Genomic DNA, 54,740 nt, shown 5'->3' with positions numbered 1-54,740 from the left:
GCCACTGTTTCCACGGCGGGTAGAGGCCGAGCCGATCACAGAGCGCGTCGAGGCGCTCGTCCTCGTCGTCGACCTTGTCCATCTTGTTGACGGCGACGACGGTGGGGATATCGAGATCGCGCAGGAAGTGAAACATCTCGACGTCGTAGGGGATCTCGTCGGGGCCGGAGTGGCGGTCGATGATGTCGATGACGCTTTTGCCGTCGACGACGAGGACGGCGACGAGGATGTTGTCGGCGTAGTCCTCTAAGTAGTGGACGATCTCGGTCTTGATCTCCTCGCGGAGGTCCTCGTCGACGCCGCTCATGAAGCCGAAGCCGGGGAGGTCGGTGATGACGAAGTCCTCGGGGGCCCAGTCGTAGTGGTTGGGCGAGCGGGTGACGCCGGGTTTGCCGCCGGTGTCGAAGCTGTGGCCGGTCAGTTCGCGCATGAGCGTGGACTTGCCCACGTTCGAACGACCGACGAGGGCCACCTCGGCGTCCCGGTTCGGTCGCGTATCGAACTCGATCATGGCCATCCGTAGGCCGGTGTGACGTTTATAGGCGTTGTAACTGGGCCCGGCCGCTCTCGGGACCCGTCCGAGGCGTAATGGTCGAGACTACACGCTCGTCGCAACGAACGCCCCGATGCCGACCGAGACGGCGACGAGGGCGGCGATCGCGACGAGTCGGCGACTCGAGGGCGTCGCCTCGAGGTCGACGTGGCGACTGTCGCGGGCGGTCTGGACGCCGAACCAGGCCATCGACGTGCCGCCGGCCAGCATCGCCGCGGCGAAGATCCACGACGCCGTGTCGCCGTCGACGAGGGCGGATCGAACCGCCGACAGCGTGACGACGGCCGCGAGGAGGACGTCGCCGACGCCGACGAAGGCGTTCCACGGGACGGCTCGGTCGCCGACCGACGCGGAGTCGACGAGACCGCCGACGATCATGAGAACCGCCGAGAGGACGAAGCCGGCCAGGAGGGCCCCGGCGAGCGGTCCGGTGAACACGCGCGGACCGAACGCGGCAACGTATGCACTGACAAGCCCGAGCATGACGATGCCCAGCGGGAGGGCCATCCGGCGCTTCATACCGGAGATTGTTGGCTGTCCTACAATAACCTTTTGCGGTGATCGGGCCGTCGCTCGAGTCGATCCGACCGACGAGATAGGGCGGAATGCCCGGAGTTATGAGGCCGGGGTTCGTCAGAGCCTCCCGTGCGGCTCGTACAGTTGACGATCCCGACGGGCAAGCGGGAGACGATCCTCTCGATCCTCGACGATCGGGGGATCGACTACGTCGTGACCGACGAGACCAGCAGCCGGTCGTATACGGGAGTCATGTACTTCCCGCTGCCGGACGCGGCCGTCGAGCCGGTGTTGGACGAGATTCAGGATGCGGGGATCGAGGAGGACGCCTACACCGTCGTCGTCGACGCCGAGACGGTCGTCTCGCGGCGGTTTCAGGCGTTGCGTGACGAGTACGAGAACGGCGACGTCGGTTCGGACCGCATCTCCCGGCAGGAACTGCAGGCCGAAGCCGACGATCTGACGCCGAGTTTTCCCGTCTACGTGGTGATGACGGTCATCAGTGCCGTCGTCGCGACCGCCGGGCTCTTGCTCGATTCGCCGGCGGTCGTCGTCGGCTCGATGGTGATCGCGCCCCTAATCGGGCCGGCGCTCGGCGCGAGCGTCGGGACGGTAATCGACGACGAGGACATGTTCGTCGAGAGCGTCACCTATCAGATCATCGGCGTCGTCGTCGCGATCGTGGCCGCGGCGATCTTCGCGTTGGTCGTCCGGTCGCTGAACATCGTCCCGCCGGACCTCGTCCTCTCGAGCGTCGGGGAGATCTCCGAGCGGCTCGCGCCGGATCTGCTGTCGCTGGCGATCGCGCTCGGGGCCGGTGTCGCGGGCGTCGTCAGCATCGCGACGGGGACTGCGGTCGCCCTCGTCGGCGTCATGATCGCGGCGGCGTTGATCCCGCCGGCCGGCGTCGCGGGCATCGCTATCGCGTGGGGTCAGCCGACATCGGCGATCGGTGCGACGGTGCTGGTGTTGGTCAATCTGCTGTCGGTCAATCTCGCCGGGCTGGTGACGCTGTGGTACGCTGGCTACCGTCCGGAGAACCTGTTCTCGCTCGGCGAGACCGAACAGCGACTCCGTAAGCGGATCGCCGGGCTCGTCGTCATCGTCCTCGTCTTCGCGGTCTTTCTCGGCGGCATCACCTACGCCTCCTACGAGTCGGGGAACTTCGAACAGGACGCCCGCGACGAGGTCGAGGGAGTCCTCTCCCAGGAGCAATACGAGGACTATCAGCTGCTCGAGTTCGAAGTCGTGATGGACGATAATTACCCGTTCCGGAATCCAGAACGGGTGATCGTCACCATCGGCGGGCCACCTGGCGAGTCCGCGCCCGCACTGGCCGATACCCTCCACGAGCGGATCAACGACCACGCCGACGGCTCGGTCGCCGTCGAAGTCAGGTACGTCGAAGTCACCGAACGGGGCACCGGCTGACGGGCGGCGAGGCGGGAACCGCTGGCGAGTTCGAGTGCTGGAAACCCTTTCGGTACTCGCTCTCGTAGCGCGAATATGCCCACGACCGTCACGACGCCGGACGCGAACGAGGAGTGTGCCTACTGTGGCTCGCGGATCTTCGATCACGATCCGATCTGCGTCCGCGACTGCACCGACGACTGCGGCTCGCCGACTCACTTCTGTAACTACGCCTGTCTCTCGGCACACATCGAAGAGAACGACCTGACGGCGGGCGACGCCTGCGAGTGGTCGCCCGACGAACCCGGCTGCTCGTGACCGGGGTCCGCGGCGACGCCGCGACCGTCGTCACGACGGGTCCGTTCTCGAGCGAGCCGTTCGCTCACGGTTCACCGAGTCGAGGGACGTGCAGTCGAAGATCGGTCCCCGCGCTACCCGTCGAACGGCAGTTCGGGCTCGTAGTCGATCGCGGCGACGGCTGCGTCGAGGACCGTCTCGACGTCGTCGCCGGTTTCGACGCTCATGGTGTAGTCGGCGTCGAGGGCCTCGAGCGACTCGTTCCAGACTTCCTTCCGATCGATCTTGTTCGCGACCGTGAGGACGGGGATCTCCTCGAACCGGGCCGCGATCGCGTCCCGTAGCTCGAGCTGTGAGCCGATCGGGTAGCCACACTCCCCCGAGGGATCGAGCATGACGAGCATACAGTCAGCGAGGTGTTCGATGGCGCTGACCGCCTGCGATTCGATCTCGTTGCGCTCCTCCGGCGGCCGGTCGAGCAGCCCGGGAGTGTCGACGATCTGGTAGCGGATGTGGTCCCGTTCGAAGTGACCGACGCCGATCCCCTTCGTCGTGAACGGGTAGGAGGCGGTCTCGCCGCGGGCGCTGGTAACGTCGTTGACGAACGAGGACTTGCCGACGTTGGGGTAACCGGCGACGACGATCGTCGGCTCGTCGGGGTTGATCTCGGGCAGGTCCCGCAGGTCGTTGCGCGACTCGTTGATGTAGAGCAGGTGGTCCTCGACCTGTTCGACGATGTCGGCGAGTCGGGCGAAGGCCTGTTTCCGGTGCTTGCGCGCAGTGTCCACGTCGGTCTTGCGCAGCCGCGGCTGGTACTCCTCGTGGATCTCGCGGGCCTTCCGGCTGGCCCACATCACTTCCGATAGCGCCTGTCGGAGCCGGTCGACGTCGACGATCGCGTCCGCCAGCTCGTAGTAGAACGGGTGGGCGTCGTACTCGAAGTCCGGCCACGCCGTCACCACGTTCTCTAAGTTGTCCGAGATGATGTTCGCCGCCGTCTGGAGCATCGACTGCTGGGCCTCGAGGCCGCCCTTGGCCTTGCCGGCCCGCGCCGCCCGCGAGAACGCCTTGTCGATCAACTCTTCCGACGTGGGCGTCGTCGGAAGGTCTTCGAAAATCATGGGCAGCAGTAGGAGCCGCGACCATAAAAGGGCGTCCGTTGGCCGCCGTCAGCTTATCCCTGCCGCCTGCCTACGGGGAGCCATGACAGATTGGCGCGCGGTGTTCGTCGGCTTCGTCGTCGTGACGGTGGTGGGAATCGTCGGCCTCGTGGTCCCCGGGATCGGCCAGATCGTCGCGGGGCTGGCCGGCGGGTTCGTCGCCGGCTACATGGCCGGCGGCGGGCTGGGACGTGGCTTCTGGCACGGCCTGCTCGCCGGCGCGCTGGGCGGAATCATCGGCGGCCTGTTGATCGGCGTCGCCGTCGGTCTGGCCGGGCTGGCGCTCGGTCCCGTCGGCGGCGCGATCTCGGGGGCCGCCGGGATCGGGATCTTCGCGCTCGCCGTCGCCGTCTCGCTCGTGATGGCTATCGAGAGCGCGATCGCGGGGATCGTCGGTGCGGCGGTCAGCGACTGATAAAAAAGCCGTCTCGAGTCCCCCTCAGGCGGCCATCTCCCGGCAGCTCTCGGCACACTTCGGCAGGACCTCCGCACAGGCCTGACAGTGGTCGTGGTCGTGCTGTTCGCACTCCTCGGCACACTCCTCGCAGAGGTCCGCACAGATCTCGCCAAGCTCCCCGTGGTAGCCGGAGTTGCGGGCCATAAAGCGTGCGTGCAGCGAGGCGATATCGGCCACGTCCCGACAGAGTCGGATACAGCGGGCCATGTCCTCGCCCTCGCCCGCACAGGCGTCGGCACACCACTCACAGACCTGCGCGGCCTCGAGGCAGTTGTCGATACATTCCTGCATCTGGTCGTCCGAGTGCGCGTTTCGGAGTTGTTGGAGCGCCATCGATCAAACGGACACCGGACAGGAGAATGAAGCTGTGTTCGGCGAATGCAAGTAACCGGCGATGGCGCGGTCGCGGGCTCAGCGCCGCGCCTCGAGTTCGGCCTCGAGATCCGCAAGCTCGACGTCTTTCATCGCCAGCAGGACCAGCAGATGATAGACGATATCGGCGCTCTCGTGGGCGATCTCCTCGCGGTCGTCGTCTTTCGCGGCCAACACAAGTTCGGTCGTCTCCTCGCCGAGTTTCTCCAGGACCGCGTTCTCGCCTTTCTCGTGGGTGAACAGCGAGGCGGTGTAGGAGTCCTCGGGCAGGGTCTCTTTCCGGTCCTCGATCACGGCAAACAGCTCCTCGATCGTCTCCTCCATCTACATCTCACCCGACACGTTACGGATGTCTTCGAGGTCGGCGAACTTCTCCCTGTCGTCTCGGCTGTCCGCGAACACGTCCTCGGTGATCTCGATGCCGGCGTCGGTCCGGGCCGCAAGCGCAAGCGAGTCGCTCGGCCGGGCGTCGACGACCGTCTCGCCCCGCGGCGTCTCGAGGTGGAGGTCGGCGATGTAGGTCCCGCCCTGCCCGCTCTCGCGTTGTTCGATCTCGGTGACGACGACGCGGTCGATTCGGCTACCCAGTTCCTCCATGACATCGAGCAGGAGGTCGTGGGTCAGGGGCCGTCCGATATCCTCGGCCTCGAGCCCGCGGGCGATGCTGGTCGCCTCACTGAACCCGATGAAGATCGGGACGACGTCGTCTTCGCCCTCGACGGTAAGGACGACGACCGGGACCGGTCCCTCCGGGGTCCCCGCGACCCGAACCGCGTCGATGGATGCCTGCATACCCCTACCCTCGGGTAGGAGGGAGAAAACAGGTCCGGTCGCGAATGCATGCACGCGGGACCGTCAACGGCGGCCGAAACGGGCGACACCGGACGCGAGCGCCACCGGGACCCGGACGGCTACTGTGCCTCCTCGATGCCCGGCACCCTTGCGCCCTCGTTCTCGAAGAACGCGAGGCCGTGAATCCGGCTATCGGGGGTCAGTTCCGGATGGAACGCGGTACCGACGACCGGCCCCTGTCGCACGGCGACCGGCCGGTCGTTCCACGAGGCCAAGACCTCGGCGTCGCCGACCGAATCGATGGCCGGCGCGCGGATGAACACCGCCGGATACGGCTCGTCGAGCCCCGCGACCTCGAGGGGCGCTTCGAAGCTGTCCTTCTGGCGGCCGAAGGCGTTGCGCTCGACGCTCACGTCGAGCAGGCCGAGCTGGTCGACCCGGTCGTCGTTCGGGTCGCTCGAGGCGACGATCAGGCCGGCACAGGTCGCCAGCAGGGGTTTGTCGGCGGCGACGTGGTCCCGAATCTCGGGGGCGATTCCCTCGTCACGGACCAGCCGCGATATCGTGGTCGATTCGCCGCCGGGCATCGCCAGCAGGTCGCAATCGGGGACGATCCCCGACTCGCGGATCTCGCGGACGGTGACATCGCGGTCGTGGGCCCGCGCGGTGCGTTCGATGGCGGCCGCGTGTTCCTCGACGTCGCCCTGGACCGCGACGACGCCCGCAGTCAGTGACATGGCCTCGGCTACGGAGGGGGGAGTCAAAAACGTCGCGCCACCGACTCGGCCGCGGCGTCCGCTTCGACCGATCGTGACATGTCTGCCCCATCCTTACTGCCCTCGGACACGTGTGACGAACCGGAGATGAGCCGATCCGACGCGCGCCGATGGGAGTACAGGACGCTCAGGCCGTCCCGCGGCGAAACGAAAAAGGAGGCCGAGGACCCGCAAGCGTCGCTGAACGAGTACGGCGCTGACGGCTGGGAACTCGTCGAGACGATCGACTACACGGGTGGCGGGACCAAGTATCTGGTATTCAAACGCCCCGCCGAGACGACTACCGGTGCCGATGACGGGTGACTCGCCGTGACCGGCACCGATGACGCCGAAAACGGAATGGCCGGCGACTCCGACGTCGAGACGGCCGGCGACTCCGACATCGAGACGGCGAACACGATGCGCGAACGCGCCGGCGAAAGTCGGCTCAAACTCTGGCTCCTGCTCGGTGCCTCTCGGCTGCAGGTGACCGCCGTCCTGGCACTGGGCGTATTCGTCTCGTTCGTGGCGTTCGTCACCCTCACGCCGTCGCCTCTGTATCCACAGCTGCAGACCGGCGACACTATCGAGACGATGTTCTCGACGATGATCGGGGCGATCATCACCGGTACCACGCTCGTCGTCACCATCGGCCAGCTGGTACTCTCCCAGGAGAACGGTCCGCTCGGCGACCAGCGCGACCGGATGGAGAATGCGATGGACTTCCGCGATTACACCGAGGAACTCATCGGGTCGCCCAGTCCGGCGGATCCGTCGGAGTTCCTCCGCCAGCTCGTCTTCGTGGCCGAACTGCGAGCGAAGACGCTTCGCGACAGTGTCGCCGACAGCGACGACGATCGACTCCGTGCGGAGGTCGAGGAGTTCACCGACAGTCTCGTCGGCAATGCCGAACTGGTCACCGATCAGCTTGAGGGCGCGACGTTCGGGGGCTTCGACGTCCTCTCCGCCGCGTTGAACTTCAACTACGGTTGGAAGATCTTTCAGGTCGAACGGATCGCAAACGAGTTCGAAGACAGCCTGAGCGACGAATCGCTGTCCGATCTGGAGGAGCTGAAGACGTCGCTCAGCCTGTTCGGACCGGCGCGAGAACACGTCAAGACGCTGTACTTCGAGTGGGAACTCATCACGCTCTCACAGATGATCCTCTACGCGGCGGTTCCGGCGCTGGTCGTCGCCGGCGTCATGCTTACTGTCGTCGACGCGGGCACGTTCCCCGGGAGAACGATCGGCGTGGCGAACATCACGTGGGCGATCGGCGCGGCGTTTACCGCGACACTCGTGCCGTTTCTGCTGTTTGCGGCCTACGTCATCCGCATCGTGACGGTCGCCAAGCGAACGCTCGCCATCGAACCGCTGGTCCTCCGTGACTCCCAGCGATAGCACCGATTCGGACTGCCGATTCCGGTTTGGCGACTGTGGCCGATCCGCTACCGACCCCCTCCCTGCGAGGGGCTCCGACAGTGCGGTCGCTGTTCGAGGCGATGCTGGAAGAACGCGGGAGATGCGTTACGAGACGAGCGTCAGCAACTGGACCACGACGCCCAGCATGACGCCGAAGGCGATGACCGTCTTCGGGTCGATTCGGATGGCGTTCGAGTCCTCGGAGTCGAAGTACCGGACCAATCCGGCACTGGACATCAGCCCGCCGGTGTTCTGTCCTTTGTCCATACCCGTTCCTATGTCCCCCCGGAACTAAACCTTTCGACCGACTCCGGCCCGCGCTTTCGGGCGGGTTCGCTCGAGGCGGGGATTCCGTCTCTCGGCGGCTGCCCGCTCCGGTTCCGGCCGATGTCGTCCTCGCTCGCGTCACCGATCCCGGCAATCGGTTATCGGTGGGAAACCCTTATGCGCGGCGCGTGGCAACTAGCGATGACCGCATGACTGTCACACTGAAGGATTTCTACGCGGACTGGTGTGGCCCCTGCAAGACCCAGGACCCGATCCTCGAAGAGCTCGAGGACGACTGGGAGGGCCGATTCGAAGTCGAGAAGGTAAACGTCGACGAACAACAGGACGTCGCCAACGAATACCAGGTTCGCTCGCTCCCGACCCTGATCATCGAGAACGACGACGGCATCGTCGAGCGCTTCGTCGGCGTCACCCAGCGCGACGACATCGAGGACGCCCTCGAGTCGGCCGGCGCGTAGGGACGATCACCGTTTTCTCGCTGGTTCGACCGTCGACAGTCCCGACTCTCCGCGCCTCGGTCCAGTGACGCGAGACGGCGGGTCACACCGCGTCGCCGGCGATCGGCCTCAGACCCACTTGACGCCGACGTCGTGCATGTCCTCGTTGTACTTCGCGATGTTGATGACGAGCGGCGTGACGCTCTCGACCTCCGCGGCGTTGGCCAGCGGCCCGGCCTCGAGCGCGCGCAGTCCGTCGATCTCGTTGGCGACCGTCAGGACGGTCGCTTTGGCGTCGTCGTTGTCGGCGACGACGAGGGTGTCGAGGTCCAGGTCGTTGTCGAGGTTCGAGAGGGCGTCGGCCGCGAGGTTGTGGAAGGCACCGACGACCGGCACCTCGTCCGGGGCCCGCTGGGCGACGAGTTCGGTGACGCTGCCGGTGTCGGGCGGGTGATAGTGCAGGCCGTCCTCGTCGCCCTGCATCCCGACCGCGGGGGTCACGAGGACCGAGTCGGAATCGAGGCTGTCCGCGACCGCCTCGACGGTGTCGCCGACGTAGTACGGCGGGACGCTGACGATGACGATATCGGCCCGGTCGGCCGCCATCTCGTTGTCGAAGCCCTTCAGCTCGGCGTCGGCATCGCGGGCTTCGAGTTCGGCCTCGTAGTCCGCGACCGCGTCGCGGGCCTTTTCGGGGTCGCGCGAGCCGATGAGGATCTCGTGGCTTGTATCGCGTGCAAAGCGCAACGCGAGTCCTTCGCCGATGTCGCCCGTGCCGCCAAGTAGTGCGATTCGCATACCAACGCCTCCGGACGGCACCCGAATAAAAGGGCCGGAGCGCGGCCGATCTCGCCGGGTTCTCGGACGCCGGCGAGTCCGCCGTAGACGGCCGCAATCGCACCGCTACGGCGCGTCGTCTTCTGCCGGGTTCATCGCCGACCCCAGCCCGCCGTCGTAGGCGTCGCGCTCTCGCACCTCGCGGATCCGCTGTGCGAGGCGGCGCTCGAGGGCCGTCCGCCGGTCCTCGTCGACATCGGGGTTGTTCGCCAGGTCCCGGACGTCTTGCCGGGCGGTCCGCAGGACCGACACGTCGTCCTCGGTCTCGAGGTCGGCGGCGCGCTCCAGCGCGCGTTCGACGTCCGCAAGCGTGGGTTCGGTCATACCGGCGATTGGCGGGGCACACGCATCAACGCCGGGCCGGGAACTGCCACGTCGTCCCGTAGCGCAGTTTACATTAGCCGCCCCGTTCACGATTCGGTATGGTCCGCCCTGCCGTCATTGCCCACCGCGGCTACGCCGGCGTCGCGCCCGAAAACACGATCGCTGCTGCCGAACGCGCCGCCGAACGCGACGGGACGGCAATGCTCGAGATCGACGTCCGACCGGCCGCCTGTGGGACCCCGGTCGTCGTCCACGACGAGCGCCTCGACGGGACCCGCGACGGCCGCCCCCTGACCGACGCGACCGGTCTCGTCCGGGAGACGCCGCTCGAGGACCTCCGAGCGACGCGAGTGCTGGGAACCGACGCGACGATCCCCTCTCTCGCCGCCCTGCTCGAGGCGGTCCCCGAGTCGGTCGGGGTCAACGTCGAACTGAAGAGTCCGGGCACCGCCGATCTGCGAACCGGCGAGGCACTGCCTCCGGACGATCGCGACCAGCGTCGCCGGACGTGGCGGCCGTTCGTCGAACGCGTCGTCGCCGACTGCGAGGCCTTCGGCGGCGACCTGCTGTTTTCCTCGTTCTGTGAGGGCGCGATCGCGGCGCTGCGCGAGGTCGCCGACTACGCCGCCGCCCCGCTGGTCGGCACGGACCTCGCGGCCGGCCTCGAGATCGCGAGCCGATACGACTGCGAAGCGATTCACCCGCCCCACACCGCGATTCTCGACCCCGAGTCGGACGAGCCGGCGACGGTCGGGGACGCGAACGACGGCTCCGGGGTCGCCCTCCTCGAGCGGGCCCACGAGGCGGGGCGGGCGGTCAACGTCTGGACGGTGCGAACCTGGGTCCAGTTCGACCGGCTCGCGGCCGCCGGCGTCGACGGGATCATCGCCGACTACCCGCGGCTGGGGCCGGTTGCCGGCGACCGATAGCGCCGCCGTCACGCGAACGGCCGTCGGCGGATACAAGTATCGCCTGCAGGCGCACCGGACACCTTGATACGACGAATCGTACTGAGGTAGCGGTATGGTCTCCGTCGCGCCCTCGCCGTTTCGTCGGTTCCGGCACGTCGCGACCGTTTTCGATCACGTCGCCGTCAGTGATACCGCCCGACGGATCGATCGGGAGGTGACCCGATGAGCGATTTCCCGCCGCGAACGACGGTCAAGCGGTGGCTGGTTACGACCAACCACAAGGACGTCGGCATCCTCTATCTGGTGACGGCGATTTTCTTCCTCCTGGCTGGCGGGATCCTCGCGTTGCTGTTCCGCGCACACCTGTGGAAAGCCGGCGGTACCGGCCTCCTGACGAACACCCAGTACAATCAGTCGGTCTCGATCCACGGCCTCCTGATGGTGTTCTGGTTCATCTCGCCGCTCGGCTTCGCGTTCGCGAACTACCTCGTCCCCTTACAGATCGGCGCGAACGATCTGGCGTTTCCCCGGCTGAACGCGTTGAGCTACTGGTTTTACCTGTTCTCGGGACTTCTCGTCCTGTTCTCGTTCTTCCAGGGGACGACGTGGGCCAACGGCTGGTATATGTACGCCCCGCTGAACGTCCCGATCTACAACCCCGGCTACACGCTGACGATGGGTGGGAACACGACGATCCTCGCCCTGACGCTGTTCGTCATGTCGACGACTCTTAGCACGGTGAACTTCCTGACGACGATCCACACCCGTCGCGCCGAGGGGCTCGGGCTCTGGAACATGCCGCTGTTCACGTGGGGGACGCTCCTGACGGTCTGGATGATGCTGTTTGCCTTCGCGGCGCTGTTGGCCGCGCTGATTCTGCTGTTGACCGACCGGCTCCTGTTGACCCAATATTTCGGCACCGATCAGGGCTCGAGCCTGCTGTGGGGCCACATCTTTTGGTTCTTCGGCCATCCGGAGGTGTACATCGTCTTCTTCCCCGCGCTGGGGATCATGTTCGAGACCGTCCAGACGTTTACGGGCCGGCGGTTAGTCGGCCGCAAGTGGGTCATCATCGCGATGGTGCTGGTCGCGGTCCAGTCCTTTCTCGTCTGGATGCATCACATGTTCCTGACGACGATCAACCTCCCGATCAAGACGCTGTTTATGGCCACGACCATCGGGATTTCGCTGCCGTTCGATCTGATGGTGTTTTCGTTGATCTACACCATGGTCAAGGGCCGCGTGCGGTTTACCACGCCGTTTCTCTTCACGATGGGGGCGCTCGTGTTGTTCATCATCGGCGGCATCACGGGCGTGTTCCTCGGTGCGGTCGTGTTAGACTACGAGTTCCGTGGCACCTACTGGGTCGTCGCCCACTTCCACTACGTGATGGTCGCCGGAGTCACGGCGCTGATCGGCGGCCTCTACTACTGGTGGCCGAAGATGACCGGGAAGATGTACTCCGAGCGACTCGGGAAACTCAGCTTCGCCGTCTACTTCTTCGGCTTCAACCTGCTGTATTTCCCGATGTTCATCGCCTGGGAGACGCCCCGGCGGGTCTTTCACTACGGCGAGGGCGCACAGCTCTATCACCAGCTGGCGACCGTCGGCGCGTTCGTCCTCGGGACGTCGGTCCTGTTGGTTCTCGTCACGCTCGGGAAGAGTCTGATCTCGGGGCCCGACGCGCCCGATAACCCGTGGGCGTACGCCCGGACCGCCGAGTGGGCGACGACCTCGCCGCCGCCGCTCGAGAACTGGCCCGACCGCCCCAGCTACGCCTCCGGCACGCTCGAGTTCGTCGACGACACGACGGCGGCCGATGGCGGGGCAGCCACCCACGAACGGGCCGATCAGATCGACTCGCTCGAGGGGGATCACGAGGACCACGCGAGCATCTGGCCGTTCGGAATCGGCCTCGGGATGTTCGTCACGTTCCTGGGATTGTCCGGGCTGACGCCGTATGTGGCCTCGTTCGCGGCCGAACGCGGGGCGGAGTTTTCCGGTTCGGTTGCCGGCTCACAGACCGTCATCTACCCCGTGGTCTCGGTGATCGGCGTCGCGATCCTCGGCTACTCGCTCTTCGAGTACGGCCGCGAGCGGTTCAACGCACCCGAGATGGTGATCGCCGAACGCTGGCCGTTCGAGGGCGTCGGGACGACCAAGACCGGCGTCTGGTTCTTCCTCGCCTCGGACGTGGTCGTCTTCGGTGCCGTCATCGGGGCGTATATCTTCATGCGGATCCACAACGGCTGGGGGAGCTTCGAGACCGTCCCGCCGTCGGCGACCATCGGCCTGGTCAACACCTATGTCCTCTTGACCTCGAGTTTCACGGTCGTGCTGGCGCTGGTGATGGCCGAACGCGAGAACAAGCGCGGCCTGCTGGCGTCGATGGGTGCCACGCTCGCGCTCGGGCTCCTGTTTCTCGGCATCAAAGGCTACGAGTGGAGCTACGAGTTCTCCCACGGGATCTACTGGTTCTCCGATCTCGAGTACTCGCTGTATTTCGTCACGACCGGACTGCACGCCTTCCACGTCATCCTCGGGCTGCTCATTGCCGCGTTCATGATCTATCGGACCCTCTCGGTCGACGCCTACCTCACGGATCACCGGCCGGTGGAGTACTTCGGGCTCTACTGGCACTTCGTCGACATCGTCTGGGTGTTCCTGTTCCCGATCTTCTATCTGCTGTAGCGGGCCCCGCCGACTGTTTTCGATCCACACTCGATCCGCCCGACTCGAGTCGGGGCCCGCTGTGGGCCGGTCGGAACCAGCCGGATACAAGGCGATCACCGCCGAACGAACGGCTATGCAACTCTCGAGCGTCGTCGATCGACTCGACGAGGAACTGCGCACCGCCGACTACGCCGACGTCGACGCCAGCGCGAACGGACTCCAGATCGGCCCCGAGGAAGCCGAGATCGAACGGGTCGCGTTCGCCGTCGACGGCGTCCAGGAGACGTTCGATCGGGCGATCGACGCCGACGCCGACCTACTGGTCGTCCACCACGGGCTCTCGTGGGGCGGTTTCGACCGCGTGACCGGCCGGACCTACGACCGGATCGCGCCGCTGATCGAGAACGACCTCGCGCTGTACGTCTCCCATCTCCCGCTGGACGGCCACCCGGAACTGGGCAACGCCGCCGGCGTCGCCGACCTGCTCGACCTCGAGAACCGCGCGCCCTTCGGCGAACTCGGGCCCGAGCATATCGGCCAGCGCGGGACGGCGGCCGACCCCTACGCGCCTGCTGACCTGCGGGACCGCCTCGAGTCGGCCCTCGAGACCGGCGGTCAGTCGGTCCAGCACCTCGACTTCGGCCCCGACGAGATCGAGGAGGTGGCGATCGTCACCGGCAGCGGCACCGACTGGCTCGACGAGGCCGTCGAGGCGGGCGCGGACGCGCTCGTTACTGGCGAGGGGAAAGGGAAGGTCTACCACGAAGCCCGAGAGGCCGGCATCCACGTCTTCCTCGCGGGTCACTACGCGACCGAGACCTTCGGCGTGCGATCGCTGCAGGAACTCGTCGGGGAGTGGGGTCTCGAGACGACGTACCTCGAGGTCCCGACGGGGCTCTGACCGCCGTCCGTCGATAGGAGACCCGCACCTGTCGGAACCAATGCGTGAGCCGACGAACCGATCCCAATCGGCAGTTGCGAACGCGGACGCGGCCATACTTTTTCGTTCGAGCGGCTGGCATTCGTGTCTATGGAGATTCATATCGAAGAGTTCTTTTCCGAACCGGGCGGCTGGGAGGAGGCGCGGGTATCCATCGGTAGTTCGCTCGCCTTCTTCGGGATCTATGCGTGCTTCGAACTCCTGTACGACAGCGGTTCGCTCCCGTTGCTGGTTCTCGGTGGCGCGACGGCGCTGTCTGGTATCGCGGAACTGTTGCCGACGAACCGACGGCGACCCGCGATCGTCCTCCGGGTAACGGCGATCGTGCTGCTCGTCGCGCTGATCGCGACGGCGCTGCGCTCGCTGCTGTCGTGATTCGACTCGAGGCCGGTCGACGCGTCCGGGATGGGTAAAATCCCTCTTTCAGGTATCCCTACCGTTATGTCACGACCGTCGAAACGACGCCTCGTGACTTCACCATCGACGCCACTCTCGGTTTCGACCTACGTGGAAGACGGTGCCAGAATCGCCGCGATCCTCCTCCTCTGGGGCGCTATCGCCGCCGTTTTCGCCTACGGAATCGGCAACGTCGGCGGCCCCGGCAGCCTCTTCACGGCGATCGGCCCGCAATTCGGTGCGCTCTTCGCGCTGACCGGACTGCTCAACGCCGTTCTCTATCTCCTGTATCGCACCGTCGACTACTGGCAGCGGGTCGCCGCGTAGCCCCTCGAGTCCGTGGACCGCTAAAGGGAAATTGCGGCCACCTCTCGAGCCGTCGATGGCCCACGAAACGACGCGAATCGCGACGTTGAAACCGCTGGCCCGCGGACGCGTGGACATGAGCGACGACCACGATCACGACGGCGAGGCGGACGGTCACCACGAGCCCGAGCGGGAGACGTTCTCGCACGACCCTGTCGGCCACGCCGAGGTCCGGGCGGGGATGACCGTCGGCGAACTCGCCGACGAGTACGGGGACGCCGGCGTCGGCGCGGCCGACCTCCACGAGGCCGTCGACGTCACCGAGTCGATGTTCGACGACGACGTGACCGTCTTCTTCGGCCTCGCGGGCGCGATGGTTCCGACGGGGATGCGCGCGATCGTCGCCGACCTGATACGGGACGGTTACATCGACGTCCTCGTGACGACCGGCGCGAACCTCACCCACGATTCCATCGAGGCCATCGGCGGCAAACACCACCACGGCGCGGTCCACGCCGAGGGCAAAACCGAGCGCGAACACGACGAGACCCTGCGCGACGAGGGCGTCGACCGCATCTACAACGTCTATCTCCCACAGGAGTTCTTCGCCGACTTCGAGTCGCATCTCCGCGAGGAGGTCTTCCCCGTCCTCGAGGCCGAGTGCGAGGAGGAGGGGGCCGTCTCGATCCAGCGGCTCACCGAGGAACTCGGTCGGGCCAACGCCGAGATCAACGAGCGAGAGGACGTCGACGAAGACGCTGGCATCGCCGCCGCGGCCTACGAGAACGACGTGCCGATCTACTGTCCGGCTGTCCAGGACTCCGTGCTGGGCCTGCAGGCGTGGATGTACTCCCAGACCGGTGCGTTCACCTTGGACGCGCTTGCCGACATGACGCCGCTGACCGACATCGCCTTCGAGGCCGAGGAGGCCGGCGCGTTCGTCGTCGGCGGCGGCGTCCCGAAGAACTTCACCCTCCAGACGATGCTGGTCTCGCCCGACGCCTACGACTACGCCGTCCAACTCACGATGGACCCCAAACAGACCGGCGGCCTCTCCGGCGCGACGTTAGACGAGGCCCGCTCGTGGGGCAAACTCGAGAAGGACGCCGACAACGTCTCGGTCTACGCCGACGCGACGATCACGCTGCCACTGGTAGTCGCGGCCGCGCGGGAACGGCTCGAGAGCTAGTGACGCAACTGCCGGCGCTCACTCGAGGTCGTCGTCGTAGGTCCGGACGGTCGCCGAGCCGACGTCGATCCGGACGAGCCGGTTGTCGGCGTAGGCGTCCTGATCGGCATCGTACTTCGCGTTGATCCGGCGGCGGGCCGCGTCGGTTTCGTCTGCGTCTTCGACGACCGTCGCCGTCCCCAGCAGCGTCACCATCCATCGTGCGTGACCCCCCTCGTCCTGCTGGATCGAGAGCGCGACTCGCGGGTTCTCCCTGACGTTCGCCAACTTCCGTCCCGTCGTGACGAGTTCGACGATTTCCTCGTCGGCGAGATAGTGGTACCAAACCGGGGCGACGTGCGGTCGTCCCCCGACGCAGGTGCCCAGATGGGCCATCAGCGGCTCGCTCTCGACCAGTCGCTCGGCCGCCGGTGAAACGGTAGACACGCCCGAAGGGCCTACCGAGAGCGACATAAGGGGTCCGCATGGCGGTGCCGGGCGCGGTCCGGTCGTGCCCTCGATTGCCACACCGCTTATTAGCTCATCGTTCCTTGACGGTACGTATTCAGGAGCCTCTGTCATGACCCGACCGACCGCCGCTGCGGCCGAGGCGGAGCCAGCGACCGCCGAGATCACCGTCTGCTACGTCGACCCGGAGCCGACGGCCATCGAAGTCCCGACCGCCCTCGAGCGGGCGAGCGACCGCCTCGTCGTCGAATCCGTCGCGTCCAAGGACGCGGCGCTGGCCCGACTCGAGTCGGCCGCCGTCGACTGTCTCGTGTGCCGAGCGGCCGGAGACGATGTCGGCGACGATACCTTGCTCGCCAGCGCCCGAGCTGAGTGGCCGACGCTGCCGATCTTTCTCGTCACCGACGAGTTCGACGAGGCCGACGCCAGTGCCGCGCTCGAGGCCGGCGCGACCGGCTGTGTCTCCGTCCCAACCGCGGAACACGGGACGCGACTCGCGATACGGATCGAACGCGCGGTCGACGCGGCGACCGAACGTCGCGACCTCGAGGCGGCGGCCGTCCGGTTTCGCGCCCTTACCGAGAACGCTTCCTTCGCAGTAATCACGGCGGGCGATGACGGGACGATCCGGTACGCGAACGACGCGGTCGAGTCGCTGTTCGGGTACGCGGCCGACGACCTCGTCGGCGACCGTATCTCGACGCTCGTTCCGGCGAAGTATCGGAACAGCCACCGTGATACGATCGCCCACTACCTGCGGACCGGCGAGCAGACGCTCGACTGGAACTGGGCCGAACTCGATGCACTCCACGCCGACGGTCACGAAGTACCCGTCGGGGTCTCCTTCGGCGAGGCCGCCGTCTCCGGTGAACACTTCTTTACCGCCGTCATCCGGGACCTCTCCGATCGCAGGCGACTCGAGCGGGAGCGCGAGGCCACGCTCGAGCGGATCGGCGACGCCTTCGTCTCGATCGACCCCGACTGGGCGTTTACCTACGTCAACGACCAGGCGGTCGAACTGTTGGGCCGCCCCCGCGAGGAACTGCTCGGGCAATCGCTCGGAACGGCGTTCGAGGCCGTCGCGGGGACCGAGTTCGAGCGCGAACTCGAACACGCCTTCGCCGAACAGACGACGGTCAGTTTCACCCAGTACTTTGCCGCCCTCGAGCGCTGGTTCGAGGTCCGGGCCTACCCCTCCGCGGACGGCCTTTCGATTTTCTTTACCGACGTGACCGATCGGGTCCGGGCCGAGGCGGAACTCGAGGCCAGCATCACGGCGCTGCAGGCCCTATACGACATCTCGACCAGGGCCGACGCGTCGTTAGACGAGAAGGTGCCCGAACTGCTGGAGTTGGGCTGTGAATCGTTGGACCTGTCCTACGGGTTCCTCACCCGGATCGACCTCGACGAGCGGATCCAGACGGTCGTCGAGTCCCGCGGCGATCACCCGCTCCTCCAGCGGGGCGAGTCCTGCCCGCTCGCGGAGGCATACTGCCGGAAGACGATCAAGACCCACGAACTGGTCACCGTCGGGAACGCGCCCGACGAGGGGTGGACCGACGATCCAGCCTACGACCTGTTCGAACTCGGCAGCTACGTCGGCGCGAAGGTAACCGTCGACGGCTCCATCTGGGGCACCCTCTGTTTCGCCTCGAGCGAGCCCCGCGAGGGCGACGGCTTCTCCGAGGCCGAACGGACGCTGGTCAAGCTGATGGCCAAGTGGGTCAGCTACGAGACCGAACGCCAGCAGTCCCACGAGACCTTGGCGCGTCAGAACGAGCGACTACAGGAGTTCACCAGCGTCGTCTCCCACGACCTGCGGAACCCGCTGAACGTCGCCCAAGGCTCACTCGATCTCGCGCTCGAGGGTGACGACACCGGGCTCGAGGCCTGCGAGGAGGCCCTCGAGCGGATGGAGCAGTTGATCGACGAACTGCTCTCGCTGGCCGAACAGGGTGCGACGACGGCCGACCTCGAGCCGGTCGCGCTGCGCGACCTCGCGACGAAGGCGTGGTCGATGGTCGATACGGGCGACGCCACGCTGGCGTTCGACGGTGCGGGTCGGATCCGGGCCGACCCCGAGCGGCTCCAGCAACTGCTCGAGAACTGCTTTCGGAACGCGCTCGATCACGGGGTGCCCGCCGGGGGCACCAGCGCCGATCTGACGGTGACCGTCGGCGACTGCGAGGGCGGGTTCTACGTCGCCGACACCGGACGCGGCATCCCCGCCGAGGAGCGCGAGTCGATCTTCGACATCGGGTTTACCACCGCCGAGGAGGGGACCGGGTTCGGGCTGGGAATCGTCAAACGGGTCGCGGAGGCACACGGCTGGGACCTCCGGGCGACCGACAGCGACTCGGGCGGCGCACGCTTCGAGATCACCGGCGTCGATACGCCGCGTCCTGCCGGCTCGAGGTGAGACGCCGGCGTCGTCGCCGTTCGCGTTCACTGGGCCGCTCGAAGCCGCTCGAGGTCGAGTCGCAGGTAGTGGCCCAGCGTCCCGGTCAGCCCCAGGTCGGCGATCCGGCGGCCGGAGTTCTCGACCAGCACGGTCCGCCGGTAGCCGATCGGATAGCGGGCGGCCAGCAGCCGGCTGAACGCCGTGTCCTCGTTTGGGACGTCGGGAAAACCGCCGACGTCCTCGAACGCCCGCCGGTGGACCAGACAGCTGAACCCGGGCAGGATCGGTCGCTCGAGCCGCGAGAAGCCGTGGTTGATCGTCGCTTCCATGAGCTTCGCCCGCCGCGGCCCGGTGATCCGGCAGTAGGAACTGGCCGCCGCCAATCCCTCGCGTTCGGCGAATCCCAATAGCTCGGTCAGATACGTCGCCCGGACCCGCGTGTCGGCGTCGATGAAGGCCAGCCACTCGCCGGCGGCGCGCTCGGCCCCGAGGTTCCGGGCCGCGGCGATGCTGTCGCCGCCCTCCTGTAGCACCGCCGCGTCGTACTCGCGGGCGATCTCGCGGGTGTCGTCGCTCGAGTCGCCGTCGACGACCAACACCTCGTACTCGTAGGCGGTGTCCAGCGCGGCCAGACTCGCGAGGGCTCCCCGAAGGTAGTCGCCCTCGTTTCGCGCCGGTACCACGAAACTGACATCGACCGCGTCGTCTCCAGCGCCCGTCATCGTGCTACTCGAGCCCTCTCTGGGGCGGCTTCTCAAGCTATCGGAGTCCGACCGCCCAGTGAGTGCCCTGGGAACACGCCCCGCGAGGGTTGATTTCACTCTTCGGCTCCCGGAGAGCAGGTCTATCACGAACTTTTATAATCATGGGGTTGGTATGGTGGGGTAAGCAATGTCGGTCGTACACGTACGCGCCTGAATCAGTCGCTGCCGACGAGTACCGATTTTCGACGACATCCAACACCCGACCGACATGAGTACCCAACACCTCACCCAACCCGACGCCGAACCGACGCCCAACCGCACCCGACCCACACCCTCGAGTACGCTCGAGGACCCCCGGACCGCGACCGACCGCGCCCCGCGGACGTTCTCCCACCGCGACGGGGGCCGACTCGAGAACCTGATCGACGAGTGGAACTCGGCCTTTGCCAACGCCGGCGGCGACGAAGCGGCGTAACCGCTCGAGCGAACCCTAATCCAAACCGTCTTTGAAGCGACGCGCGTAGCCTCGCGTGGCCGATGACGATCCACTCGCTCCGAACCGGACTCGGCACCCGGTGGTGACGAGCCCTATGAGTGCCGAGGCCATCGATTTACCGTACGATTCCTCCACTTTCACGGTATCTGAGACACTTCGAGAAGTCACAGCTAGGGGGGAGCAACTAGGGGCGCGTCGCGGATGCTTGTCACCTCGAGGCTCAGGAGTGATCCCGAGAGAGAAACTACTTCGGTTCATCGAGATCGTATCCGCCACCACCGCCACCATCGTCATCGTCGTCCGGATTACTACATCCAGCAACGGCAACCGTTGTGGCGGTCACGGATGTCGTGAGAAAGCGCCTCCGGTTCATGTGTGATGCTTGGTAACGTGCCTCAATAAAAATGTGGGGGCGGTGTCCGGAGACTGGTCACCTCGACTGGGGGCTGCTACTATCTATCACTCGCCGCCAGAACCGAGAGGTCCCGTCTCGAGCAGCACAACGTCGATTTCTAGGCGGTTCTGGGTCAGTGACGCTCGTCCGCCGTTTCTGTTCGGCTGTCGAGACCACGTCTCTGCGGACAGTCCATCCCAACGGCGTCCACACTCAGTTGGCGATGTATCGAGCCAAGAGGACGATCGGCAGGACCGGGATCACCAACCCCGTCGCGATGAGGACGACGGCGACGATCGCCTTCTCGAGCGTACTCGAGTCGTCCCAGACCGATCTCGAGAGGCTGTCGATTCCCGCCGCGGTGCGTTGGAGGAGTCCGGCCATCGCGACTAGCTACCGCGTCAGGGGGTGTAAACCCTCTTCGTCCGGAGCGGACAGTCTGCAAAACCGAACCGACACTCGCCCGGCTCGTCACGCGGTCGGCGCTGTCACTGCCGGAACATGTACCGGCCCCATACGCTCCTGGTACGGCCAGTAGTCGGCCGTTAGTAAATGGCGCGTCCGTCCACCGAGCGGTATGCGACTCGTGCAGGTCTTCGTTCCCAGCGAGGACCGCGCCGCGGTGCGGGAGACGCTCGCCGAGATGGAGTGGAATTCGTCTTCAGCGACGCGGCCGATCACCGGGACGGGAGTCTGGCGAACGTCCCGGTTCCGGCGGGGGCCGTGGACGCGGTCCTCGAGCGACTGTACGACGCCGGACTCGACGAGGACACCTACACCGTCGTCACGGAGGTCGATCGAGCCACCGTTCCGAACGCCGACGAGTTGACGGACCGCTACGTCGAGGGGCCGAAAGGGGAGCGCGGTGCGTCCCACGCCGAGATCCGGGAACGCGCGGCGGACCTGACCCCCGACACCGCCACCTACCTCGCGTTCGCGATCGCGAGCGCGATCGTGGCGGTCGGCGGCCTCCTGCTGGATTCCGCCATCGTCATCGTCGGTGCGATGGTGATCGCGCCCTTCGCGGGGTCGACGCTCTCCGCGAGTGCCGGCGCGGTCATCAGCGACCGCGAGATGGTCGTCGACAGCGCAACGTCGCAGGTGACGGGGCTCGTCGTCGCCTACCTGGGTGCGGTCGCGATGAGCGTGTTTCTGCAACGATCGGGGTTCCTCCAGCCGACGCTGGACGTCGGTCGCGTCGGGCAGGTGGGCGCCTTCGCCACGCCGAACCTCCTGACGCTGGTCATCGCCATCGCGGCCGGGTTCGCCGGCGCGCTCGCGCTCGCGACCGACCTCCCCGTCTCGCTGGCCGGCGTCGCCGTCGCGGCGGCCATCGTCCCCGCCGCCGCCGCGGCCGGCATCGGGACGGCCTGGGGCGAGCCGATCATCGTCGCTGGCGGACTCGTCTTGCTCCTGATGAACATCGTGTTCATCAACCTCACCGCGTATCTGACGCTCATCGCGCTCGGCTACCGCTCGTCGGTGATCAGCGACGTCCGCGAGAACGCGACCGTCTCGCTGCGTACGGGCGCGTACGCCGTCATCGTCCTCGTCTTCCTCGTCGTCGTCGCGCTGACCGCCGTCGGGACCTACCAGCACCTCGTCTTCGAACAGCGGGTCAACGGCGAAGTGCAGGACGTCCTCGAGGAACCGGAGTACGGCTCGCTGGAACTCGCCGGCGTCGAGACCGAGTACAACGACGGGAGCGTGTTCAGCGACGAGGTCTCGGTGACGGTGACCGTCGGACGCTCGAGCGCCCTCGTACACGAGGGGCTGGCGGACGACTTGCAGACCGAAATCGATGCTCGGACGAGCCGGGCCGTCAGCGTCGACGTTCGGTTCGTCGAGTATCAGCGCGCGGCGGCGGTCGGCAGCGACGACGAGCGGAGCGCGTGGTGGCCGATCGACGAGTGGCTGCCGACCGCGACGAGTCCCTCAGTCGCGCAGTCGGCGCCACAGGTCGCGGCACTTCCCGCGGACCTTGTTGAGCAACGAGCCGACCCGGCGTGACCCGGAGAGGAGTCGGAGCGCGCGGACCGACCGCCCGATGCGAAGCAACCGAAACGGGCGGAACCAGGGGACGACGGTGAGGATCAGGAACCAGTTCGAACGGACGAACCCCCTCGGGCCTTCGTCAGACCACCGGTAGAGGAGCGCGAGATCGAGAAGGAAGACGACGAGGAGCCATCGGAGGACGCCGCGAACCGTCGCCGCGACCGGGTCGGAGACGACGAGTACGTCGACGCTGATCGCGACGTCGACGACGAACAGGGCGATCCACACCAGCGCCACGACCTCGACGAAGGGTGGCCACCAGCGCTCGGCGTCCATCTACTGGTACGTAGGACGTGACGACCCAAAACGTTGGGTCAGTCGAGTACGAGTGACTTCTTCGAGACCGTCGTGGTACTGTTGTCCCCTCGAGTGAGTCTCCCACTGGCGAAGTCGATCGTCTCCGCGACTGACTGTCGACGGCCCCGCCCCCAACGCGCTGGAAATCGGGATTAGCTCGAGGATGCGGGGACGCCGAGAAAATCGAACGGGTCGGTCTCGACGAGGTCGTCGGCGACGTCGCCGGCGAAGACGTTCGTCTGGTTCTCACCGAGCGACAGCGATCGAACGCCGGCATCGGTCTCGAACTCGACCTCGTCGAGGTCCAGCCAGAAGACGTTCGGTGAGAGCGCCGACTCGAAGTAGTAGCGTCGGTCCCGATGATCGGCCACCGTGCGCCAGCGTGTCGAGGAGATATGCGGTTCGTTCGGCGTACTGATTCCGTAGGGGACGGAGACGTTGCGGATCGCGCCGAAGACGCTCGCTGTCGCAGTTCGACGGTCCTCTGTCTGTGGGATCGCGTCCACGTAGAAACTCGCACGAGCGAACCGGTCGGCCGGGCGATTCGTTCCCGGTAACATGACCGTGCCACCGATCGCCGACCAGTACGCGTCGAGTGCGAGTTGCTGGTCGAACGGTGGGGAGTTCGTCATCACCTGATACTCTCGGTCGTGATGGATCACTAATTCGCCGTCGACGTACTCGAGGACGGCGCTGTCACCCGTCGCGTCCGAGATGGACAGATGCAGGGTCGCGAACCGGCCCTCGTCCGGGATCTCGTCGGATACGACGGTGAACTCCTCGTTCCGGTGGTTCTCGACCGCCTCCGCGACCGTCGCGAAGTTATCGAGGACGTACTGCGCCCACAGCGAGATCGACAGTCCGGGTGTCTCGTCGTCCCACTCGGGGTAGTCGGACTCGGTGAGCCACAGGACGTTCGCGACCAGCCCGGCTTCGTTCATCCCATCGGTCGTCGCGATATCGTACGCGGAGGCGACGACACTGCCGTACTCGGCGGTCCACTCCATCGATGACGGACCGACTTCACCCGTTCGCTCCATGCCGCGCGGGAAGACCCAGATGTTGGTCCCGATTTCGCCGTGCCAGTCCATCGACCGGCCGGTGAGGACGATGTCTTCGGGGCCGAGATACACCAGTCGCGTACACATCTACGAGTCCCCTCGAGTCTCTCCGCTGTCGTGTCTCGTCGGCCCGGACATAGGACTGTCATACCGTAAGCAGGATCATAAGTTGCGTTCGGTCCGTGCTGATACGTCTTGGCCGCTGGAGTATCACCGGCCGGCGGCAGTCGGCGATGCCGCTGACGGTATTCCTCATCCGTGCAGTTGCTGAACAGGCCGTAGTCCTTCCGGCGGACGTCGTCGAGGAACGAGCCGATCCGGCGGGGGAGCCCGAGCGCGACGCGATCGGTGAGAAACAGCCCCACCGTCTCGTCGCACTTCCCGAGCGGTCGCCGACTCCGTCTCCAGTCAGGGATCCAGCACGACCTTGATACAGCCGTCCTCCTTGTCGCGGAAGGTCTCGTACATTTCGGGTCCCTTCTCGAGCGGTTCCCGATGCGTGACGACGAACGAGGGATCGATTTCGCCGTCCTCGATCTTCGCGAGCAGCGGCTCGAGATACCGCTGGACGTGCGTTTGCCCCGTATTGACGGTCAGGGCCTTGTTCACCAGCGGGCCGACGGGAACGTTGTCCGCGTGGCCGACGTAGACGCCGGGGACCGAGAGCGTCCCGCCCTTCCGGCAGCACTTGATCGCCTGTCGGAGGACGTGGGGCCGATCGGCCTCGAGGTTCACCTGCTGTTTGGCCTTGTCCGTGAGGCCCATGAGACCGGTCCCGTGGGCCTCGGTGCCGACCGCGTCGATACAGCGGTCCGGGCCGCGGCCGCCGGTCATGGCCAGCAGCCGGTCGTAGACGTCCGCCTCCTCGAAGTGGATCGTCTCGGCGTCCCCGTGTTCGCGGGCCATGGCGAGCCGTTCGGGGACGCGGTCGATCGCGATGACGCGGCCGGCGTCGAACAGCCACGCGCTCTGGATGGCGAACTGGCCGACCGGGCCACAGCCCCAGACCGCGACGGTGTCGTCTTCGTCGATCTCGGCGTTCTCGGCGGCCATGTATCCCGTCGGGAACACGTCCGAGAGCAGCAGCACCTGCTCGTCGGGGAGATCCGCGTCGACCGTGATCGGGCCGACGTCGGCGAAGGGCACCCGTAGGTACTCCGCCTGCGCGCCGGCGTAACCGCCCAACATGTGCGAGTAGCCGAACAGCCCGGCCGGCGACTGCCCCATCACCTTTCGGGCCATCTCGGCGTTCGGGTTCGAGTTATCACACAGCGAGTACATGTCCTGCTCGCAGAACCAACAGGAGCCGCAGCTGATCGTGAAGGGAACCACGACGCGGTCGCCTTCCTCAAGCGTGTCGACGTCCTCGCCGACCGCGACGACTTCCCCCATCGGCTCGTGGCCGACGATGTCGCCCTCCCGCATCGAGGGGACGTAGCCGTCGTACAGGTGCAGATCGGAGCCACAGATCGCCGTGGCGGTGATCTCGACGATCGCGTCGTGGGGGTTGGCGATCTCCGGATCGGGGACTTCCTCGACCCGGACGTCCTCTTCGCCGTGCCAGCACAGCGCCCTCATAGGGCATCACCCGCGCCGCGGGCGGAGGGGTTCGACTCGAGCGTGGGTATCTCGCCCGTCTCGACGAGGCTCTTGAACCGGTCGAGGACGACCGCCGCGAGCGACTCCGGGACGATCCCGAGGCGGTCGGTCACCGCGGTGCCGACGGCGCCACCCGGGGGCTCGAACCGAAAGCGGAAGGTCACTTCCGTCCCGCGGCCGGCCGGTGCCTCGCGGAAGCGGACCGCCCCCTCGCTGTCGACGGGCGCGTTCCCGAGCGACTCCCAGCGCAGGTACTCGCCGGGGCGGTCCTCGATGACCCGCGTGTCCCACGAGACGCTCGCGCCGAGCGGACCGCTCGCGATCCAGTGCCACCGGTCCTCGCTCCGGGCTTCGACCTCGAGCAGGCCGCCGTAGAGACGCGACATCGTCTCGGGGTCGCGCCAGCGCTCGGAGACGTCCGCCGGCGGCGCGCCGATCGTGACGGAGCGGGTCGTTTCCACCGCGGCCGTCGCGTCCTCTCGATCGGCCTCGCCGGCAGAACGCGTCCCCTCCGCATCGCTGTCGGCTCGGCCACCGACGAGTCCCCGATAGAGGAGCCAGCCGCCGGCGACTGCCGCCGTGACGCCGCCGACCGATCGTCGCCTGAGTCCAAGCACCAGCAGGGTGCCGCCGGCGGTCGCTGCGGCGAGTCGGCCGCCCCGGCCCAGTGACCGCCGCGACGGGCCCGATTCCGGGAGCCGCGGCTCCGCGATCGTTACGTCCTGGCGATCGGCCGCCACGAGTCGCTCACCTCCGGACGGCTCCGCTGGTCGGTTCGTCGGCGCTGGCGGCGTCGTCCCGTCGCCGGCCGTCGGTCCACCGATCTGCCCGGACACGCCCTCTCGTTCCGTGTAAGAAGGGATCGCCTCATTAGTTCCGTCGCGACGTTCACCGACCGGTCGTTTGTCAGTGGGCCCCGCAAACGCAGGCCGAGCAGTCCCGTTCCGGGCCGAAACGAGCGCGACCGGCCCGCTTCGAGGCGACACGCCCTCGATCGCGGATCGGTCCACCGATCGAAACTGATGGTCCTCGCGGATCCGAGGGCCTACGTGTCTCGCTCGTGGAATGTGACTGTCGGATGCCTACTGACGCCGCGCCCGGGAGCCGCGACCGCCGCGAGACCGTCCGGTTCTACCTGCTGGATCACCGGACACTGCTGGGGAAAGCGATCGACATTGCGCTGCTCGCGTTGAACCTCGCCTTCGTCGCCGTCTTCGTCGCCGAGACGTATCCGCTCCCCGCGGAGCTACGGACACGACTTTGGGGGCTCGAGGTCGCGATCGCGGGCGTCTTCGTAGTCGAGTACGTCCTGCGGCTGTACGGTGCCAAAGACCGCCTCGCGGAGGCGACGAACCCCTACACCGTGGTCGACCTGCTCGCGATCCTCCCGACGCTGCTGGTCGTCCTCCTGCCGGGGGTCGGGACGGTCGCCGGCATCGGGTTCCTTCGGGTGGTTCGAGTGGTTCGGGTCCTCCGGTTCTATCGGTTTACGCAGGACGCGGAGTTCTTCTTCGGGACGGTCTCGGACAACGCCCTGCGTGCGCTGAAGTTGCTGTTGACGGTACTGGTGCTGCTGTTCGTTTCCGCCGGGCTGTTCTACAGCGCGGAACAGGCGGCCAACCCCGACGTCGCCACGTTCGGCGACGCGTTCTACTACGTCGTGGTGGCGCTGTCGACGGTCGGATTCGGCGACATCGTCCCGACCACGACCGCTGGGCGGTGGATAACGGTTGCATCGATCCTGGCCGGTATCATCGTCCTCCCGTGGCAGGCGAGCAAGATCGTCCGCGAGTGGAGCCACAGGGAGAAAGTCGACGTCACGTGCCCGAACTGTGGGCTGTCCTCACACGACCGGGACGCCTCCCACTGCAAGGCCTGCGGTCACATCATCTATCAGGAGGTCGACTCGAGCGAGTAGCCCGTCAGGTCGGGATAAAACTCCGGCGTCGTTTCCGCCCGGTTCGCCAACCCGTCCCGACGGCTGCCCGTCGTGACCGTCGTGAGAGGATCACCGCTCGGGCATCGACGACCGAACCGATACGTCGACTGTCGATAGAATAGTCGGGGACTCACGGGCGAATCGGGACGAAACGAACGGGCTGTGCCGGCGGAGTGGCCTGGTATCGGCGGATGCATACCTGGTAAAAACACTCGATACGGCGGGCCTATCGCGACATACTGTGTCAGCACGGTCGGCCGATAGAACCGAACGCCGGCCACGTCGATACGCATATCGACGACTGTCGAGATACGGATCGAAAAAATATGAGTTATACGTCTGGAGTCGAGGGGATGCAATACGGACTCACACGATTCAATAATGTCTGGTAAATACGATCTCGTCATCGTCGGTGGGGGTATCAGTGGCGCATCGCTGCTCTACACGACCGCGAAGTTCACTGACATCGACTCGATCGCCCTGATCGAGAAGGAGTCGGAGGTCGCGGCGATCAACTCGCATCACACGAACAACTCCCAGACGCTGCACTTCGGGGACATCGAGACCAACTACACGCTCGAGAAAGCCGAGGAGGTCAAGGAGGGCGCGGAGCTGCTCGCCGGCTACCTCGAGAACTACGACCCCGACCGGGAGATGCACGACAAGCGCAGCAAGATGGTACTCGGCGTCGGCGAGGACGAAGTCGCCGAACTCGAGGAGCGATACCACGACGAGGGCTTCGGCGACCTCTTCCCGAAGCTCCGCCCGATCGACCGCGAGGAGATCGGCGAGATCGAACCCAAGGTCGTCGAGGGCCGCGACCCCTCGACGGAGATGCTCGCTCTGCAGACGCCGGACGGCTACGTCGTCGACTACGGTCAGACGACCAAGTCCTTCGTCGAGGAGGCCGAGGAGGAGGCCAACGTCGACGTCTTCACCGGGACCGAGGTCACGGACATCACGCCGACGCTGGACGGCTACACGATCGAGACCGACGCGGGCCGGTTCGACTGTGACGCGACGGTCGTCGCCGCCGGTTCCCACAGCCTCCAGATGGCCAAGGAACTGGGCTACGGCCAGGACAAGGTCTTGTTGCCCATCGCGGGGAGTTTCTTCCTCGCCGACGATCTCCTGAACGGGAAGGTCTACACGCTCCAGATGAAGAAACTGCCCTTCGCGGCCGTCCACGGCGACGCCGACGTCCACGACGACTCGATCACCCGGTTCGGCCCGACCGCCAAGCTCGTCCCCGCCCTCGAGCGCGGTCGCATCTCGACGGTCAAGGACTTCCTCGACGTCTTCGGGCTGAACGCGGCCGCCTTCCTCAGCTACGCGAACATCCTCTCGGATCGGGTCCTGCTGCCCTACGTCCTCCAGAACCTCGTCTACGACCTCCCGAACGTCGGCCGGAAGCAGTTCCTGCCCCACGTCCAGAAGGTCGTTCCGAGCGTCGAACTCGAGGACATCGAACGCGCGAAAGGCTATGGCGGCGTCCGACCTCAGATCGTCGACACGAAGAACAAGTCCCTGGACATGGGCGAGGCCAAGATCGTCGGCGACGACGTCATCTTCAACATCACGCCCTCGCCGGGCGCCTCGACCTGTCTCAAGAACGCCATGCGGGACACGCACACGCTGCTTGACTTCCTCGAGGGCGACTACGAGTTCGACGAGGAAGCGTTCCGCGAGGAGACGATCGACAACTTCCCCCGTGGCGACGATTCGGCCGGCAAGAAAGTCGCCGCGCCCGGCGCGGACGACTGAGACGGTCCGTCGGAACGGGTTCCCGGTGCAACTGCACACGTCGCGGTCGCGCTGGAAACGACTTCCGACAGTCCGTCTGGCCCGCTAGCCGAGTACCGCTCGGATCCTGTTCGATAGCCGTTCGAAAACCGACGAGTCGTCGTCTCGAGCGGTCGCCACCGATGACGAGTCGGCTCGTACTCCGCCGGCCGCACGGTCACAATACGGGCAGGTATCCGTCTCGCTGCCGTAGTACGGCAGGCCACACTCCTCGCAGGTCGTTCGCTGTTTTCGCGTGGCTGTGTCGGAACTCATCGGCCCGCTTGGGATACGGTACCAATCGAAATATAGCTGTGTCATCGCCGACCGAACTGACAGCCGTACTGACTGGTTCGTGATCTCCTCGGCGGCGGTCGGCCGACCGCGGCTCGCATCGTCACCGCCGTTTCCGCGAACGGGCGCGAGTCGTGATTGCAGCCTCGAGCCCGCGCTACGCCGTCTCTTCGCCCGCTTCCCGTCCCATCCGCTTGCTGTAGTCCCAGCTGTAGATCTCCCGGGGCTCGATCCGAACGCGGACCTCCTCGCGGTCGTCGTCGAGCAGCCGCGTCGCCAGCGGTGAGTCCGTGTCGCCGAGGTAGCGTTCGATCAGTGCCCGGAGGACGGCTTTGTCCTCGTCGGGCGCGATCTCGGCGGTGCCGGTCCCCCTGATCCCGCGGTAGGGCACGTCGTTCGTCGAGATGTCGAAGCCAACCGCCGGCTCGCGGCGGAGGAACCGAACGACGGCGGCGTTTGCACCCGTCGCACACTCGAGGGCACCGTCGCGGTAGCGATACCACAGCGCGACCGGCCACAGCGACCCGTCGGGCCTGTGGGTCGCGAGCCGGATCGGGATGGTCGCCTCCTGAAGGAACGCTTCGACGTCGTCTTCGTCCCACGCGCCGCGGAACTCGGTCATACGGAACCGCTTCGGAGAGCAGACTGAAAAAGCTCGACCCCGCTGTTCGACTCGGGTCGTCACTCGAGTGCGTCGGGGCCGTCCTCGAGGGCCGCCAGGAACGGCTCGAGAGACCGAGCCCGCCGTCCCACGTCGTGGTCCGCCGTCGGGGATACTACTATTAGGTCTCCGTTGTATGGTGTGTGGTAGCATGACGGGAAGCGGGGACGGCTACGACTACGTGATCGTCGGCGCGGGGCCCGCGGGCTGTGTACTCGCGAATCGGCTATCGGCCGACGGCGACGAGGTACTGCTGCTCGAGGCGGGCGAGCCCGACGAGCAACGCGAAATCTCGATCCCGGTGGCGTTTTCGGACCTCTTTCAGTCCGATGTCGACTGGAACTACCACACCGAGCCCCAGTCGGAACTCGACGATCGGGAACTCTACTGGCCCCGCGGGAAGACGCTCGGCGGCTCGAGTTCGATCAACGCGATGATCTACGTGCGGGGTCAGTCCGAAGACTACGACCGCTGGGCGGAACTGGGCAACGAGGGGTGGGGCTACGAGGACGTGTTGCCGTACTTCAAGCGGGCCGAGGACAACGCCCGCGGTCCGTCGGCCTCCCACGGAGTCGGCGGCCCGCGACACGTCGACGATATTCGGTCGCCGAACGAACTCAGCGAGGCCTTCGTGAAAGCGGGGCAGGCGGTCGGCCTGTCCCACAACGAGGACTTCAACGCCGGCGACCAGGAGGGAGTCGGCTTCTATCAGGTGACCCAGGAGGACGGTCGCCGCCACAGCGCCGCCGACGCCTATCTGAAGCCCGTCCTCGATCGGCCGAACCTGACCGCGGTGACGGGGGCACGGGTCACGCGGATCCGGTTCGACGGCCAAACGGCCGTCGGCGTCGAGTACGCCCGCGACGACGGCGACGGCAGCCCCGCGACGGTCGACGCGAGCGAGGAGGTAATCTGTGCGGCCGGTGCGATCAACTCGCCGCAGTTGCTCATGCTCTCGGGCGTCGGCCCGGCCGACCACCTCGAGCGCCACGACATCGACGTCGTCGCGGACCGCCCGGGCGTCGGCCGGAACCTGCAGGACCATCTGCAGGTCGGGGTCAACTACGAGTGCGAAAAGCCGCTCAGCCTCGCCGACGCGGACTCCTTGCTGAACCTCGCGAAGTTCTTCCTCCTGAAACGGGGGCCGTTGACCTCGAACGTCGCGGAGGCCGGCGGCTTCGCGACCGTTACCGACGACGCCGACCGCCCCGAGATCCAGTTTCACTTCGGGCCGTCGTACTTCGTCGAACACGGCTTCGACAACCCCGACGGTCACGGCTTCTCGCTCGGTGCCCTTCGCCTGCGTCCCGACAGCCGCGGCCGGATCACGCTCCGCTCGGCCGACCCCTTCGACGAGCCGGCCATCGATCCACAGTACCTGACCGAGGGCGACGACCTCGAGGTGTTGCTCGAGGGGATCAAGCTGGTCCGGGAGATCCTGCGGGCCGAGCCGTTCGACGCGTACCGCGGCGAAGAGGTGTTGCCGGGATCGGACGTTCAAAGCGACGAGGCACTGATCGAGTACATCCGCGAGACCGCCGAGACGCTGTATCACCCCGTCGGCACCTGCAGGATGGGCGACGACGAACTGGCGGTCGTCGACGACCGGCTCCGGGTCCGCGGCGTCGAGGGACTGCGCGTCGTCGACGCCTCGGTGATGCCGACGATCACGAGCGGCAACACGGACGCGCCGACGACGATGATCGCGGAGAAGGCGGCGGATCTCGTTCGGACCGACGGCTGATCCGATCGCTCGAGTGCCGTCGACGGTCGGTCCCGCGGCGCGGAATTGATAGATGAGTAACTATTTTACCGTCCCCTCCGAACCCTCGAGTGACTATGGATGTCGACGACTTCGTCACCGAGAACGAACCGAAAGCCGGCGGCGAGGCCTTCCAACTCGAGAGCGACAAGCTGCTCGACGTCGCCGTCGACGGCTCCGTGATCGCCAAGGCAGGATCGATGATCGCCTACGACGGGGACCTCTCCTTCGAGGGGATCTCCTCGGCCGAGGGCGGCATTACCGGCTTCCTCAAGGAGAAGGCGACCGGGGAGGGGACGCCGGTCATGGAGGCGACCGGCACCGGTCACCTCTATCTCGCCGATCAGGAAAAGAAGATCCAACTGCTGGAACTCGATGCCGGCCAGTCGATCTCGGTCAACGGTAACGACGTCCTCGCGTTCGAGCCGAGCGTCGACTACGAGATCAGGACCGTCGAGAGCATCGCCGGCTTCTCGGCCGGTGGGTTGACCAACGTCTTCCTCGAGGGGCCGGGGACCGTCGCGATCACCACCCACGGGGAGCCCCTGGTCTTGCGACCGCCGGTCAGGACCGACCCCAGCGCGACCGTCGCCTGGAGCGGGACGACGCCCGGCAGCCACGTCGACAAGGCGTTCTCGAACATGATCGGGCAGTCCTCCGGCGAGACCTACCAGCTCGAGTTTACGGGATCCGAGGGGTTCGTCGTCGTCCAGCCCTACGAGGAGCGGACGCCACAGCAATAGCAGGCACCACCGGCATCACACCGTCCCACGTATCACCGGTGGATCGGTACGCGTTCCTAGACGACTTCCATGAACCGACGAGCGCTCGGCGCGATTTCGGTCGCGGTCGCACTCACGCTCCCCTGGGTCGCCGTTGTGGGGGCAACCGACCTCCTCTCCTGGGTTGCGACGATGGTCGGGGCCGGGTACGAAGCACCGGCTGCGCTCCGAACGCTCTCGACGCTCGCGACGGTGATTCTCACAGGGCTTGCCGTCCTCGGTGCTGCGTTCCTGCTCGCGTGGGCCGCCGAAACCGCCGAGAAAGACGTTCCACAGGCGTTCGCGATCGCCGTCCTCGCCGTGTTGGCCGTCGCACCCGAGTACGCCGTCGACGCGCTCTATGCCTGGAACGCTGGCGTGTTCGCCGGGACCGAACGCGGGATGGAAGCCGGCAACTTGGCCGTCGCCAATATGACCGGCGCGAACCGCATCCTCATCGGCCTCGGCTGGGCCGGCATCGCCCTCTTTACGATCTACCGGAGCGGCGCGTCGACCGACCCCGCCGTCGAGCGACGCGACGGGGTCCTCTCGGACGTCGTCGTCCTCGACCGGGAGATCGGCCTCGAGATCGTCTTCCTGTTGCTCGCCACCCTGTGGGCCTTCCTCGTCCCGCTCAACGGCGGGATCGATATTTTCGACATGCTGTTTCTGGTCGGGCTCTACGTCTGTTACATCGCGGTCATCCTTCGGGGCGAGGTCGAACCCGACATGGACCACGTCGGCGTTCCGGCGTACCTCCAGTCGTTCCCGAAGCCAGCCCGGATCGCGACCGTCCTCCTGCTGTTTGCTTACTCCGGCGTGATGATCTTCACCGCCGTCGAACCCTTCGCCCACGGCCTCGAGTCGCTCGGCGAAAGCGTCGGGATCCCCTCCTTTTTCATGATTCAGTGGATCGCGCCGCTGGCCTCCGAAGCGCCGGAACTGATCGTCGTCGTCTACCTCGTCAACAAGGCCCGCTCGACGGCGGGTTTCAACGCCCTGATCTCCTCGAAGCTCAACCAGTGGACGCTGCTGATCGGGGACCCTCGTGGTCGTTCACTCGCTGGCGCTTGGCAGCTATGGCGTCCTCGCGTTCGACTTCAAACAGTCCGCGGAGATCTGGCTGACCGCCGCCCAATCGTTCTTCGCGATCTCCCTGCTGATCCGCTTCGAGATCTCCGTGAAAGAAGCGGTCACGCTGTTGACGCTGTTTCTCTCGCAGGTACTGCTCGAGTTCGCCCTCATCCGTGAGTTGGTGACGCTACCGGTCTCGAGTACCGACCTCCTGTTGCTCTACAGCGGGCTTTACCTCGTTCTCGGGACGGCGCTGTTCGTCCGCCGTCGGCGGGCGCTCGGCAGCCTCGTTCGCCGAACCGCGGGGACCGTCGGCGACGCGATGTCGACCGGCGATGAACGGCCCCATGGCGCCGACGACTGAACCGGCCGGCCATAGACATACGGGGCCGGAGGTGGTGACACCCTCGTGGCGTGTCCTCGATCGGCCCGCTTCCCGCCGATGCGGCACTCGCTCCCGCGCTCGCGGTCGCCCTCGCGCTGGTGCATCTGTTCGCCGGCCGACTGGGCGTCGGCGGGCGGATCCCGCGGAGCCGGTGGCTCTCCCTCGCCGGCGGCGTCTCGGTCGCGTACGTGTTCGTCCACCTCCTGCCCGAGATCGGCGCGGCCGCGACGACACTCGGGGCCCGCGGGGCGGCGACCGGCGAATCGGCTGGCTACCTGATCGCCCTGATCGGCTTCGTCGCCTTCTACGGCCTCGAGCAGTTCGCCCGGCGGTCGAACCTCGATCCCGGTTCGGACGGCGACCCGTCTGGGACCGCGGTGTTCTGGATTCACGTGGGCTCTTTCGCCGTCTACAACGCGATCGTCGGGGCCCTGCTTCTGGACCCCGAACTCGGCGGGCTGTTCCCCTTCTTCGTCGCGATGGCGCTGCATTTCCTCGTCACCGACGACGGCCTTCGGGACCACCACGGTCCGACCTATCGGCACCGTGGCCGGTGGGTGCTGTCGGCCGCGGTTCTCGTCGGCGTCGTTGTCGGATACGCCCTCGAGGACACCGATCTCCTCGTCTCGGTGTTCGTGCCCTTTCTGGCCGGCGGGATCGTCCTCAATGTGATCAAAGAGGAGCTGCCGTCCGACCGCGAGAGTCGGTTCCCGGCGTTCGCTATCGGAGCGGCGGGGTACGCTGCGCTGTTGCTGTTCGTCTGAACGGTTCCGCTGCCGGGTGCTGTCACTCGACAAACAGGGGCGTTTTACCGCTCCGCTATAATCGATCGCTATGAAACTTCGACGGCCGCGCCGGCCGCGGGACTTCCGGCTCGCGGACTCGGCCCAGCAGATCGTCGGGGGGTTCCTGCTCGCCGGCCCGTTCGTGGTCACCGAGGAGGTTTGGGTCCTCGCGGCGAGCATGAACAACGTTCAGGCGATCGGGACCCTGATCGTGGTGTTCGCGATCGGCTACGGCGCGCTGTACACCGCCGACACGACCCGCGACCTGGACGACGAACAGGAGGTCGCCGGGATTCCGTTGCGGTTTATCTCGCTGATGATCGTCTCCTTCGGCGCGGTGACCGTACTCGCGCTCTTACTGGACGCCCCCGACACCTTCATCGAGGATGCCAAGACGACCCGCGAAGTCGCACAGACGACGTTCAAGGCCATCAGCGTCGGCTCGGTATTCAGCGTCGTCGGCGCGGCGACGGCCGACAGCATCTTCGCGAAGAACGGTTAGAGCCGCGAGTCGTCGTACGACTCCTTGGACCGCTCGGCGTGGTCGTTCCCGCAGTCGGGACAGGCGAGCCGCTCCATGTTGTCCATCGAGACCTCGAGCGAGCCGCAGTTCGCACAGTAATAGCCGTACTGCTGTTTTCGGTCCTCGTCCTCGTAGGTGTGGAAAAACGGCGCCGCGGTGCCGGACTCGGCCTCGTCGCGGTCGATGTAGACCGTCGTCCCGTCGTCGGTCGCGGTCAGATCGCCGTCGGTCGTCTCCGTCCCGGGGAGGTCCTCGTCGGCGGTGTCGGCGGTGACCGTTGCGTCGTCCGCACGCGATTCCGTCGGGAGGGAAACGTCGATGTCCGGCTCGGTATAGACGTACTTGACGAGCGACTCGCCGGCGACCTCGACCTCCCGATCGCCGTCGTGTTCGAGGCCGAACCGTTCGACGAACCCGTGGCCCTCGGTGTTCTCCTCGAGGACGGTCACGCGGACGTGGTCGGCCCCGCGGTCGCGGAGACGCTCGGTCATCGACTCGTAGAGTTCCGTCCCGATCCCCTTGCCGCGGTGTTCCGGATCGACGAACAGCCAGTCGATCTCGCCCCACTCGTCCGCGAGTCGGCCCTCGACGACGCCGGCGATGGTTCGGTCCTCGATCTCCGCGCCGGTCTCGACGACGTAGAGGACGGTCTCGTCGTCCTCGAGTCGCTCGCTGACGGCGTCGTCGGCGAACTCCTCGTCGGTGATCCCGTCGATCTGCCCCGGGCTGAGCCTGAACGAGGTCGTCATCGAACTCTCCACCACGTCCCGGATCCGCTCGCTCTCGTCCGGTTCCGGCTCCCGTATCTCCATACTGGGTAGTCGACGCCGATCCGGATAAGATGGCTGCCGGCAGAAACAGCCGACGCTACGAGCGGGAACGGTCTGTCACGTCACTCCCCGCCGCCGCCGGTGACGACGACCGGCCGATCGGACCTGAGGATCACGCCCTGCGTGGTGCTGCCGAAGATCGCCTTGCCGACGGGCGAGCGCTTCCGGCCGCCGAGAACGATCGAATCGACGTCGTAGCCCTCGGCCTCCTCGAGGATGTCGTCTTCCGTGTCGCCACTGTCCTCGATCAGGGTCACGTCGACGCCGGCCTCCTCGAGGCGCTCCTTCGCGCGCCGGACCGAGCCGATCCGGGAGGCGGACTTGAACTTCTCGAATTCCTTCGGGAGCTTCTCGCTGTTTTCGGTGAAGACGAAGAGAATGTACGCTTCGACCGACTCCGCCGCGTCGGGCAGCGACGCGACGTACTCGGCCTGTTCGACTGCGCGGTCCTCGTTGGCATCGACGGGCATCAACACGCGGTACATGCGCAGTGGTTGGCATTCGGCAACAATAAAACCGGCCGTGACTGTCACCGCGCCGGATGGGTTCGACCGCGCTCGAGGGTTACTCGTCGGTTCCGTCGCCCTCGCGCAGGGACCGGCGGCGGATCTTGCCGGTCGTCGTCGTCGGTAGCCGCTCGACGAACTCGATGTGTTTCGGATACTCGTACTCGGCGAGGCGGTCCCGGACCAGGTCACGGATCTCCCTCCGGAGCCCCTCGGGGTCGTAGTCGTCGACGGCCGGCTTGACGAAGGCCTTGATCGCCTCGCCACGGGTCTCGTCGGGGACGCCGACGACACCGGCCTGTTCGACGGCCTCGTGGGCGAGGACCCCGTCCTCGACCTCCGTCGGTCCGACGCGGTAGCCACTGGTAAGGATCACGTCGTCGGCTCGCGAGTGGAACCAGACGTAGCCGTCCTCGTCGCGCTCGACGAGGTCGTCGGTCAGGAACCACCTTCCGGAAGACCGTTGCTCTTCCGACTCCCCGCTCGCTCCGCTCGCGGGGACGTCTTCGGTCCGCTTGTTCGCCGTCTTCTCCGGCAGGCCGTGGTACTCGTCGAAGAAGACCCGCCGATCGGCCGGCTTCACCGCGAGTTCACCGACCTCGCCGCGCTCGAGGCGCTCGCCCGTCTCGGGGTCTACCACCGCGATCTCGTAGCCGGGTAGGGGCTTGCCCATGCTGCCGGGGCGGGTATCGAACCACCGCGCCGCGTTCCCGACGACGAGGTTGAGTTCGGTCTGGCCGTAGAACTCGTTGATCGCGACGTCTTCGAACGTCGATGCGACCCAGTCGACGACCTCCGAGGTGAGCGGTTCGCCGGCCGACGCGAACGTCCTGATCGAGAGATCGTACCGCCGTTCGGGGTCGTCGACGCCCATCAGCAACCGGAGCGCCGTCGGGGGCATGAACGCCTCGGTCACGTCGTGGCGCTCGAGCAGGTCGTAGACGTCGTCGGGATCGAACTCGTCGCGGGGCCAGCCGACGACCGAGCAGCCGTGGTGCCAGGCCGCGAACAGCGTGCCGCCCAGTGCCGCGCCCCACGCCCAGTCGGCGGGCGTCCAGAGCGTGGCCTCGCCGTCGGCCAGTCCGCCGTCGAAGTAGTTGGCGGCCGCGGCGGCCCGCCCGAGCCAGAGCGCGTGGCTGTGTCGAACGCCTTTCGGCGGCCCCGTCGATCCGCTCGTATACATGATCGCCGTCGGTGTCTCGGGCGTCGCGTCGTAGACGTCGATCCCGGGCTCGTGGGCTGCGATCAACTCCTCGAACGAGTGGGCGTCGCCCCGTACCGCGTCGCCGTCGTCGAGTTCGATCACGGCCTCGAGGGCGGGACACTCCTCGCGGATCTCGTCGACGGTCTCGCGGACGCTCGGATCGACGACGACCGCTTTCGCCTCGCTGTCCGCGAGCCGGTACTGTAAGGCGTCGCGTCCGAACAGGACCGTCAGCGGCACGGATACCGCACCGAGTTTCCAGTTCGCGAGGTGCGTGATCGGGTTCCCCGGTTTCTGCGGGATCACGACGCCGACCCGATCGCCCGCCCCGACGCCGAGGTCGGCGAGCGCGGCGGCGAGCCGATCCGACCGGTCGTCGAGGTCCGCAAAGGAGTAGGTCTCGAGGCCGCCCTCGGGGGTCTCGTACCGCAGCGCCGTTTGACTCGTGTCCTCGTGTTTCCGGAGGAAGTCGACGGCGGGGTTGTACTCGTCGGGGAGGTCCCACGAGAACGATTCGCGGGCCCGCTCGTACGACTCGAACTCCGGCATGACCGTCCAGCTCATGGCTCGTGATACCGAGGCCAGCACATAGCCTCTTTCGACACGCGCGAAAATGAGAAGTGATCGACGGGCCGGCGACCACGGGGCCGAATCAGTCTTCTTCGCTTTCCCCGTCCGCCTCGGATTCTTCTTGGTCGTTGCTCGCCTCGGGTTCCTCGTCCGTTTCGGACGCTTCTTCCTCGTCGGCCGTCGTTTCCCCGCCTTCGCCTTCGACTTCGATCTCCGCTTCGACCTCGATCGAGAGTCCGTCGGCCTCGAGTTCGCCCTCGAACTCGCGTTCGTCGCCGACCTCGATCTCGAGTTCGTTCGAATCCACTTCGACTTCGACCTCGACGTCGACGGTGACTTCGTCGTCCATACGCTCGCTTCGCCGGGCACCCCTAAAGTGGTATCGCGCGTTTTCGGGAGTCGAACACGCCCGCTGTTGTCCGTCCGGAAGACATTTTTAGGCCGGCCGAAAAAGAGAGGTATGACCGATCCCGTCCGGGTGACGCTCGAGGACGACGACGACGCGACCTCGGTCCGAGTTTACGACGACGAGGGCGACGTTTCGACCGACGGCGCGACGTTCCGGTTCAGCGTCGATGGGGACGGAAGCGGCGGCGACAACGCCGGCGCGGAACCGGCTGGGACCGATCCCGACCGCGAGCCGCGCTACGTCGCACCGCTGTCGGCCGTCCCGACCGACGGCACGCTTCGCTGTGAGGCCCGCCGGGACCGTCGCGGGACCGAACTGATCCTCCGACGACGCGGTGACGACGTCCTCGCGTGGCGCAACTCCTGTCCCCACAAGCCCGAGGTCCGGCTCGATCCCGGTCCTGGCGCGATCGTCAGGGACGACCAACTGGTGTGTCACGAACATGCCGCTCGCTTCGACTGTGCCGACGGCGTCTGTACGGCCGGTCCCTGCCGGGGTGACGCCCTCGAGGAAATCGCGGTCGCCGTTCGCGACGGAGACGTCTACCTGACCGACGACCGGTTCGATTCCTGCCGGCGGCTCGACGAGCCACGCGCGTAGTCCAGCCCCCGATGTCCCGTCGGAACTGACGTCCGAACCCGAACTGCGGTCGATCCCCGTGATCGTGCTGACGAGTTCGCCCTCGGAGGAGGATCTCGCTCGCTCGTCCGACCCTCCCGCCAACGCCTCCGTTCAGAAACCCGTCGAGCCCGAGGCGTTCATCGAACTGGGTCGCTCGTTCGAGGACTTCTCGCTGACGTTGTCCGGTTTCCCGGCGACGCGTCCTGACGGCCTCGAGTGTCTCCCGCCTACGACTCGAGCAGGTCCGGCACGTCGTTGACCGACTCGAGGACTGCCGCCGCGCCGTCGTCCTCGTACTTCCGTCGGCCCTCGTCGCCGGTCAGCCCGCCGGTGAGGACGCCGATCCCGTGGTACTCACGGCCCGAGTCGGCGTCGCTCGCGTTGACCGCCGTCCGCACGTCGTCCAGCGTGTCGCCGACGAACGCGACCGAATCGGCGTCGAACCGCTCGGCCAACGTCGTCAGTGCGCGCGGATGCGGCTTGCCCTCCTCCCAGTCGTCCATCGTGAAGCGATGCTCGAGCGGCACCGCGTCGTCGAGGCCAACCCGCTCGAGGGCGATCTCGGCCTCGGCTGCCGGGCGCCCCGTCAGCACGCCCACGTCCCACGACGCGAGCAGTCGATCGCACGTCTCGGGCTCGAGCAACACCGGCTCGTCGTGGATAAAACCCGGCGTCTCGCGCTCTAGATCGGGCTCGCCGCCCTCGAGCCCGCGGTAGAGTTCGTCGCCGAGATACAACTGTTGGAAGACGTCCCGCAGCCGCTCGCGGTCCCAACGGCCGGTCACGCGCTGGGTCGCCCGCGCGCCGATCCCGTCGCGAACGACGCTTTCGGCCGCCTCGAGGCCGCCGCCGTTCGCAGCGATCCCGTCGGTGAAGGTCTCGAGCGACTCGTCGTACCCCTCCTCGGTCGCGAGAATGTAGAGCGCGGCGGCGTGGGTCAGTTCCCAGTCGTTGTTGAACCCGCCCGCGTCCTTGAACCGCTGGATGTCTGTCTTGCGGATCGTCCGGTCGTAGACCGCCTCGACGGACTCGACGATCGCCCGGCGGTAGGAGTCGGCGACGTCGACGAGTACCCCGTCAATGTCCAGTACGACGGCGTCTGCGTTCATATCCGTCCCGACGGGCCGGCAGGGATAAAGGCGACCGGTTTCAGACCAGCCCGACGCTCCACGCCGCCGCGACGAACAGGGCGACGGCGTAGGCGACGTCCGCCCACAGCCGCGAGAGAAGGTTCGCGAGGTAGATCACGGCGACGATCGGCACCCCAACGAGGACGCTCGGCGATCGTCGCCACTCGGCCCGCGAGCGGTTCCAGAGCGTCCGCGCGTCCCCGGTACTCGGAAAGGCCTGCGTTCCGATCGCGAGGCCGAGCCAGCCAAGCACCACTCCGGCGGCCAGCGTCGATCGCGGGGCGCTCCCGACGGCGTCGAGCCCCGCGACGATCGACGCCAGTCCGACGAACAGGCCGAACGCGACGGCGCTGTTGACGAGAAACGGCGCGACGCTGATGACAAACGACTCCCGATAGCGCTCGGGCTGGCCGTGGCGGACGTACCCAGGCGGGTTCCCGAGTCTGAAGTACGCGACCTCGAGGACGGGCACCCCGACGAGCCGGCAGGCCGTCTCGTGGGCGAGTTCGTGGACGACGACGCCCGGCGCTGCGAGCAGCCGGAGCAGAAGCCGAACCAGTGCCCCGATCCCGAGGAGTACTGTCGCCAGTACCGCGACCGCGACGACCGCCGCGAGGACGTACGTAACCGTCTCCGGGTTCACGACCGCCGAACAGTCCCGTAACCGTATAATTCTTCGCCTCGAGACGGTCGACGAACTGGCCGCCTACTCCCCACGGACTCGAGCGACGTACAGCGTCCCCGTCTCGATCGTTTTCCGTTCGACCGGCACTGCAGACGGGTCGCCGCCCAGCGTCGTAAACAGGAAATCGGCGTCGGTGGTCCGGGCTACCTCGAGGGCCGGGCGATGCAGTTCGGGCGGCAGGTTCCGCGCGTAGATCGCGTCCGCGTCGGCGTAGACGGACGGCTCGGGATTGACGATGTCGTCGCGAACGAACGCCACGCCCGTCGGCACGTCGCGCTCGTGGACATCCGTCGCGGTGACGGCGACCCCGCGGTCGGCCAGCGCTCGCGCTAGATCGGTCCGGCGGCCGATTCCGATCTCGACGACGCGATCGTAGTCCGCGAGGACCTCGAGCAACGCGTCGGGATTCCGGCGAGAGTGGGCCACGGCGGGACGTTTATGCCACCCGCGGCCATAGCCCTTGCTATGCTCGTCGATATCGTGCCGGTCGGCAGCGTCCCCGCCGAGGTCAAGCGGGCGGCCTCCGCCGCGTTGCGATCGGTCTACGACTGCGACGTCTCGATCAACGACTCGCAGTCGGTCCCCAACGGTGCCTACGACTCCGACCGGAACCAGTACTCCGCCGAGACCTTCATCCAACTCGCCGAACGGGTCGGTCGCGGCGAGAAAAACATCGCGATCACCCCCCACGACCTCTTCTATCGGCGGCGAAACTACGTCTTCGGACTCGCCTATCTCGACGGCAGCGGCAGCGTCGTTTCGACCTACCGACTGCAGACCTCGAGCGACGGCGGCTTCTCGAATCAGAGCGCTGCCGACATCTTCGAGGACCGCGTCCGCAAGGAGATCGTCCACGAGATCGGCCATACCTACGGCCTCGAGCACTGCGACAACAACCGCTGTGTGATGAACTTCTCGCCGACCGTCCGCGAGGTCGACATCAAAGAGGAGAACCTCTGTGGCAGCTGTCAGCGACTGATGGGCTGACTCGACTCGCGCCCCGTTTTCTCGATATCCGGTCTCAGCTCCCCATTCTCACGACAGGACGAACAGGGCCGCACCGACGAGCCCGATGCCGGTAAACGCCATCGCCGTCCAGAACGGGACGGGACCGGGTTCGGGGGCCACGCCGTCGGTCGAGAGCGACTCGGCTGCGACCCCCAGCGTCTGTCCGACACCGCTGACCAACAGTACTCCAGCGATGGTACTGTTCCCGCGTCTGGCGAGCAGTAGCAACGCGACCGACGTGAGGAGACCGCCGGTAACGGCGATCGAGAGCCGATAGAGTCGGACCCTGTCCATAGCCGTTCGACACGCTTTCCGCCAAAATAGTTGGAGTATAAACACTTTGGCCGGCAGCCGGCTCGAGGCCGAACTTCGAATCCCGGCGTCAGGGCGCGTAGTAGTACTCGCCCTCGCTTTTCTGCTGGCGGTCCAGCTGGGACTCGGGCTTGTTGATCCGCGGTCGGGACGTGCGCTCGTCCCGGCGGAACGTGACCTCGAGGTTCGCGAGGAACTCGTTCATGCCGTCGCGCATGGACTGGGGCTGGCCGGCACGGCCCTGGACGGCGGGCTCGCCGTCGAAGACCATCAGCCGGTCGGCGAGCAGGTCCATCATGTAGATGTCGTGGTCGATGACCAGCACGGTGGCGTCTTGCTGTTCGGCGTAGCGCCGGATCGCCTTCGTGGCCTGGACCCGCTGTTCGACGTCGAGGTGGGCCGAGGGTTCGTCGAGCAGGTAGAGGTCGGCCGAATCGGAGAGACAGGCCGCGATGGCGACCCGCTGGCGCTCCCCGCCCGAGAGGTCCGAGAGGTTCTGCTCCATGATCCGCTCTAACTGCAAGGGCTGGGCGATCTCGGTGTTCCAGTACGAGGAGCCGAACTGGTCGGTAATCGACGAGAGGAACGCATCGACCCGCATGTGCTGGTCGATGGTGACGTACTGGGGCTTGTAGGAGATGTCCAGATCGAGGTCGGCGTCGCCCTCGTCGGGCTCGAGGTTCCCTGTTAACAGTTTCGCGAAGGTCGACTTCCCGATCCCGTTGGGACCGACGACGCCCAGGACTTCGTTCTCCCGGATCGTGCCGCCCTCGACCTCGAGGGAGAACTCGCCGTCGCCGTAGCTCTTGGTGAGGTCGGGATACTCGACGAGCGTATCGGCACGGCTCACGCTCCGTGGTGCGTGTTCCTCGAACTCGATCGGGTTCGGTCGGATCCGCATGTTCTCGTTGTCGAGATAGCCCGAGAGGTACTCGTTGATCCCGTTGCGGACGGACTTCGGCGAGGTGATGACCCCGTACGCGCCGGGTTCACCGTAGGCGACGTGGAGCGTGTCGGCCAGCAGGTCCAAGATTGCGAGGTCGTGTTCGATGACCAGCATCGACTTGTCCTCCTCCTCGGCGAGTTCCCGGATCAGCCGCGCCGCGGTAACCCGCTGGCCGATGTCGAGATACGGCGTGATCTCGTCGAGGAAGTAGAAGTCAGTGTCCCGTGCCAGCGTCGCCGCGATGGCGACCCGCTGGAGTTCCCCGCCCGAGAGGTCGTCGATCGACTGGTCCATGACCGGCCCGATCTCGAGGCGCTCGACCAGCGAGTCGAGGGCACCGCGCTCGTCGGTCCGCTCGAGCAGCTGGCGGGTGTTGCCGTCGAAGCTCTCGGGGATCTGGTCGACGTACTGGGGCTTTCGCGAGATCGTCACGTCGCCGTCCCGGACGTCCGCGATGTAGTCCTGCAGTTCGGTCCCCCGGTAGGCTTCCAGCACCTCGTCCCAGCCCGGTTCCTCCTCGTGACGGCCGAGGTTGGGCTCGAGTTCGCCGGCCAGAATGCGGACGGCAGTGGTCTTCCCGATCCCGTTCGGGCCGAGAATGCCGGTGACCTGTCCCTCCTGTGGAGCTGGCAGACCGTACAGCGAGAAAGCGTTCTCGCCGTAGCGATGGACGGGCTCGTCCTGTAGTTCCTGAGGGAGGTTGATGATCTCGATGGCGTCGAACGGACACTTCTCGACGCAGATGCCACAGCTCTCGCCCAGACAGATCTCCTCGGAGATGTGGATCTGCTCGGGCTGGCCCTCCGCTGCCTCCTCGCCCCGCAGGGTGATACACTCCTTCCCGGTCCGGTTGGGCGGGCAGTAGTTCTTGCACTCGTAGCCACAGCGATCGGGCTGGCACCGATCGAGGTCTACGACGGCGATGCTGTCGTCGGCCATGTTAGCCCGTGACCTCCGCCGTCAGCAGGATTCCCCACGTCACGAACCACAGCGAGAAGGTCATGAACGCGACGAAGAGGTAGTGTTTCGCCCCGAACTCGTCGCCGTAGATCCCCGCGGCGTTGATGACGACGTACTGGAGCAAAATTGCGCCGAGGACGAACGCGAGCGCCTGCGTGTTCTGGGCGGCCTCGGCGGTCGTTCCGACCCAGGTAGTAGACGCAAGCGCCGCGCCGACGCCCAGCAACGCCGACATCGCGGTGACGCTGACCGAGCGAATGTGTTCGCGCCGGTCGCTGATCGATTCGGTCGACATGGATTGATGTCCGTCTTCGGGTGTGAAAAGGGGTTCGGGTTGGTCTCGAGTGGCTCTACTGTATCGCTCAACCTCATTATACTGAAAAATGTAAATGAGATCTCATTTCGGCCTCGCCTATGGTGTAGCGAATTGGGGGATAAAATCTAAAAGATTCTTAAAATATAACCGAATAGTGGATTATTGTATTATGATCATATGTCATCTAGCGTAAACCGGACTGCTTTCCGATTCTGGAAATCTAAGATGATCTCGACGTTTTGCCCACTCATATCTACTGCGTTCCCATTCTTCCCGCTAGTGAACTCGTCCAATGTGAACGTCGCTGTTTCTCCCGCTCCGATCGTTGCGGAAGTGTCTAGTTCATATGATCCGCCCCGTATTTCGATTCCCGCCTTGTTTCCGCCGGCGTTTAGTGACCCTTGGGTGGTTCCACCGATATCGATCTCCAGCTCGTTGCCTTTTTTAGCGTCAACTCGATCCGCATAACCACTTGGTTCCCGTATCTCGATATGAGTTACTGTATCCGCTTCTTCGCCCGTGTTTTTGAGATTATAGATAACGACGCTATTCTGGTTACCCGATACGGTTTGGGCAGTAATCTCGAGATCGGTGTTTTCTATTTGTTCGTATTCTTGCGTCGGATCACCGCCTCCAGTGTCGCTACTCTTGCAGTCGAAGTCAACTCCCGTAACGGTGATCGGCCTGTCTTCAACTGTGACATTTCCGCCTTTTGCCTGAACAAGCGTAATTGTCACGTCGGCTTGCCCCTTCGCTTCGACTTCCCCGGAACAGGCAAGCGTAACTTCTTTTTGGTTATTCTGTTGGATGCCGTTTTCGTAGAGGTCTATTCTGTTTGAAACCGTGAATAAACCGCTGAGATTATTGCCGCTATTATTGTCTTGGACAGCCGTAATTTCGACGTCGACTCGGCTGATATCAGCATTGAGGTTGTTAGTTAACTGCACTACGTCGGCATCAGTTCCTTGCCCCTTGTTGCTGATTTTAGTTGTCCCATCGTAATAGTTCCCGTCGATCCCGACAAGGGCGTTCTCGCTACCGGCGACTGACACTTGGGTTGCTCGGTCAGCTGCGATGGTACTAAATCCAAATGTTGGACCGCTCATGACAACCACTCCGAGAAGGATGAGGAGAATACTCAATGCTGTAAGTTTCCGTCCCATGATTTACGGTGGCTTCTCTATCTCGCCTAGTCTCATCCTCCGGTTCTGCACTATATGAACGACCGCTGAGGCGGCAAAGAGTCCAAATGTCAATGTCGCCCAGCCGAGTTCCGGTATCGTCTTAGTCGGAATAACCTCGAGCCACAACCCAGCCATCACGACCGCACCGACCGCCGACAGGCCCAGATAGTAGACGCCCCACGGGACCGAATCGCCGGGAACGATGTCCAGATAGACGTCCAACTCGGCGGCCTCGTCGGTGAGTTCGATCGTCCGATCGTCGAACTCGATGACGTCGGCCCGCTCGAGCGTGGGGAGGTGGGTCTGTTGTAATGAGGTGTAGACCCGCTTTCGCTCGGCGGAGGTGATCTCGTCGACCTCCTTCTCGAGTTCCCAGGCGGCGACGTGTTCGGCGAGATCGCCCAGCGTGACGGGACCGTCCTCTCGCTTGCAGTAGTGGATCGCGTACCGGCGACGCTGGTTGCTCAACAGGTCGAAGATTTCGCCCTCCCGCGACTGATCGTCCTGACCTGTCGCCCCCGCTGTCGCTGGTTTGCTCTCGCTGGTTGTCCCCATCCCCCTGTATATGTGAATATTGGTGTTGTTGATACATAACGCTTGTTGCTGATCAAGTCACATCTGGACACTATTCACAATGCTTAGCGTCCGATTCTGGTAAAGGGCTGACTCGATTCCGAAACGACTACTCTAGCCCTTCGAAACGAGAATCAGGTCTCCACAACAGAGTCACTCACATTGGACGGGAATCTCCCGCTCGAGTTCGACGGTGATCGTGCCGTCGCTGGTCTCGAGGTCCATCGTGAGATCCGTACTGCTGCTTTGCTGAGAGCCAAACCATGCGTCACACCGAAGCGTCCCTTCGACGATGTACTTATCATTGGCCATCGTAATCTTCACCTCTTGCAGGGACGGATAGTCCGTATTTTCGGTCGACATATTGAGACTTCCCTCCGTTACCTCGAGTTCCGAGGACGGTGTTTGATCGGTGATTCTAACAAGTTTGACATTCGTATATTCATACACCGTACCTTCTCGGATATTAAATTCCAAATTCCCGTTTTCTTCGACCAGACTGATCGGTTCTTTTTCGATCCCGACAAGCGCGTCTTCATCGGATGCGGTTTCGACATTCACTCCTCGATCGGCACTCATCAAGTCGAACGCACCGTTCGGTGCGGCGAGTATGAGCCCGCCGATGAGTATCAATCCGAGACTGAGGGCCCTGAGTGATCGCATGGTATGTCTTGATTTGGAGCGGGGTTCGGTTGCTTCTGTTCGCTTTCGTCGACAGTGGCCTGCGACATTGAGGTCAAATCATAGAGGGATGGGGAGACTCCGTTTCAGCCGAAGACGGGGGGAGACAGCCACAGCGCTCCCGTCAGCCGATAACGATGTGGTCGGCGTCGACATCAACGCCAGTTTCGCCCGTCATACCGCCCGTCACGTCGTTGTCAGATGTCCCGGTTCCGACGTCGGGCCCTGCGCCTTCGTCGGCGTCTCCCTCGAGGCTTGGATCGACTTCGTCGGGCCCGTCGCCTGTCTTGCTACCGTCACCGGTGTCGACATCGGTCGACTCGCCGCCACCGGGCATGATCGTGATACTGGGCGTTCCGGGATCGACACCCGCACGTTCGACCTGCACGTATACGATCAGATCGTTGAAGTCCGGGTCATTGGGTTCATCCTCGGGGGCCGAGATCGCCTGGTCCCAGAGCGCGTCAATGTCATCGTCGTCACACCCTTGCCCACAGTTGGCCGTATTTTCGAAGAGGAAGACGAACTCGCCAGGTCCGAGATCGAGTTCGTCCTCGTCTTTTACCAGCCCTCGTTCCTCGAGGGCCTCGGTGGCACTGATCTGTTGGTCCGCACCTGCAGGAAGTGCCGGGATCGTATTGTTCTCCGCGCTTCGAACACGGACGTTCTGCAGGTTCTGTCCCTGTGATGCATCGATCGGACCGAATACGGAGGTTGTCGGGACGTTGTTACACCATTCGAGCGATCGATCTTCTGGATCCGAGTAGTGTGGTAACTCGTCGGGGTCTGTATTTTGGTCGGCACACAGACTGTATCTGGTATTTCTGAGGGTGAGTTCCGTCTCGCTCTCGACCGTGAAGTTATACGTGTAACTGTCACCAGTCTTGTCCTGCCACGTCGGCCCAGTATTGATGTTATCGCCGCCGTCTGGGTTTTCGAAGGAGTGTTCTGTTCCGCCGTTCGCGACCACGTCCAGCGTCATTGGCGCGAGTTGATGGACGTACTCGTAACCGAACAAGAAACTCCCGCGTCTGGCGTTCCTGGAGACTTGTGACCCAACGACATCGACACTCACGTTCGCGTCGTCGACCTCACCCAGACCGACCCGGCCAGGATCGATCCCAGCATCAACGGTGAAGTTTGTCGTTTTAACTCCGTCCTCAGTTTGAATCGTTGCCTGATACTCTCCATCGAGCAGTTTGGTCCCGTTGAATTCCATCTCGATGGTGTCCGACTCGCCGAAGGACCGGTTGGCTTCTCCTTCGAAGATTCGTCCGTACGGACTTTCATCCTCGAGTTCGGCCGGCATCTCGTCGAGATATTCGAGATCTAGCGTTACGGTCTGTGAGCCGGACTCGACGCCGGTATTTGCCAGATCGGCCGTAATGGTGACGTTCTCATCATCCGTGACGTTCTCGTTCGACAGCACGAAGTTCGTTCCCGGCTTGCCGACGTAGAACGATCCGGGTTCTCTCAAGCCTTCCTCGCCGGCCGTGACGTTGTACTCGTAGACCGTCCCGGCCTCGAGATCGTGTTCGTCGGGATCGACGGTAAACGAGACCGTCTCTTGCTCGCCGCTTTCGAGTGTCGTTGGTTCGGGCATAGTGATTCCGGCGTCCGGAACCGTCAACGTGACATCTCGTGACTGCTCGTCGGCGTACGTGTTCTCGACGACGGCTTCGACGGTGAACGGTCCCTCGTCGGTGACGATCTGATCGTCCCCGACGCCGTTGTCCTTGACGACCGTGAACGCGTCTTCGACCTCTCCGGTGGCCCCTCCGATGATGGTCCCTGTTGCAGTGTCGTCTCCGGTCCGAACTTCGAACTCGTTTGGCTCGTAGGGCAGTGCGGATTTGTTGACCGTCCAGGTGACTGTCCCGGTTGCCCCGTAGTCGAGGGTCAACTCCTCGCTTGCAGTGACATCATACTCATCGAAGTCGATGGTCACGGTGCGGTCGCCCTCCTCGATACCGATGTTCGTGATCTCGGCGCTAATAGTCGCGTTGTCGCCATCAGCGGGCGTTGTTTCGATGTCGTTGACGGTAAAGTTCGATCCTGGTTCGCCGAGGTAGAACTCTCCCGGGTCCTCGAGCGTGTCGTCGATATCACCGGACTCATCGAGTGTTTGGAGCGTATACTCGTATGTCTCGCCGGGCGAGAGGTGATCCTCGTAGTTGTCCGAGTCGATTTTGACCGATCGGTTTCTCTCCTTGTTGCCGGGAACAGCACCATTGCCGCCCTTGCCCTTACTCTTGCTGTTTTCCGAGACGACTGTCCCACCATCAATTGCGACGCGCATTGTCGGTGGGGTGACCCTGTCGCTTCCGGTGTTATTCAGCGTTGCTTGGAACTGGAGATCATCCCCGAATTTGACCGGCTGCGTGTTTCCGCTGGTGTGTTTGAGTCCGTTGTCGGACTCGATCAGCAGCGATGCGCTATCGACCGGCGTCCTGACGTTCTCGATTTGGACGATGACGTCTTCGGTGGCCGGTTTGTGGGTTACGGACACCTCACTGTACTCGTCCGCACCGACTGCGTCCTCGAGATACGTCGCCCATCCCTCGTGGTACGTACTGTCTTCGATGCGGAACTCGATCGAGGTCGCGTCGCTACAGGCTCTGGCACGAGTGTTGATCGTCTCGGTTAGCTCCGTCGACCGGCTGTGGTTCGCTCTCGCAACCGTGCCGCTCGATCCGAAGTCGTCCTCCTCGAGTTCCATGATCTGGAGCTGCAACGAATCATTGTCGTATCCGATATTGGGCTCCGAGACAGTGCTGACGCCGCGATCGGTTTTCTCCCAGATACCGCCACCCTGATGGGCGATCGTTCGATCGTCGAGTTCGAACTCGAGTGCGCGGAGTTCTCCCTCGACGGGGGCACACGTACGACTCCCGCTCGACGCGTTATACCACCTGACGGAGATATTCCCGTCATCGGTGATCGTCGGTTCGTTCCCCTGCATCTCATCGATCGGCAGTGGCTGGTCCGATCCCGTCGTCGCGACGGTCGTTAGCCTGTGATCGATTTCCATTGCGAACTGCTGGGTCCGTTCACTGTTCGCTTCCGATTTGATTGCATCGAGCATCGCCGAACCGGCGACGAAGACGAGCATCGCACCCATTATTACGAGTGCGAACAACAGGACGATTCCAACGAGCGGACTCGCGCCACGGTCCTCCGAGTCCTCCCGCTGGGAACCATCCCGATTTCTTTCTCCCACCATTACTGAATCTCTTACTCAGTAACTACTTTCCTACTATAAAAATGCGCATCGTCGTTGAAATATCGTAACCTGGGGAGGAGTTACAAGTACATCTTGAGTGCTGTCGAGCGGCACCAACCGATCGTTGAAATCCGAAGTAAACGGGACTGAGCGTTCTCTCAGTAATCTCGAGCGAAGTGGGTCCTGCTTGGCGGAGATGTGCGGTCTCAATATCGATGACGAGCCGCGTCACATTCGGGGGCTGATTGCGACACTTCAGGTGCTACTTGTGGGCCCCGAGCGGATTCTAACTGCATTCAGGGGGCCCTTGAACGACCGTATGGCCGATCTTGCGCCCGTTCTGGGTACTCAATACAAAGTGGGTATGGTTCATGGAAGCAAGTAGGAACTGCGTTCCGGCACCCCTCGCGGGGCGGTGCTGGGGCGCGGAACGGAGACCATAACCATGAGAATGAATCGACGTAATGTGTTAGTTGGACTGGGTACGATTGTCGCGGGTGGCGGCGCCGCACTCGGTACGGGTGCATTTAGTACGGTTGAGGCTGACAGAACAGTAAACGTTAGCACTGCGACTGATTCGGAGGCACTACTCGCGATCGAGGTCGCTGCTGGCCACGGCACCGCGACAGATGGTGAAGCATCGATCAATCTTGACAATCCGGGGAACTCTAGTGGGCTGAATGTCGAAGCCCGCACTCGATACAACGCTATTTTAGCACTGACGAATCAGGGTTCTGACCCAGTCTCTATATCACTTGATAGCGCTTCAATCGCCGATGGCACTATTAATGGTGAGAGTATCGATTCTACAACCACGGAGAGTGTTAGCTCAAACACAGTCGGTATTGACCTGATTGCCGACGAGAGCTATTCTGATGGTGACTTGGAGGGACGATTTAATGATAGTTCGACTGCCGACGATGGCTCTGGTAGTACGGGTACCGTAGCCACTAATGTGTCAGAAGTATCACAAGGAGAGACTGCTGTATTCGATATTGTGATTGAGCTGAGGGGAAGTGGGATCAGTGATGGTTCTACTTTCGATATCGATCTGACAATCAGCGCTACTTAACTCAAAATATCATCTAAACCTTGAGAGCGGCCTAAATCCGCTACAGGATTATAATTAAAGACGTATGCGATCCAAGTCCGAATGCATTCTACTAGAATCTTACTCATCGCCGCTGTAATCTTTTTTCTCTTCGCGCTCGCAGTGCCGACTGCGGCGATCACGTTGGGTGAGGATACAGCGAGCGACAATGTCGCTCTCGGGTCAGTCGACGACCAGTATGCGACAGTTGAAGACGGCAAACTCCGACTCAACCTCGAGGCCCTCAACGACCGCGCAATCACTCGCGCGGACGATGTCTTCGCAATTACTGTTACCAGCGACGACGTTGAACGCATCTGGATCGAGAACGACGTTCCCGGCCTCACCTTCTATCGGGACGGCGATCCGGGTGCGACGATCAGCGAATCGCGCCCGCTCACGCCGACCCCGGGCTCGAGGACCAGCATCGGCGTCGCGGTCGACACGCACGAGGCGGTCAGCGGGACGGAGACGTTCACGGTCGTCGCGCAGTACGGAGATGAGGACGAGGCCGAAACCGAGTCCGACATCGACGGCTCGAACCTCAGCGTCTCGCCGACGGCCGTGAAAGCGGGCGAGACGGTGACGGTCAACGCGACCTACCGAAACGACGGCGACGGATGGGGGACCGAGACGGTCCGGCTTACTGTCGATGGGGCCGTCGTCGATCAGCGAACGGTCGCCCTCTCCTCGGGCGAGGAAGAGACCGTCAGCTTCGAGCGGCGCATGGAGTGGTCCGGCACGTACGACGTGGGGATCGAGGGGGTCGGGTACCAGTCCGTGACCGTCGCAGGCCCGCAGGTCGAGGTCTCGAGCGCCACCATCGACGACGCCACGATCACTGCCGGCGAGACCGCGGACGTCCGGGTGACAGTCCGGAACCCGTCCGACAGACGGATCGAGCGCACGCTCGAGCTATCGGTCGACGGGATCGTCGTCGATACCCGAACCGTTTCGATCCCGGCCAACGGCGAGCGGACGGTCTCCTTCCGGCGGTCGTTCGACGAGCCGGGAACCTACGCGATCGCGGTCAGCGGCGTCGACGCGGGGACGGTAACCGTCGAGGAGCGGGCCGGGTTCGACATCCGGAACCGCGAACTGTCGCCGATGACGACGGCGGCGCTCGCGCCGCCGGCGACGGCCGGATTGCTGTTCCTGGCGATCGCTGCGAACCGGCGCTGGTCGTTCGTCCGGTAGGTCGCGAACTCGGGTCGCCACGGAAGCGGGTCGGCAGCTCTCGCGAGTTTTATACTTCACCGGACATATACTTGGATCGAGGCGTCTGCTACCGATGACAGTCACTCACCGATGACAAACTCGACGCTCGTCACACGGGGGCTCGGTTCCCTCCTCGCGCTGGTCGTAATCTTGCTGGTGGTCGGCCAGCTGCTGGGCCAGCCGATTCTGCTCGGCTACGTCGCGACCGGCAGTATGGAGCCGGAAATCGACGCTGGCGACGGCTTCGTCGCCGTGCCCAGCGTCGTGACTGGCCCGGTCGAGGAGGGGGACGTGGTCGTCTTCCAGGCGCGGGATCTCAACGGCGGCGGGCTGACGACCCACCGCGTCGTCGACGAGACCGAAGAGGGGTACGTCACGAAAGGGGACGCCAACCCCTTTACCGATCAGGACGGCGGCGAACCCCACGTCACGGAGGGACAGATCGTCGCCGAAGCCTGGCAAGTCAACGGGAAGGTCGTGACGATCCCGCATCTGGGTACCGCGATCATGGGATTCCAGAGCGCCGTCCAGAGCGGCGTCGAGACGATCACGTCGGTGTTCGGCGTGACGACCGGCTCCTCGAACGGGCTCGGTGCCTTGCTGGTCGGGGTCGGGGTCGCGATGCTCGGGTTCGGGACCCTCCTCGAGCGACTCGGACCGGGCCGCCGTGAGACGAGCAGGTCCCGCTCGCGGGAGAACGTGATCGCGTTCTGGACGGCGCTGGGCCTCGTCTTGCTCGTGTTCGTGACCTTCGCGACTGCGGCGATGGTCGTTCCGTCGGGCACCACCGAGTACGGTCTCATCAGTTCCGAGTCACCCACCGACGATCCACAGATCGTCGCGCCCGGCGAAACGTCGGAACTGACCCGGACGATCGACAACGCCGGCTACCTGCCGATCGTGGTCGCTCACGAGGCCGAGAGCGGCGGGATCGGCGTCGAGCCGCGGTCGCAGACGATCGGGATTCGTGACAGCGGGGAGGCGACGGTAACGCTGTCGGCACCCGAGCAGACGGGCGAGTACACGCGTCACCTCGGCGAGTACCGGTATCTCGCCGTGTTGCCACCATCGGTACTGCTCTGGCTCCACGGCCTCCATCCGCTCGCGGCCATCGCGGCGGTCAACGTCGTCATCGTCGGGATCGCGGTCGCGATCGTACTGCTGCTGTTCGGCAGCGACGACATCCGAGTTCGGTCTGCGGGGAGTCACGTCCCGCTGTCGACCCGTCTCAAGCGTCGCGCTCGGCGATGGGTCCGTGATTGGAAATAACGTTTCGTTGTTGCAAATACCACGGAAAGGCCACTATCCTTATAGTGGTCTGTTTCTTTCACTTAGTCATGTATTGTCCCGAAGGCCGACCAGTTCGACCCCGATCGGCTCGTACGGAGCCGAGTGGTCGACTGGCCGGCCGGGACACCGGGGGACACAGGGATGACCGATAACCCGCGTCTCGAGTTGCTGTTGGCCAAGCACGGTCGGACCATCGTGATCGCACTGATCGCGGTCGGCGTGCTGTCGATCGCCGCGACGGGGTGGGCCGTCGCTAATCCGGACACGACGACCGCCCCACAGTACGCCGAGGAACGCGTGACGACCGACGGGAGTACCAGCGCCGTCGTCACCGAGAGCGGGACACTGTGGACGGAGGGCCAGCGGCTCTCGGACAGTGCCGTCTACCTGCTGAACGCGACACCGGAGCTGACGCTCGAGGCCGAAACCCGACTACGAAACGAGACCGGCGGGGCCCCCGTCGAGTCGGGGGACGTGACACACGAACTGGGACTGCGCTTCCAGGCGACCCGTGACGGCTCGCCGTTCT

The 54,740-nt window shown here is 65.0% G+C and carries 59 protein-coding genes and 2 pseudogenes (2 of these 61 only partly in view); 28 read left to right on the top strand and 33 right to left on the bottom strand.

Annotated features, from left to right (window positions below; genetic code table 11):
• Positions 1–511, bottom strand: partial view of a GTP-binding protein EngB gene (engB, locus tag ACSBP4_RS12180; RefSeq protein ID WP_049966877.1) — the 5' portion only. It extends 113 nt beyond the left edge of the window; only the first 511 of its 624 coding nucleotides appear in the window; the start codon lies at positions 509–511; its stop codon lies beyond the left edge, outside the window.
• A gap of 87 nt (positions 512–598) precedes the next feature.
• A complete protein-coding gene (locus ACSBP4_RS12175; protein ID WP_435552358.1) occupies positions 599–1,072 on the bottom strand; it encodes a hypothetical protein in 474 nt (157 codons plus the stop codon).
• 126 nt (positions 1,073–1,198) lie between these two features.
• Between ACSBP4_RS12175 and ACSBP4_RS12170 the strand changes: the two genes are divergently transcribed.
• Together ACSBP4_RS12170 and ACSBP4_RS12165 are read left to right on the top strand one after the other, a co-directional pair.
• Positions 1,199–2,500, top strand: a complete 1,302-nt coding sequence (locus ACSBP4_RS12170) for a TIGR00341 family protein (protein ID WP_049965604.1) — start codon at positions 1,199–1,201, stop codon at positions 2,498–2,500.
• Between the two features lie 75 nt (positions 2,501–2,575).
• A complete protein-coding gene (locus ACSBP4_RS12165; protein WP_006648090.1) occupies positions 2,576–2,797 on the top strand; it encodes a hypothetical protein in 222 nt (73 codons plus the stop codon).
• 113 nt (positions 2,798–2,910) lie between these two features.
• Here the strand turns inward: ACSBP4_RS12165 and ACSBP4_RS12160 are convergent, their stop codons facing one another.
• Complete coding sequence (locus ACSBP4_RS12160; RefSeq protein WP_006648089.1) at positions 2,911–3,897, bottom strand: NOG1 family protein; 987 nt, start codon at positions 3,895–3,897, stop codon at positions 2,911–2,913.
• An 82-nt stretch (positions 3,898–3,979) separates the two neighbouring features.
• Here ACSBP4_RS12160 and ACSBP4_RS12155 point away from each other — a divergent pair, with 82 nt between their 5' ends.
• Complete coding sequence (locus tag ACSBP4_RS12155; protein ID WP_435552357.1) at positions 3,980–4,351, top strand: DUF5518 domain-containing protein; 372 nt, start codon at positions 3,980–3,982, stop codon at positions 4,349–4,351.
• Positions 4,352–4,375: 24 nt separating this feature from the next.
• Here ACSBP4_RS12155 and ACSBP4_RS12150 read toward each other — a convergent pair whose 3' ends face one another.
• The 4 genes from ACSBP4_RS12150 to pdxT form a co-directional block, all read right to left on the bottom strand.
• Positions 4,376–4,726, bottom strand: coding sequence for a four-helix bundle copper-binding protein (locus ACSBP4_RS12150; RefSeq protein ID WP_006648087.1), 351 nt, complete (start codon positions 4,724–4,726; stop codon positions 4,376–4,378).
• A 78-nt stretch (positions 4,727–4,804) separates the two neighbouring features.
• Complete coding sequence (hisE, locus tag ACSBP4_RS12145) at positions 4,805–5,089, bottom strand: phosphoribosyl-ATP diphosphatase (RefSeq protein ID WP_373631443.1); 285 nt, start codon at positions 5,087–5,089, stop codon at positions 4,805–4,807.
• Positions 5,090–5,557 (bottom strand): bifunctional nuclease family protein, encoded by a 468-nt coding sequence (locus ACSBP4_RS12140; RefSeq protein ID WP_015298668.1) that lies wholly within the window; start codon positions 5,555–5,557, stop codon positions 5,090–5,092. It lies immediately after the preceding gene.
• A gap of 119 nt (positions 5,558–5,676) precedes the next feature.
• Positions 5,677–6,294: a pyridoxal 5'-phosphate synthase glutaminase subunit PdxT gene (gene pdxT / locus ACSBP4_RS12135; protein ID WP_435552356.1), complete on the bottom strand. Its 618-nt coding sequence runs from the start codon at positions 6,292–6,294 to the stop codon at positions 5,677–5,679.
• 126 nt (positions 6,295–6,420) lie between these two features.
• On the opposite strand from pdxT, the gene ACSBP4_RS12130 reads away from it, so the two are divergent.
• Together ACSBP4_RS12130 and ACSBP4_RS12125 are read left to right on the top strand one after the other, a co-directional pair.
• Entirely contained in the window at positions 6,421–6,636 is a 216-nt protein-coding gene (locus tag ACSBP4_RS12130; RefSeq protein WP_435552355.1) for a DUF4177 domain-containing protein, read from the top strand.
• Between the two features lie 36 nt (positions 6,637–6,672).
• A complete protein-coding gene (locus ACSBP4_RS12125; RefSeq protein WP_435552370.1) occupies positions 6,673–7,713 on the top strand; it encodes a hypothetical protein in 1,041 nt (346 codons plus the stop codon).
• Positions 7,714–7,839: 126 nt separating this feature from the next.
• On the opposite strand, the gene ACSBP4_RS12120 is transcribed toward ACSBP4_RS12125, so the two are convergent.
• A complete protein-coding gene (locus ACSBP4_RS12120) occupies positions 7,840–8,001 on the bottom strand; it encodes a preprotein translocase subunit Sec61beta (protein WP_006180413.1) in 162 nt (53 codons plus the stop codon).
• 209 nt (positions 8,002–8,210) lie between these two features.
• Here ACSBP4_RS12120 and ACSBP4_RS12115 point away from each other — a divergent pair, with 209 nt between their 5' ends.
• On the top strand, positions 8,211–8,480 hold the full coding sequence (locus ACSBP4_RS12115) for a thioredoxin family protein (RefSeq protein ID WP_006648078.1): 270 nt from the start codon (positions 8,211–8,213) through the stop codon (positions 8,478–8,480).
• A 108-nt stretch (positions 8,481–8,588) separates the two neighbouring features.
• Here the strand turns inward: ACSBP4_RS12115 and npdG are convergent, their stop codons facing one another.
• Complete coding sequence (gene npdG, locus ACSBP4_RS12110) at positions 8,589–9,257, bottom strand: NADPH-dependent F420 reductase (RefSeq protein WP_435552354.1); 669 nt, start codon at positions 9,255–9,257, stop codon at positions 8,589–8,591.
• A 105-nt stretch (positions 9,258–9,362) separates the two neighbouring features.
• Entirely contained in the window at positions 9,363–9,620 is a 258-nt protein-coding gene (locus tag ACSBP4_RS12105) for a hypothetical protein (RefSeq protein ID WP_435552353.1), read from the bottom strand.
• 98 nt (positions 9,621–9,718) lie between these two features.
• On the opposite strand from ACSBP4_RS12105, the gene ACSBP4_RS12100 reads away from it, so the two are divergent.
• From ACSBP4_RS12100 to ACSBP4_RS12075, 6 genes are all read left to right on the top strand, one after another.
• A complete protein-coding gene (locus tag ACSBP4_RS12100) occupies positions 9,719–10,549 on the top strand; it encodes a glycerophosphodiester phosphodiesterase (RefSeq protein ID WP_049965611.1) in 831 nt (276 codons plus the stop codon).
• Positions 10,550–10,753: 204 nt separating this feature from the next.
• The gene (locus ACSBP4_RS12095; protein WP_435552352.1) at positions 10,754–13,222 is read left to right on the top strand and encodes a cbb3-type cytochrome c oxidase subunit I; all 2,469 of its coding nucleotides are present in this window, start codon (positions 10,754–10,756) and stop codon (positions 13,220–13,222) included.
• Between the two features lie 115 nt (positions 13,223–13,337).
• A complete protein-coding gene (locus ACSBP4_RS12090) occupies positions 13,338–14,105 on the top strand; it encodes a Nif3-like dinuclear metal center hexameric protein (RefSeq protein ID WP_435552351.1) in 768 nt (255 codons plus the stop codon).
• Between the two features lie 129 nt (positions 14,106–14,234).
• A complete protein-coding gene (locus ACSBP4_RS12085) occupies positions 14,235–14,519 on the top strand; it encodes a hypothetical protein (RefSeq protein WP_049965614.1) in 285 nt (94 codons plus the stop codon).
• Positions 14,520–14,612: 93 nt separating this feature from the next.
• Positions 14,613–14,867, top strand: coding sequence for a hypothetical protein (locus ACSBP4_RS12080; RefSeq protein WP_373631464.1), 255 nt, complete (start codon positions 14,613–14,615; stop codon positions 14,865–14,867).
• A 115-nt stretch (positions 14,868–14,982) separates the two neighbouring features.
• Positions 14,983–16,035, top strand: a complete 1,053-nt coding sequence (locus ACSBP4_RS12075) for a deoxyhypusine synthase (protein ID WP_373631466.1) — start codon at positions 14,983–14,985, stop codon at positions 16,033–16,035.
• A gap of 18 nt (positions 16,036–16,053) precedes the next feature.
• Here ACSBP4_RS12075 and ACSBP4_RS12070 read toward each other — a convergent pair whose 3' ends face one another.
• Positions 16,054–16,461: a pyridoxamine 5'-phosphate oxidase family protein gene (locus tag ACSBP4_RS12070; protein WP_435552350.1), complete on the bottom strand. Its 408-nt coding sequence runs from the start codon at positions 16,459–16,461 to the stop codon at positions 16,054–16,056.
• Positions 16,462–16,594: 133 nt separating this feature from the next.
• Here ACSBP4_RS12070 and ACSBP4_RS12065 point away from each other — a divergent pair, with 133 nt between their 5' ends.
• Positions 16,595–18,901: a PAS domain S-box protein gene (locus ACSBP4_RS12065; protein ID WP_435552349.1), complete on the top strand. Its 2,307-nt coding sequence runs from the start codon at positions 16,595–16,597 to the stop codon at positions 18,899–18,901.
• A gap of 26 nt (positions 18,902–18,927) precedes the next feature.
• Here ACSBP4_RS12065 and ACSBP4_RS12060 read toward each other — a convergent pair whose 3' ends face one another.
• The gene (locus ACSBP4_RS12060; protein ID WP_435552348.1) at positions 18,928–19,605 is read right to left on the bottom strand and encodes a glycosyltransferase; all 678 of its coding nucleotides are present in this window, start codon (positions 19,603–19,605) and stop codon (positions 18,928–18,930) included.
• A 250-nt stretch (positions 19,606–19,855) separates the two neighbouring features.
• Here ACSBP4_RS12060 and ACSBP4_RS12055 point away from each other — a divergent pair, with 250 nt between their 5' ends.
• A complete protein-coding gene (locus tag ACSBP4_RS12055; RefSeq protein WP_006180396.1) occupies positions 19,856–20,062 on the top strand; it encodes a hypothetical protein in 207 nt (68 codons plus the stop codon).
• Between the two features lie 628 nt (positions 20,063–20,690).
• On the opposite strand, the gene ACSBP4_RS12050 is transcribed toward ACSBP4_RS12055, so the two are convergent.
• Positions 20,691–20,861 carry a hypothetical protein gene (locus ACSBP4_RS12050; RefSeq protein WP_162834894.1) on the bottom strand — a complete coding sequence of 57 codons (171 nt, stop codon included), beginning with the start codon at positions 20,859–20,861 and terminating at the stop codon, positions 20,691–20,693.
• Between the two features lie 193 nt (positions 20,862–21,054).
• On the opposite strand from ACSBP4_RS12050, the pseudogene ACSBP4_RS12045 reads away from it, so the two are divergent.
• Positions 21,055–22,487 (top strand): annotated as a pseudogene (locus tag ACSBP4_RS12045) (DUF389 domain-containing protein).
• On the opposite strand, the gene ACSBP4_RS12040 reads toward ACSBP4_RS12045, so the two are convergent.
• The 4 genes from ACSBP4_RS12040 to ACSBP4_RS12025 form a co-directional block, all read right to left on the bottom strand.
• A complete protein-coding gene (locus ACSBP4_RS12040) occupies positions 22,413–22,808 on the bottom strand; it encodes a hypothetical protein (RefSeq protein WP_435552347.1) in 396 nt (131 codons plus the stop codon). The pseudogene ACSBP4_RS12045 and the gene ACSBP4_RS12040 sit on opposite strands and share 75 nt — an antisense overlap.
• Before the next feature lie 173 nt (positions 22,809–22,981).
• Positions 22,982–23,977: a linear amide C-N hydrolase gene (locus tag ACSBP4_RS12035; RefSeq protein WP_435552346.1), complete on the bottom strand. Its 996-nt coding sequence runs from the start codon at positions 23,975–23,977 to the stop codon at positions 22,982–22,984.
• 321 nt (positions 23,978–24,298) lie between these two features.
• Positions 24,299–25,468 (bottom strand): zinc-dependent alcohol dehydrogenase, encoded by a 1,170-nt coding sequence (locus ACSBP4_RS12030; RefSeq protein ID WP_435552345.1) that lies wholly within the window; start codon positions 25,466–25,468, stop codon positions 24,299–24,301.
• Positions 25,465–26,229: an SRPBCC family protein gene (locus ACSBP4_RS12025; RefSeq protein WP_435552344.1), complete on the bottom strand. Its 765-nt coding sequence runs from the start codon at positions 26,227–26,229 to the stop codon at positions 25,465–25,467. Before ACSBP4_RS12025 ends, ACSBP4_RS12030 begins: the two co-directional genes overlap by 4 nt.
• A 338-nt stretch (positions 26,230–26,567) precedes the next feature.
• Here ACSBP4_RS12025 and ACSBP4_RS12020 point away from each other — a divergent pair, with 338 nt between their 5' ends.
• Both ACSBP4_RS12020 and ACSBP4_RS12015 read left to right on the top strand, forming a co-directional pair.
• Complete coding sequence (locus ACSBP4_RS12020; RefSeq protein WP_435552343.1) at positions 26,568–27,407, top strand: ion transporter; 840 nt, start codon at positions 26,568–26,570, stop codon at positions 27,405–27,407.
• Between the two features lie 402 nt (positions 27,408–27,809).
• Positions 27,810–29,192, top strand: a complete 1,383-nt coding sequence (locus tag ACSBP4_RS12015) for an FAD-dependent oxidoreductase (RefSeq protein ID WP_006180386.1) — start codon at positions 27,810–27,812, stop codon at positions 29,190–29,192.
• 84 nt (positions 29,193–29,276) lie between these two features.
• Here the strand turns inward: ACSBP4_RS12015 and ACSBP4_RS12010 are convergent, their stop codons facing one another.
• Together ACSBP4_RS12010 and ACSBP4_RS12005 are read right to left on the bottom strand one after the other, a co-directional pair.
• A complete protein-coding gene (locus tag ACSBP4_RS12010) occupies positions 29,277–29,486 on the bottom strand; it encodes a hypothetical protein (protein WP_049965626.1) in 210 nt (69 codons plus the stop codon).
• A gap of 175 nt (positions 29,487–29,661) precedes the next feature.
• Positions 29,662–30,126 carry a pyridoxamine 5'-phosphate oxidase family protein gene (locus ACSBP4_RS12005; protein WP_049965627.1) on the bottom strand — a complete coding sequence of 155 codons (465 nt, stop codon included), beginning with the start codon at positions 30,124–30,126 and terminating at the stop codon, positions 29,662–29,664.
• Between the two features lie 190 nt (positions 30,127–30,316).
• On the opposite strand from ACSBP4_RS12005, the gene ACSBP4_RS12000 reads away from it, so the two are divergent.
• The 5 genes and pseudogenes from ACSBP4_RS12000 (at position 30,317) to ACSBP4_RS11980 (ending at position 35,434) form a co-directional block, all read left to right on the top strand.
• Complete coding sequence (locus ACSBP4_RS12000) at positions 30,317–31,909, top strand: GMC family oxidoreductase (RefSeq protein ID WP_435552342.1); 1,593 nt, start codon at positions 30,317–30,319, stop codon at positions 31,907–31,909.
• Between the two features lie 95 nt (positions 31,910–32,004).
• A complete protein-coding gene (locus ACSBP4_RS11995; RefSeq protein WP_435552341.1) occupies positions 32,005–32,670 on the top strand; it encodes an AIM24 family protein in 666 nt (221 codons plus the stop codon).
• A gap of 69 nt (positions 32,671–32,739) precedes the next feature.
• Positions 32,740–34,126: pseudogene (locus ACSBP4_RS11990) on the top strand (sodium:calcium antiporter).
• Between the two features lie 50 nt (positions 34,127–34,176).
• Positions 34,177–34,911, top strand: a complete 735-nt coding sequence (locus ACSBP4_RS11985; RefSeq protein WP_435552340.1) for a hypothetical protein — start codon at positions 34,177–34,179, stop codon at positions 34,909–34,911.
• A 70-nt stretch (positions 34,912–34,981) separates the two neighbouring features.
• On the top strand, positions 34,982–35,434 hold the full coding sequence (locus ACSBP4_RS11980; RefSeq protein ID WP_435552339.1) for a DUF2391 family protein: 453 nt from the start codon (positions 34,982–34,984) through the stop codon (positions 35,432–35,434).
• Here the strand turns inward: ACSBP4_RS11980 and ACSBP4_RS11975 are convergent.
• The 4 genes from ACSBP4_RS11975 to ACSBP4_RS11960 form a co-directional block, all read right to left on the bottom strand.
• On the bottom strand, positions 35,431–36,267 hold the full coding sequence (locus ACSBP4_RS11975; RefSeq protein ID WP_049965632.1) for a GNAT family N-acetyltransferase: 837 nt from the start codon (positions 36,265–36,267) through the stop codon (positions 35,431–35,433). The genes ACSBP4_RS11980 and ACSBP4_RS11975 overlap by 4 nt on opposite strands.
• Positions 36,268–36,347: 80 nt before the next feature.
• Positions 36,348–36,770: a universal stress protein gene (locus ACSBP4_RS11970; RefSeq protein WP_006648050.1), complete on the bottom strand. Its 423-nt coding sequence runs from the start codon at positions 36,768–36,770 to the stop codon at positions 36,348–36,350.
• A gap of 79 nt (positions 36,771–36,849) precedes the next feature.
• Complete coding sequence (locus tag ACSBP4_RS11965) at positions 36,850–38,559, bottom strand: acyl-CoA synthetase (protein WP_435552338.1); 1,710 nt, start codon at positions 38,557–38,559, stop codon at positions 36,850–36,852.
• A gap of 88 nt (positions 38,560–38,647) precedes the next feature.
• Positions 38,648–38,914, bottom strand: a complete 267-nt coding sequence (locus tag ACSBP4_RS11960) for a hypothetical protein (protein ID WP_435552337.1) — start codon at positions 38,912–38,914, stop codon at positions 38,648–38,650.
• Positions 38,915–39,025: 111 nt separating this feature from the next.
• On the opposite strand from ACSBP4_RS11960, the gene ACSBP4_RS11955 reads away from it, so the two are divergent.
• The gene (locus tag ACSBP4_RS11955; RefSeq protein ID WP_435552336.1) at positions 39,026–39,574 is read left to right on the top strand and encodes a Rieske (2Fe-2S) protein; all 549 of its coding nucleotides are present in this window, start codon (positions 39,026–39,028) and stop codon (positions 39,572–39,574) included.
• Positions 39,575–39,822: 248 nt separating this feature from the next.
• Here the strand turns inward: ACSBP4_RS11955 and ACSBP4_RS11950 are convergent, their stop codons facing one another.
• The 3 genes from ACSBP4_RS11950 to ACSBP4_RS11940 all read right to left on the bottom strand — a co-directional run bounded on the left by ACSBP4_RS11950 (position 39,823) and on the right by ACSBP4_RS11940 (position 41,836).
• Positions 39,823–40,704, bottom strand: a complete 882-nt coding sequence (locus ACSBP4_RS11950; protein ID WP_435552335.1) for a TIGR01548 family HAD-type hydrolase — start codon at positions 40,702–40,704, stop codon at positions 39,823–39,825.
• 40 nt (positions 40,705–40,744) lie between these two features.
• A complete protein-coding gene (locus ACSBP4_RS11945; protein ID WP_084158278.1) occupies positions 40,745–41,368 on the bottom strand; it encodes a metalloprotease family protein in 624 nt (207 codons plus the stop codon).
• A gap of 63 nt (positions 41,369–41,431) precedes the next feature.
• The gene (locus ACSBP4_RS11940) at positions 41,432–41,836 is read right to left on the bottom strand and encodes a UPF0146 family protein (protein ID WP_435552334.1); all 405 of its coding nucleotides are present in this window, start codon (positions 41,834–41,836) and stop codon (positions 41,432–41,434) included.
• Between the two features lie 39 nt (positions 41,837–41,875).
• Here ACSBP4_RS11940 and ACSBP4_RS11935 point away from each other — a divergent pair, with 39 nt between their 5' ends.
• Positions 41,876–42,397 (top strand): archaemetzincin family Zn-dependent metalloprotease, encoded by a 522-nt coding sequence (locus ACSBP4_RS11935; protein ID WP_006648042.1) that lies wholly within the window; start codon positions 41,876–41,878, stop codon positions 42,395–42,397.
• Between the two features lie 48 nt (positions 42,398–42,445).
• On the opposite strand, the gene ACSBP4_RS11930 is transcribed toward ACSBP4_RS11935, so the two are convergent.
• From ACSBP4_RS11930 to ACSBP4_RS11900, 7 genes are all read right to left on the bottom strand, one after another.
• Positions 42,446–42,712, bottom strand: a complete 267-nt coding sequence (locus ACSBP4_RS11930) for a hypothetical protein (protein ID WP_435552333.1) — start codon at positions 42,710–42,712, stop codon at positions 42,446–42,448.
• An 88-nt stretch (positions 42,713–42,800) separates the two neighbouring features.
• Positions 42,801–44,615 (bottom strand): ribosome biogenesis/translation initiation ATPase RLI, encoded by a 1,815-nt coding sequence (locus ACSBP4_RS11925; RefSeq protein ID WP_435552332.1) that lies wholly within the window; start codon positions 44,613–44,615, stop codon positions 42,801–42,803.
• Between the two features lies 1 nt (position 44,616).
• On the bottom strand, positions 44,617–44,931 hold the full coding sequence (locus tag ACSBP4_RS11920) for a hypothetical protein (RefSeq protein WP_435552331.1): 315 nt from the start codon (positions 44,929–44,931) through the stop codon (positions 44,617–44,619).
• Positions 44,932–45,125: 194 nt separating this feature from the next.
• Positions 45,126–46,058, bottom strand: coding sequence for a hypothetical protein (locus ACSBP4_RS11915; RefSeq protein WP_435552330.1), 933 nt, complete (start codon positions 46,056–46,058; stop codon positions 45,126–45,128).
• 60 nt (positions 46,059–46,118) lie between these two features.
• Complete coding sequence (locus ACSBP4_RS11910) at positions 46,119–46,691, bottom strand: DUF7344 domain-containing protein (protein WP_435552329.1); 573 nt, start codon at positions 46,689–46,691, stop codon at positions 46,119–46,121.
• 171 nt (positions 46,692–46,862) lie between these two features.
• A complete protein-coding gene (locus tag ACSBP4_RS11905; protein WP_435552328.1) occupies positions 46,863–47,072 on the bottom strand; it encodes a hypothetical protein in 210 nt (69 codons plus the stop codon).
• A 442-nt stretch (positions 47,073–47,514) separates the two neighbouring features.
• Positions 47,515–50,613: a DUF7289 family protein gene (locus ACSBP4_RS11900; protein WP_435552327.1), complete on the bottom strand. Its 3,099-nt coding sequence runs from the start codon at positions 50,611–50,613 to the stop codon at positions 47,515–47,517.
• Positions 50,614–51,058: 445 nt separating this feature from the next.
• On the opposite strand from ACSBP4_RS11900, the gene ACSBP4_RS11895 reads away from it, so the two are divergent.
• From ACSBP4_RS11895 to ACSBP4_RS11880, 4 genes are all read left to right on the top strand, one after another.
• Positions 51,059–51,685, top strand: coding sequence for a hypothetical protein (locus ACSBP4_RS11895; protein ID WP_435552326.1), 627 nt, complete (start codon positions 51,059–51,061; stop codon positions 51,683–51,685).
• 81 nt (positions 51,686–51,766) lie between these two features.
• A complete protein-coding gene (locus ACSBP4_RS11890; protein WP_435552325.1) occupies positions 51,767–52,900 on the top strand; it encodes a CARDB domain-containing protein in 1,134 nt (377 codons plus the stop codon).
• 111 nt (positions 52,901–53,011) lie between these two features.
• Positions 53,012–54,190: a signal peptidase I gene (locus tag ACSBP4_RS11885; protein WP_435552324.1), complete on the top strand. Its 1,179-nt coding sequence runs from the start codon at positions 53,012–53,014 to the stop codon at positions 54,188–54,190.
• 162 nt (positions 54,191–54,352) lie between these two features.
• On the top strand, positions 54,353–54,740 hold the 5' end (the start) of the coding sequence (locus ACSBP4_RS11880) for a DUF5305 domain-containing protein (protein WP_435552323.1). 797 nt of this gene lie beyond the right edge of the window; the window shows 388 of its 1,185 coding nt (coding positions 1–388); its start codon is at positions 54,353–54,355; the stop codon falls past the right edge of the window.

Source organism: Natrinema sp. CGMCC1.2065 (genome assembly GCF_051225675.1).
Lineage (GTDB): Archaea > Halobacteriota > Halobacteria > Halobacteriales > Natrialbaceae > Natrinema > Natrinema thermotolerans.
This window is presented reverse-complemented; position numbering and strand designations above follow the sequence as displayed.

Coding starts and splice junctions, on each gene's coding strand:
- ACSBP4_RS12035 (WP_435552346.1), bottom strand. CDS start 23,977: ATGTGTACGCGACTGGTGTATCTCGGCCCCGAAGACATCGTCCTCACC.
- npdG (WP_435552354.1), bottom strand. CDS start 9,257: ATGCGAATCGCACTACTTGGCGGCACGGGCGACATCGGCGAAGGACTC.
- ACSBP4_RS12160 (WP_006648089.1), bottom strand. CDS start 3,897: ATGATTTTCGAAGACCTTCCGACGACGCCCACGTCGGAAGAGTTGATC.
- ACSBP4_RS12140 (WP_015298668.1), bottom strand. CDS start 5,557: ATGCAGGCATCCATCGACGCGGTTCGGGTCGCGGGGACCCCGGAGGGA.
- ACSBP4_RS12090 (WP_435552351.1), top strand. CDS start 13,338: ATGCAACTCTCGAGCGTCGTCGATCGACTCGACGAGGAACTGCGCACC.
- ACSBP4_RS11935 (WP_006648042.1), top strand. CDS start 41,876: ATGCTCGTCGATATCGTGCCGGTCGGCAGCGTCCCCGCCGAGGTCAAG.
- ACSBP4_RS12015 (WP_006180386.1), top strand. CDS start 27,810: ATGTCTGGTAAATACGATCTCGTCATCGTCGGTGGGGGTATCAGTGGC.
- ACSBP4_RS11925 (WP_435552332.1), bottom strand. CDS start 44,615: ATGGCCGACGACAGCATCGCCGTCGTAGACCTCGATCGGTGCCAGCCC.
- ACSBP4_RS12100 (WP_049965611.1), top strand. CDS start 9,719: ATGGTCCGCCCTGCCGTCATTGCCCACCGCGGCTACGCCGGCGTCGCG.
- ACSBP4_RS12055 (WP_006180396.1), top strand. CDS start 19,856: ATGAGTACCCAACACCTCACCCAACCCGACGCCGAACCGACGCCCAAC.
- pdxT (WP_435552356.1), bottom strand. CDS start 6,294: ATGTCACTGACTGCGGGCGTCGTCGCGGTCCAGGGCGACGTCGAGGAA.
- ACSBP4_RS12115 (WP_006648078.1), top strand. CDS start 8,211: ATGACTGTCACACTGAAGGATTTCTACGCGGACTGGTGTGGCCCCTGC.
- ACSBP4_RS12085 (WP_049965614.1), top strand. CDS start 14,235: ATGGAGATTCATATCGAAGAGTTCTTTTCCGAACCGGGCGGCTGGGAG.
- ACSBP4_RS11920 (WP_435552331.1), bottom strand. CDS start 44,931: ATGTCGACCGAATCGATCAGCGACCGGCGCGAACACATTCGCTCGGTC.
- ACSBP4_RS11955 (WP_435552336.1), top strand. CDS start 39,026: ATGACCGATCCCGTCCGGGTGACGCTCGAGGACGACGACGACGCGACC.
- ACSBP4_RS12105 (WP_435552353.1), bottom strand. CDS start 9,620: ATGACCGAACCCACGCTTGCGGACGTCGAACGCGCGCTGGAGCGCGCC.
- ACSBP4_RS11930 (WP_435552333.1), bottom strand. CDS start 42,712: ATGGACAGGGTCCGACTCTATCGGCTCTCGATCGCCGTTACCGGCGGT.
- ACSBP4_RS12120 (WP_006180413.1), bottom strand. CDS start 8,001: ATGGACAAAGGACAGAACACCGGCGGGCTGATGTCCAGTGCCGGATTG.
- ACSBP4_RS11980 (WP_435552339.1), top strand. CDS start 34,982: ATGAAACTTCGACGGCCGCGCCGGCCGCGGGACTTCCGGCTCGCGGAC.
- ACSBP4_RS12005 (WP_049965627.1), bottom strand. CDS start 30,126: ATGACCGAGTTCCGCGGCGCGTGGGACGAAGACGACGTCGAAGCGTTC.
- ACSBP4_RS12060 (WP_435552348.1), bottom strand. CDS start 19,605: ATGACGGGCGCTGGAGACGACGCGGTCGATGTCAGTTTCGTGGTACCG.
- ACSBP4_RS12175 (WP_435552358.1), bottom strand. CDS start 1,072: ATGAAGCGCCGGATGGCCCTCCCGCTGGGCATCGTCATGCTCGGGCTT.
- hisE (WP_373631443.1), bottom strand. CDS start 5,089: ATGGAGGAGACGATCGAGGAGCTGTTTGCCGTGATCGAGGACCGGAAA.
- ACSBP4_RS12020 (WP_435552343.1), top strand. CDS start 26,568: ATGCCTACTGACGCCGCGCCCGGGAGCCGCGACCGCCGCGAGACCGTC.
- ACSBP4_RS12040 (WP_435552347.1), bottom strand. CDS start 22,808: ATGGACGCCGAGCGCTGGTGGCCACCCTTCGTCGAGGTCGTGGCGCTG.
- ACSBP4_RS11915 (WP_435552330.1), bottom strand. CDS start 46,058: ATGAGCGGTCCAACATTTGGATTTAGTACCATCGCAGCTGACCGAGCA.
- ACSBP4_RS11965 (WP_435552338.1), bottom strand. CDS start 38,559: ATGAGCTGGACGGTCATGCCGGAGTTCGAGTCGTACGAGCGGGCCCGC.
- ACSBP4_RS11905 (WP_435552328.1), bottom strand. CDS start 47,072: ATGTCGACCGAAAATACGGACTATCCGTCCCTGCAAGAGGTGAAGATT.
- ACSBP4_RS11890 (WP_435552325.1), top strand. CDS start 51,767: ATGCATTCTACTAGAATCTTACTCATCGCCGCTGTAATCTTTTTTCTC.
- ACSBP4_RS11895 (WP_435552326.1), top strand. CDS start 51,059: ATGAGAATGAATCGACGTAATGTGTTAGTTGGACTGGGTACGATTGTC.
- ACSBP4_RS12075 (WP_373631466.1), top strand. CDS start 14,983: ATGAGCGACGACCACGATCACGACGGCGAGGCGGACGGTCACCACGAG.
- ACSBP4_RS12130 (WP_435552355.1), top strand. CDS start 6,421: ATGAGCCGATCCGACGCGCGCCGATGGGAGTACAGGACGCTCAGGCCG.
- ACSBP4_RS11975 (WP_049965632.1), bottom strand. CDS start 36,267: ATGGAGATACGGGAGCCGGAACCGGACGAGAGCGAGCGGATCCGGGAC.
- ACSBP4_RS12150 (WP_006648087.1), bottom strand. CDS start 4,726: ATGGCGCTCCAACAACTCCGAAACGCGCACTCGGACGACCAGATGCAG.
- ACSBP4_RS11970 (WP_006648050.1), bottom strand. CDS start 36,770: ATGTACCGCGTGTTGATGCCCGTCGATGCCAACGAGGACCGCGCAGTC.
- ACSBP4_RS11950 (WP_435552335.1), bottom strand. CDS start 40,704: ATGAACGCAGACGCCGTCGTACTGGACATTGACGGGGTACTCGTCGAC.
- ACSBP4_RS11885 (WP_435552324.1), top strand. CDS start 53,012: ATGACAAACTCGACGCTCGTCACACGGGGGCTCGGTTCCCTCCTCGCG.
- ACSBP4_RS12000 (WP_435552342.1), top strand. CDS start 30,317: ATGACGGGAAGCGGGGACGGCTACGACTACGTGATCGTCGGCGCGGGG.
- ACSBP4_RS12010 (WP_049965626.1), bottom strand. CDS start 29,486: ATGAGTTCCGACACAGCCACGCGAAAACAGCGAACGACCTGCGAGGAG.
- ACSBP4_RS11910 (WP_435552329.1), bottom strand. CDS start 46,691: ATGGGGACAACCAGCGAGAGCAAACCAGCGACAGCGGGGGCGACAGGT.
- ACSBP4_RS11995 (WP_435552341.1), top strand. CDS start 32,005: ATGGATGTCGACGACTTCGTCACCGAGAACGAACCGAAAGCCGGCGGC.
- ACSBP4_RS12095 (WP_435552352.1), top strand. CDS start 10,754: ATGAGCGATTTCCCGCCGCGAACGACGGTCAAGCGGTGGCTGGTTACG.
- ACSBP4_RS12155 (WP_435552357.1), top strand. CDS start 3,980: ATGACAGATTGGCGCGCGGTGTTCGTCGGCTTCGTCGTCGTGACGGTG.
- ACSBP4_RS12165 (WP_006648090.1), top strand. CDS start 2,576: ATGCCCACGACCGTCACGACGCCGGACGCGAACGAGGAGTGTGCCTAC.
- ACSBP4_RS11900 (WP_435552327.1), bottom strand. CDS start 50,613: ATGGTGGGAGAAAGAAATCGGGATGGTTCCCAGCGGGAGGACTCGGAG.
- ACSBP4_RS12065 (WP_435552349.1), top strand. CDS start 16,595: ATGACCCGACCGACCGCCGCTGCGGCCGAGGCGGAGCCAGCGACCGCC.
- ACSBP4_RS12030 (WP_435552345.1), bottom strand. CDS start 25,468: ATGAGGGCGCTGTGCTGGCACGGCGAAGAGGACGTCCGGGTCGAGGAA.
- ACSBP4_RS12050 (WP_162834894.1), bottom strand. CDS start 20,861: ATGGCCGGACTCCTCCAACGCACCGCGGCGGGAATCGACAGCCTCTCG.
- ACSBP4_RS12125 (WP_435552370.1), top strand. CDS start 6,673: ATGGCCGGCGACTCCGACGTCGAGACGGCCGGCGACTCCGACATCGAG.
- ACSBP4_RS11960 (WP_435552337.1), bottom strand. CDS start 38,914: ATGGACGACGAAGTCACCGTCGACGTCGAGGTCGAAGTCGAAGTGGAT.